This is a genomic window from Bacillus sp. FH, assembly GCF_052216825.1.
Classification (GTDB): Bacteria; Bacillota; Bacilli; order Bacillales; family Bacillaceae_G; genus Bacillus_A; species Bacillus_A paranthracis.
On sequence record NZ_JBQOUU010000005.1, the window covers coordinates 5,001 to 62,671 of the forward strand.

Below are 57,671 nucleotides of genomic sequence, written 5' to 3' on the forward strand. Positions count from 1 at the left end.
GGATTAATCATCATGAAAGAGCCAAGTAAAAACGCAGTTGCAATTGGAAAAGAAATCGATAAAAAAATTAAAGATATAAGTAAACAATATAAAGATCAGTTTTCTATTAAACTTTTAGCATCAACTCATGAACAAGTTGAAAATGCTGTTACTAGCATGGGAAAAGAAGTAATCCTTGGAGCAATTGCTGCAACTCTAATTATCTTAATCTTTTTACGCAATTTCCGAACGACACTCATCGCTGTTGTCAGTATTCCATTATCTATTTTATTAACACTCTTTTTACTACACCAATCTAACATCACACTTAACACTCTAACACTTGGTGGTTTAGCCGTTGCAGTTGGACGTCTCGTCGATGATAGCATCGTTGTCATTGAGAATATTTTCCGCCGGTTACAAAAGGAATCTTTCTCTAAAGATATTATTCTCGATGCAACGAAAGAGGTCGCCGTCGCAATTACTTCTTCCACCTTAACAACGGTTGCTGTTTTTCTACCTATCGGCCTCGTATCAGGAGTAATCGGAAAATTAATGTTACCTATGGTATTAGCGGTCGTATATTCTATACTATCGTCCTTAATCGTTGCACTAACAGTTGTTCCACTTATGGCTTTTTTACTACTCAAAAAAACAAAACACAAAAAGCCAAGTTCTTCACCACGATATACGGCTACATTAAAGTGGGCTCTTTCGCATAAATTCATTATTCTACTTACTTCTTTTTTATTATTCGCAGGATCGATTGCTGCATATGTATTACTACCGAAAGCGAATATAAAATCTGAAGACGACACAATGTTATCTATTAATATGACTTTCCCAGCTGATTACGCTCCTGAAACACAAAAACAAAAAGCCTTTGATTTCGAAAAGAAGCTACTTTCCAATTCAGATGTAACGGATGTTATTTTACGAATGGGATCTAGCGCAGAAGATGCACAATGGGGGCAAACGACGAAAAATAATCTTGCCAGTATATTTGTAGTCTTCAAGAAAGGCTCTGATATTGATCAATATATTAAAGAGTTAAAAAAAGAACATAACGCTTTTGAACCCGCTGAACTTGATTATATAAAAACGAGTTATTCAAGCTCTGGCGGCGGCAATAATTTGCAATTCAACGTAACAGCCACTAACGAAACGAATTTAAAAAAGGCTGCTACTATCGTCGAAACAAAACTAAAAGATATGGATGATCTTTCTAAAGTAAAAACGAATTTAGAAGACTCTAAGAAAGAATGGCAAATCCATGTTGATCAAACAAAGGCCGAACAACTAGGATTAACACCAGAATTAGCAGCTCAACAAGTAGCATTCCTTATGAAGAAATCACCTATTGGTGAAGTTTCAATCAATAACGAAAAAACTACTATTATGATAGAACATAAAAAAGAAAGCATTACGAAACAAGAAGACATTTTAAACACAAACATACTATCACCTATTAATGGACCAATTCCTTTAAAAGACATTGCAACTATTTCAGAAAAGCAACTTCAAACAGAAATCTTCCATAAAGATGGAAAAGAAACCATTCAAATTACCGCAGAAGCTTCAAATGAAGATTTAAGTAAGGTAAGCGCAGAAGTGAACAAAGCGATAGCCGACTTAGATTTACCTAGCGGAGCCAAAGTAAATATCGCAGGCGCCACTGAATCTATGCAAGAGAACTTCACAGATTTATTCAAGATTATGGGGATTGCAATCGGGATTGTATATTTAATTATGGTTATTACCTTTGGACAGGCGCGTGCTCCTTTTGCAATCTTGTTCTCCTTGCCATTAGCTGCTGTCGGCGGTATTTTAGGATTAATCATTTCAGGAACACCAGTTGATGTAAATTCCTTGATTGGCGCATTAATGTTAATCGGGATTGTCGTTACAAACGCTATCGTATTAATAGAAAGAGTACAACAAAACCGAGAACACGGTATGGAAACAAGAGAGGCCTTACTTGAAGCAGGTTCCACTAGATTACGCCCAATTATTATGACAGCTATTACAACAATCGTCGCTATGCTACCACTCCTATTTGGTCAATCACAAGCAGGAAGTATGGTATCGAAAAGCTTGGCAGTCGTTGTCATCGGCGGTTTAGCAGTCTCAACTGTCCTTACATTAGTAGTCGTTCCTGTAATGTATGAACTATTAGATAAAATCGGGAGAAAAAGACGCTCTCGTAGAAAAATAAATACTTCTACAGAAACACCTGATATTTAAACGAAAAAGCGTTATCTTCACGAATGAAGATAACGCTTTTTCTCTACCTACTCATATAATCCATCATTTTTTCTGCATACCGCTCTAGAGGTTCACTAGAATTCACAATAAGATATTCACTATTTAGAGGTCTTTTACTACCATTTAACCACTTTTTAAAAGCTACTTCCGACTCTACCTTTTCAATTTGACTGACCAGACGCTTACGTGTTTGTAGTCTCATATTAATCTCTTCCATATCATTCAGATAACACTCAATATATTTATATTTCACACCATGTTTATTAGACAGCTTAATTCCTTTTTCAACCATCCCTTTATATAGACATGGACTATCCAATATCACACTATGTCCTTGTTCTAAATATGAATCAATCAATGCCCATTCAGCATCATACGCAAGTCCACCAATAATCGTTGATTCAATACCTTTCACTTCTAGCGATCTTAACAATGCTGATTTCAAAACGTCATGATCTACAATTATAGCACCTGTTAACTCCCCTATATACTTAGAAACTGTAGATTTTCCCGATCCTGGAAAACCTGACATTTGCAGAAAAAACAAATTAAACCCACTCCCTCATTTTCATCTTTTTATCCCACTATTTGTGAGCAGTAAAACCCCACTGTTTAAAATTTCACTTTATCTATATAACGAATTACAAATTCAACAATCGCTATACCTTTTCCTTCTATATTAAAACGCAAAAAGAACTCCCTACTTATAAATAGAGAGTTCTTCTTTATAACTTATGCCGCTTTTACCTTCTTCGTCGTTTTACTTTTTCTTTTCGCTCCTGTAAAACGTTTGTGCAATATAGATGCTACTAAGCGTGAAATAACATTGAATAGCAATACCATAATAATTAATACAGCTGCAGACTTTGTCGCAATTAACTTCGCATCCGGAATAATTCCTTCAGAATTTAACTTCCAAATGTGAACCGCTAACGTTTCAGCTGGTCTAAATGGGTTTAAAGGATGAGCAGGACTTGAGAAGTCCGCTGCTGAATTTAAAATTGGAGATGTTAAACCCGCTGTATAAATTAATGCCGCCGCTTCACCAAATATACGACCTGCCGCTAAAATAACACCTGTAATAATTTGTGGTAGTGACGACGGAATAATAATACGAGTGATCGTTTGCCACTTTGTTGCACCTAATCCAAGACTCGCCTCTTTCACATTAGAAGGAACCTCTGAAATCGCATTTTCACAAACACGAGTTAAACCTGGCAAGTTTAAAATTGTTAAAGCAAGGGCACCACCCATTACTGTGTATCCCCATCCTGTCATTGTAACGAACACTAACAAACCGAATAAACCAACAACAATAGAAGGTAAAGATGCCATTGTCTCAATACATAAACGGACAAAGTTTAAAAAACGTCCTTGTTTTGCATACTCTGCTAAATATATTCCAGCGCCTAATCCGAGAGGAATAGATATAATAAGCGTTATAACAAGCATATAGAAAGAATTGAATAACTGCGGACCAATCCCACCACCAGCTCTTGTATTACTTGGTTCTCCAAACAAGAAATTAGGATCCCAAAAACCCCATCCCTTTTGTAAAATCTCAAACACTAAGAACACTAGTAAAGCTACAACTAAAGCCGCAACCGCATAAAAGATACCTGTCCAAACTTTATTTACCGTTCTTGCATTCATTATTATCGCTCACCTCTTTGCCCAATTGCTCGAATTACTAAAATAAACAGGAATGAAATAACAAGTAAAATCATTGCTAAAGTCCATAGCGCATTGTTCCAAGCAGTTCCGTTTAATGTATTTGTCATGTCCATTGTCAAAATACCAGTTAACGTTGCTGTCGGGCTATATATTCCTTCTGGTAATTTAACCGTATTCCCAATTACCATTTGAACCGCTAATGCTTCACCAAAAGCACGCGCTAAACCTAAAACAATACCTGTTAAAATCCCCTTTTTCGCAGCAGGAACAATCACTCGGCTAATCGCTTGCCATTTCGTTGATCCTAAACCATAAGAAGCTTCTAAATAATCAAATGGAACAGAGCGTATTGCATCAGAAGCGATACTAGCAATAGTAGGCAAAATCATTATACTTAATACAACAATACCTGCAATTAAACTAAAGCCCACTCCTCCAAACGAATCACGTAATAGCGGTACTAAAATTGTAACCCCTAATAATCCGTATACAACCGAAGGAATACCAACTAATAATTCTAAAACAGGCTTCAATACTTTATTTCCAAACTTCGGCGAAATTAAATTCATGAATATAGCAAGAGCTATAGCAATTGGCGCACTAATAATAACCGCACCTAACGAAACCACCGTTGAACCTACAATAAAAATTACAGCCCCGAAAGTTCCCTCATCAGCATTTGGACTCCATTTTGTCGATGTTAACATTTCAGTAAACGAGATACCACTTTGCGTAAATGATTGAATTCCTTTACCGCAAATAAATGCAATAATAGCTAATGTAACTAAAACAATAAAAATACCACAAAACGTAACAAGTGATCTTCCTATATATTCACTTTTCACGTAATTAATTTGTTTTTTCCCCTTCATCACAGGACAGACCCCACTTCATAAATTGAAATGAACAGGACTGGCCTTGCAGCCAGCCCCATAAATTTTATTACTTATTTAATTTAGACATTGGAATATAACCCATATCTTCTACTTGCTTTTCAAAATCTTTACCTTTTACATAGTCAATGTAAGCTTTTGTTGCTTCTTTTGCCTCACCTTTCGTTACCATGTACTCGTAAGACCAGAATGGATATTTACCAGACGCAATGTTTTCAACTTTTGGTTCAGCACCATCAATTTTCACTGTTTGTAGCGCACCTTTTTTCTCGCCAACCATGTAAGACATTGCTAAATAACTTACTGAACCTGGAGTAGAGTTAATCGCTTGTTCTACTGCACCGTTAGAATCTTGTGTAGTACCAGTTCCATCATTAATTTTCGCGTCTTTCATAATTGTTTTTTCAAATGTAGCACGTGTACCAGAAGAAGCTGGACGGTTAATTACGTTAATTTTTTCATCTTTCCCGCCTACCTCTTTCCAGTTTGTTACTTTTCCAGTGAAGATATCTTGTACTTGTTGTACTGTTAAATTATCAACTTTTACATCTTTATTTACGACAAGTGCGAATGCAATACCCGCTACCTTGTTATCTACTAATTCTTTCGCCTTATCAGCATCTTTTATTTTATCTGCAGATGGAACATCTGAGTTACCAATTTGGACCGCACCAGAAGCTACTTGGTTAATTCCAGTTCCACTACCGCCACCTTGCACTTGAATAGAAACGTTTGAATTTTTCTCCATAAATTTCTTTCCAGCTTTCCTCTGCAAGAGGTTGAAGTGCTGTAGATCCTGCAGCTGCTATCGTACCTGACAATTCTTGTTTTGCATTATCGCTTCCTTTAGCATCTTTACCTGACGTCTCTTCTGCTTTTCCACATCCCACTAATGAACCCGCTACCACTAAAGCTGCTAAAGAAAATTTAATACCCTTTTTCATGACCATGTCTTGTACCCCCATTTGGATTATCACTTTTCACATTTATCTACTTCTTTCGAACACAAATTCATTGTAGGACAATAATATTATGTGAGTGTTAAGCAATTTTTAATTTTAAGTAAATGACGATAATACCCCTTAAAAACTAGGAATCCCAACATTTATAGTTGAAGAACCCAACAAAATCCACACTAATTAGGCTGCAATGTAAATTTATTCTTAACAATGTAAATTCAATGTAAATATTTTTCACTCTTTTTTCCTTTTAGTTAAAGTTACATTTACAATTCCGTTGTATTTTGTTACTTTTACGCGCCTAATTTATGTACATTACACAGAATTTCAGTAATATTTTTTAGTACAACTAAATAAATTGGAACAATTCTAAAAATAAATGAATATTTTTAAAGTACCAATTGACAGCATCATCCAATGTAGTCTACTATATTACTAACAAAAAGTTTACCTAAGGAAACTTTTTAAACTTAAACTAACAATATAGAGATGAGGTAACTTTTATGGTATCGGCTAATAAAAAACCACTTTCCGAATTTAAGACTGGAGAGTTTGTACAAATTGAGAAGATACAATTAGAAGGAACTATGAAACGACGTTTATTAGATTTAGGATTTATCCCCGGCGCAACAATTAAAGTATTACAACGCAGCCCACTTGGAGATCCGGTCGCTTATCAAGTAAGCAACACAACTATCGCACTACGCAAGGAAGAAAGTTCCCTTATTTTCGGGGTATTAATAGGAGATGATTTCAGATGAGCAAATATCGCATTGCTTTAGCTGGCAACCCAAATACCGGGAAAAGTACATTATTTAATACTTTAACAGGTTTAAAACAACATACTGGAAACTGGACGGGAAAAACTGTTTTAAAAGCTGAAGGAGAATATGAACATAACGGTAGTAAATATACATTAATAGATTTACCTGGGACTTACTCACTATATTCAAATTCTGCGGATGAAGAAGTAGCAAGGGATTATATTATATTTGAAAAACCAGAAGTAACTGTAGTTGTTGTAGATGCAACAGCAATGGAAAGAAATTTAAATTTAGCACTTCAAGTGATGGAAATGACGAGTAACGTAGTCATTTGTATTAACTTAATTGATGAAGCTGAGAAAAAAGGCATCGTTATCGATGAAAAAAAATTAGCAAAATCACTTGGTGTACCTGTAGTTAAGATTTCCGCTCGTAACCGAGTAGGCATCGGTCATTTACTAAATGTCATTGCTAAAGTAGCAAATAAAAAGCTAATTCCAGCACCAATTAAAGTTACTTATAGTGAAAAAATTGAAAATATGATTCGAGAATTAGAACCACAAATTTATAAAGTATTCGGTGATACGTATCCAGCACGTTGGATTGCATTACGTATATTAGATGGAGATAAAAATTTCTTAACTGCACTTGAAAAACAGCATAACGAACCACTTGTAAGGGAGGTCGTAATCAATGGAATCTCACTCAGCCAGTAAAGCTCTTCCATTAGACTATATTATTCAACACGCTCAAACACTTTCAAAAGAAGATATACGAGATGATATTGTCGGAGATATTTATCGAACATCTGCAAGCATCTGTAAAGAATCTGTTCAATATACAAATACGGATAAATTATATCGTTCTGAAAAACTAGATAAAATTTTCACATCTCCAATATGGGGATTCCCAATTATGCTCGGTATTTTATCTATCATTTTTTATCTTACAATCGCTGGTGCTAACGTACCATCTGATATGATTGCTGAGTTTTTCGGATGGGCCGAAGGATATTTAACTTCTTGGTTCCAAGCAGCACACGCACCTGAATGGTTACATGGCATTTTAATACTTGGTTTATTCCGTGGTATCGGCGCTGTTATTAGCGTTATGTTACCACCTATGGCCATCTTTTTCCCTATGTTTGCACTATTAGAAAACTATGGATACTTACCACGCGTTGCGTTTAATATGGACCGCTTATTCAAACGCTCTGGTGCACACGGTAAACAATCTTTAACAATGGCAATGGGCTTTGGTTGTAACGCTGCAGCTATTATGTCAACACGTATTATTGAATCACCACGTGAACGTATGCTTGCAATCTTAACAAATAACTTCGTACCTTGTAACGGTCGCTGGCCTATGTTAATTTTAATGGCCTCATTATTTATGGCTGCTGGTTATACAGGTAGTATACAAACACTTGTTACTGCCGGCGTTGTAGTTGGAATGGTTGTAATTGGTATCGTTATGACATTAACTGTTTCTTGGGTACTATCAAAAACAGCTTTAAAAGGCGTTCCAACTCACTACACACTTGAGTTACCGCCGTACCGTAAGCCAAAGGTTTGGAATACAATTGTACGCGCAACACTCGATAAATCAGTTTATGTTTTAAAACGAGCTGTTGTTGTAGCTGCCCCTGCGGCTGCATTAACTTGGTTACTAGCTAATATTTTCATCGGTGACACAAGCTTACTTATGTATTTTGTAAATTTTCTAGATCCATTTGCTAAAATGTTAGGACTTGACGGCTTTATTCTAGCTGCGTTTATTCTTGGACTACCAGCGAATGAAATTGTTATCCCGATTTTATTAATGTCTTACTTATCAACCGGGGCTTTAACTGAAATAGATGATTTTAATCAAATTAAAAATTTATTCTTAGAAAATGGTTGGACTTGGTTAACAGCGTTAAACACAATGTTGTTCTCACTTCTTCATTTCCCATGTGGAACGACACTGGTTAACATATATAAAGAAACAAAAAGTGCAAAATGGACATTCTTATCATTTGCAATCCCTACCGTTATCGCCATCGTTGTGACATTCCTCTCTACACAATTGGTACATTGGTTAGGGCTTGTATAAAGCAAAGCATACATAGAAGGTATCCCCCTTCACATATGCTTTGCACGAAAGAAACCTGAAATCATTCAGGTTTCTTTTTTTGCACATCAGCATTCCAAGGCTGCGCTCCATACGTTGTGAGTTTCTTATGAATAAAGTATATAGCGCCTGGAAGAATCGCCATTAATATTGTGCAACTAATTCCTAATCCAGTAAACAACTTCCATCACCTTACTTTACTCTTTTTGGTAAAGCTGAACCCGTATGTTCAATTGTTGGATGAACATGAACAGTAACCTCAGCATCACTAAAGTAATTTTCACCTTGATCCCAATTCTTACTTATTTTTTTCCACTCTTTATAATTATGCCGCTTATACACTTCCCCTAATTCTAATACATCTACCTTATATTTTTTTTGAACAAGCTGAACGGATTTTCGGATGCGCGTCTCCATTTCCTTCGAAATATCCTTCTCTAAACGTTTTTCATTCAAGACCTTTTTATGATCACTAAAGTGTAACTCAGCTATTGTACCTTCCAAAAATAAGTGAATATTAAACTTTGGTTTTGTAACATTTGTTGTAGATACTTTAATTTTCCGACGCAACTTATGAATTTCATATGTAATAAGTTGATTCTTTTTGCGGATAGTAAAAAAACCTCCAATTTTTTTACCTACTATATAATTCATTCCTAATGTTTCTTCCCCATTCAAACTACCTACACACTTATTATCCTTCCCACGAAACAACGCTGCCCCGTTCATTTGTACACCTTGCTTTGTTAATTCAAGAATAGGTAATACGAAGCTTCGGCTCGCAATCATCTTTTCCTGAACCTCACCAATTCTTGCAGCCTCAATCATTTGGGCATTTTTCGGAGGATGTTCAGCTAACATATCAATATACTGTGCCGGTAAATTTTCAGGTTTTGCACTCTGTTTTAAAATAGATTCGGCATTCTTCTTCGAAACAAACAAACGAATATTTCTCCTCATTTCATGATCGCGAATATATACATCTAACGTATTTTGCAAAACATACGGATTCGCCAGTAATTCTTCCGAAAAAATAATCACTTGTATATGCGGAAAAAATAATGTTCGACTAATTTTTTTAGCAATAATTCGGATTTGCTCAAAGACACTATCTGCTTTCGCACTCACATTAATATAATTTTCACTATCTCCACCACCTTGTCCCCCTTGTTGCGCTAGCTTACTGGGAAGCACCATCTGATACGTCCCTTTCATAATCGGATTCGATTTCTTTTTTTTCACGATATCATAGGCTGCACCTACTACAAATCCTCTTTCTTCTATTTCTTCTAGCTCAGAACACCCACTGATAGATCCAACTAAAACCATAAGCATTATAATTTTAAGAAGGTGTTTCATTTCTACCATTCCTTCTTCTTATTTTATATACAATAAAAACTAACAAAGGTGCTAACACGACAAACCCCATATCTATCCAAGCTAAATAAGTTCCATAATTTGATAAAGCATTTAAACTACTAGGCATCATATTCACCATAAAAATAATCGGGGCACTTACAAAAATGAAAATATGTTTCTTCACTTTGGGAAACATAGCGCAAAATAATAATGATGCGACATCATAATACATGGCCGTAGTGTTATAAATAGTAATAATCCAAGTTGTAAAAAAAATTGCATCAAATCTTTCTAAAAACCCTCCACCAATTTCAATTTCTTTCCCTAATTCAATTGTTGGGTACGTCAATCCACGAGTTGTCATATACGTAAAAACACTAATACAAGTTACATAAATTAAAATGTACGACAACACATTTACCATTACCGCTTTCGCAACTGCCATTGGTGCTTTTTTTGCCGCCTTATCATTCAGCAACACAGCATAAAACAGAGCTACTTCAAATCCAATAAACGTAAAAATAGAATTTTTAACTCCAACAGCATATTGACTCACTTCCGTTTGAAAGGCTGGTAGTAAATTATTTATTTCCATTAAATTTATATTCAATAAAGAAAGAAGCACTATCGCAATTAAAACAATAGGTAAAAATAGAACATTTAACCTTAATAAAGCTGCTCTAGATCCTGCTATTCCATAAATAACAACTAATAAGAAGAAGAAAGACAGTAGTTGTATTGGTGTATCACTAAACAAATACGTTTGGGAAATAATTGAAATCATTCGCGATTCATATGCTGTCAACGCAGCAAACGTTAATACTAAAACGCTGCTAATCGTGTATGCAACAGGCTTTGTCAAATGCGCACTCGTATATTGAACAAAGTTTTGTTTCGGGAATAAAATAGCTACCCTCGTTACAAACCAACCTAAAACTGCACACACCAATCCACCCAAAAGCAAAATAATCCAACCGTCCGAAAATAAAGTTTGGTTAGCGATATCTCTTGGCATAGACAATGCTCCTATACCAATAATGGTCGAAGATACCGCAAACCCAATTTCCCGAGATCCAATCTCTTCATCGCCATACTCAAATGGTTTCAATTATTCTCGCTCCTTTGGACGTATTGTAGAATCCTTCGTTTGTAAATATTCCGGTCTCTCTTTCAACATTGATTTCGGCAAACGAATAAGCTCTTCTTTCCAATCTTTATAGAATGCGGGAGCAATTGGAGTTGTATACGGCACACCAACACTTGTTAAATTTGTAATATGAACAGCAAGCGCAATAAGAGCTAGAATGATTCCATACAACCCAAAAGCCGTTGCTGCTAATACAAAGACGAAAAGTAAAATTCGAAACGTAATTGTGATGCTATACACCGGAAGTGAAAATGTAGCAATAGCTGTAACCGCAATAATGATAACTAAAAATGGATTTACAATTCCTGCATTCACCGCTGCCTCTCCAATTACAAGACCACCTACAATCCCAATTGTTTGTCCCATCGGTTTCGGCAACCTAATTCCTGCTTCTCGTATTAACTCCATCGTTAATGCCATCATTAACGTTTCAATATAGGCAGGAAAAGGAACACCTTCTCTTGCTCCAGCAATCGAATAAGCCAATTTAGAAGGAATAAGTCCTTGGTGATACGAGACGAGCGCTACATACATCGCTGGCATTAAAATTGCAACTATACCAGAACCCATCCGCAAAATTCTTAATAAAGTCCCTATTACCCAACGCTCATAATGATCTTCCACAGATTGAAAAATATCAACAAACACTAGCGGAGCTATAAGGGCAAAGGGAGATCCATCCACCAAAATAGCTGCCTTTCCTTTCGTTAATGAGGCCACAATATTATCAGGCCTTTCCGTATTCAAAAACTGCGGAAACGGCGACAAATTATTATCTTGAATTAATTGCTCAATTGTACCCGTCTCAAAAACGACATCTGTCACTATGGATTGAAGACGCCGATCTAGCTCTTTTACAATGTAAGGATTAATAATGTCTTCTATATATACTAAAGTCACTTCTTTTTGGGATCTCTTTCCCATAATATAAGATTGAAATCTCAGCTTTGGGTCACGTAAACTACGGCGAATTAATACTTTATTCACGTTAATATCTTCATTTAATCCAATTCTCGGTCCACGTATTAAATCTTCTGTTACTGGCGGTTCTAAACTTCTTTTTTCCCAAGCCCTACTATTAATTACGATAGCGGTTTGAATATTATCAATTAATATAACTGTATCTCCCGCTAAAATCGCATTTATAATATCCGGCAACGTTGTCTTCTTACCAACTTCTGCAATAGAAATAAAGCGATCCAATAATGTTTGAACAACAGCTTCGTCTTTTTGTATTTCTTCATATTGAAGTGTACGAACTACATATTTATAAACATTATCCTTATCTGTTAACCCACATAAAAAGACAACAGCACAGCGTGTAAAACTACCGGCAAGGGCAACTTCCCTAATTGTTAAATCATTCGGCGAACCTAACTCATCTCTAATTTCTTTCATAACTTCAAATAAGTTACCTTTTAGCTCTAACAAGTCCCCCACCTAACTTCCTTTTCAACAAGTTTTTAGTTAGATTCCGCTAATAGAAGAAAATATATACAAAAAAAGAGCTATCTCTTGTCAAAGATAGCTCTAGCATATGAATTACTTTTCTACTATTATATTGTCTGCTTTTATAGACACATTTTTCGTGAATCCGCTAACGATAAACATCACAATCATATTTATTAATAACGCAACTATACCTACATTTAAATCTTTTATATATTGAGGGAAACCCGGAAACATCGTAGCTATAGTTGAACCAGATAAAGTAATATACGCAACCACTAACAACCCAATCCCCATCCCTGCAATTGCTCCTTGCTTCGTAATAACCTGACGTGGAAACAAACTACATACAAGTGCCGGGAAAAGTTGTGTCACTATACTATATCCCATTAAAAGAAGTGCCCCTATCGTTTCTCCACCTTTAAAAGTAAACAAAACAGCTACAAGCGTTACTACAGGAACAAATAATTTCGCTACTTTTGCCACTTGTCGATCCGAGGCAGATGGGACCATTGTTCGGTAAATATTTTTCGCTAATAATGTAGAAGCGGCCATGACAAGCATAGAACCTGGAACTAATGCCGTTAAAACTCCAGCACTACCAATAACCCCAATAAACCAAGGATCAAAAGTTTGAAGAGCCAGACGGAATAACGAAAGGTCTACATCCCCTCCCTTTAATCCAGGAACTTGCAAGATAGCTGCGAACCCTGCAAAGAACACGAAAAGTAAAACTAAAGAGTACAGTGGCATAATGGCCGCATTTTTACGAAATACTTTTTCATTTTTTGCAGAGAAAGCAGAGGCAAATGTATGGGGCCACATATAGAAACCGAGAGCTGTTAATACAATAGTAGAAACAAACCAAGAAATGCTCATTCCTTCATCAGGTAAAGATAAAAATCCTGGTTTTGCTGCTTCTACAGCTTCAAACATCGGCTGAAATCCTCCGTAATAATGGTACGGTAAATATATACCTAAAAACATAACGATAAACAGGATCATAATATCCTTCAAAGCGGCCGTCCAAGCAGAGCCGTGTATACCTGAAACCATTACATATATTGTTATAACAATTGCGCCAATCCACACTGCGATAACTGGTGATACCCTTCCGTAAGACGCTTCCGAAACGATAATTCCTAATCCTTTTAACTGTAAAACAAGGTATGGGATAATCGAAATAACCCCAATGATAGAAACGATAAGGCCAAGTGCCTGACTCTTATATTTCTTCACAAAAAAATCTGGCTGCGAAACTAGATTATGCTCTTTTGCATACTTCCAAACTGGTGGTAATAAAAAATAAGATAAAATATAAGCTAACGCACCATAACCTAAAATATAAAAAGTAGGTGCTCCTTTACTATACGCCCATCCACTTCCACCTAAAAATGTGAATGTCGTATAAATTTCACCTGCCATAAGAAGAAAAACAAAAATAGTACCAAAGCCTCTTCCTCCAACTGACCATTGCTCTAAATTCATATCTTTTCCATGTTGCGCCCGAATTCCCAAAAATAGTGCGAGAAACAAAAATAAAATAATGATAAGTAATGCGGTCATTTTACATCCCCCTTATTAGCAGGATCAAATACGTATACAATCCCCATACAAAGAGATGTAATAAGCACTGATAATAATATCCAAAATAATAAAAATGGCATCCCTAATATGTAAGGAGTAACTGAATTAGCAAATACGGGGCCAACAACTAAACAAAAAACTGGAATAAGCGCTAATACGTGTATTTTCTTCATCTCATTCTCCTTTACTTATGAAATTCATAATCGATGATACAAAGACTTGCACGCCAATTGGTAATGCATCTTCATCAATCGTAAAACGAGGATGATGGTGAGGATATATAATTCCTTTCTCTTTGTTTCCTGCTCCGATAAAAAAGAATGTCCCTGGTGCTTTTTGTAAAAACGCTGAAAAATCTTCTCCAGCCATGGTCGGCTGTAAACGAGTAACTCGTTCTCTTCCATAAAGCTGTAATGCTGTTTGCTCAATAATCTCTGTAACTTTATAATCATTTACGACGGGACGATATCCATATTCATAAGAAAACGTATATTTCGCTCCGTAAGCTTCCGTCACATGCTTTACAATCTGTTCAATTCTTTTCTCTGTTTCCTCTCGCAACTCATGTCTTAAACTCCGCACTGTCCCTTCAATCTCCGCTTGTTCTGGAATCACATTATGAGTTGTCCCAGCGTGAAATTGCGTAACAGATACTACAAGAGAATCTAACGGATTCGTGAGGCGAGAGACAATTTGCTGAAGTTGCGAAACCACTTGTGTACCAATTGCAATACTATCAACTGTTTCATGAGGGATTCCAGCATGTCCACCTTTTCCTTCTATTATAATTTTAAAAACATCTGGAGCAGCCATTGCGGGACCATAAATTACACCTACTTTTCCAACCTCTAACGATGCCCAAAGGTGAGCACCAATAATATAATCGACCCCTTCCATTACACCCGCTGCAACCATTTCCTCTGCACCACCAGGAAAGTTTTCTTCAGCATGTTGGAATAGAAAACGAATCTCCCCTTTAATTTTCTCTCTTGCTTCTACTAACTTATGTACAACTCCAAGTAATATCGCTATATGTCCATCATGGCCACATGCATGCATTACACCCGGATATGTAGAAATAAAGTCAAACTCATTTTCTTCATGAATAGGAAGAGCATCCATGTCAGCACGAACCGCAATAGTTTTACCAGGCTGCTTACCAATTAATCTTGCCATTACACTATATTTAGTAGGTCTTGATACTTCTAAACATGGAATTTCTCGAAATATATCGAACACAAACTGCGATGTTTTCTCTTCTTGAAAAGATAACTCTGGATACTTATGAAAATGTCTTCTCCACTCAATCAATTGATTTTTCGATACAACTAGTTTCTTCGCTACATCCATTTCTCTTCTCCCCTTCTTCACCAAGTTAAATGTTATTATAACGTGAATTGTTAACTTTTAAAAGAATCTTCTGAATTTTCTATTATAATTATTTAAAAATAAAAAGCCATCGAAATGATGACTTTTTCATTATTATAAAATAGTAATCGCTTGTTTCCCCATTTGCTCCCACGCTTTCTCAAACTCTGCTCGTGGAACAGCAAAACGCGGATTATTTTTTAGAGGATCATTTACATATACAAAGTTTTGATCGTATCCAACTACTACTACACTATGCTCAAAATATGTAATTTTCACTTCACCAGAGCTTGTATTCCATGTTTCAAAACTGCTTTCAGCTAGCGGCTTAAACGTCGTATTAATAATAACCCATACTGGAGAACCAGAACTAATTACCTTATATAGATCTTTCACATCTCTATCTGTTAAATTAATTACTTTTTCAGAAACATATTTTTCTGCTAAATTAAAGATTGGTTTATTGTATACACCATATCCTGGTTCAGCTTTCGTATAAATATTACCAACAAATCCCTCATAAGGATTTCCACGCAAACCATTTTGTTCAAATGGAACTCGTTGAATTTCACTAGCAAGCTGCATCTTATCTACTTGTACACCTTTATATTGTAGCAACATAGCTAAGCTTGTCACTTCACATCCACGAGGTAATTCTGGTAACTGTTTTATAAACGGAACATTTTCAATCATAGCCGCTTCTTTCATTTCAGATAGAAAATCTAAGCGTAGCACTTGTGCCTTTTGTATAATCTTATCTTTCCCTATAAAAAACGCTGCAGCAAATATAATTCCAAAAACAAAAAGATATTTTAACTTTTTCATTTTAAACAAAACTCCATTAATTATTATTTTACAGACATACCTCTTACCATTGTACCTTTCTTCTTGCTAGTTTGCTAGAAAGATTCTGTGAATTATTGTTCACAACTACATCGTTATAAAATTCTAATTATTTTTAATAAAAAGAAAAAACAATATACTTTTTAGCAACATTTTGCTAAAATCAAAATTATTAACATGGTGAAGATATCACCTTGTTAATAAACACATTCTTAGAGTATTTAGTCATAGTTCGTTTTTTTACATACTCCATTCATTTCATAGCAAATAAACTGAGTATGTGTCACATCCCCCACTAATGATTAAAAACTCAGAATGAAAACCAGTTAACACATATAAGAAAATAACGGGGTGAGGGGCATATGAATCAACAAGTAGAACAAACAGATTTAAAACGTACAATGAAAAGTAGACACCTATTTATGATTGCACTTGGTGGTGTTATCGGAACTGGCCTATTTATGGGATCTGGTCAAATCGTCCATAACGCCGGCCCTGGTGGTGCTATTCTTGCATTTTTAGTCGGTGGATTTGTTATGTATTTAACGATGTTATGTCTTGGTGAATTATCCGTAGCTATGCCAGAAGCAGGTTCATTCCAAAGCTATGCAAGCAAATTTATTTCACCTGGTTTTGGTTTTGTTGTCGGTTGGATGTATTGGTTAAATTGGGCTGTTACAGTTGGAGTAGAGTTAACAACTGTAAGTATTTTAATGAAACGATGGTTTCCATACGTTTCTTCGTGGATTTGGTGTGTTACATTTGCGGCAGCACTCTTTCTTGTAAACGCTTTATCAGCAAAAGCATATGCAGAAGCAGAATTTTGGTTCGCAAGTGTAAAAGTCGCAACTATTGTTGTTTTCATCGTACTCGGTGGTGCAGTTATGTTCGGTCTACTAGACTTTAACGGAAAACCAGCTCCAATGCTTCACAATTTCACTGAAAATGGCGGCCTATTTCCAAATGGTGCATTAGCTGTTCTTCTTACAATGATTACAGTAAATTACTCCTTCCAAGGAACAGAATTAATCGGAATTGCTTCAGGGGAAAGTGAAAATCCTGAAAAAACAATTCCTAAAGCAATCAAAAATACCATTTGGCGCACACTATTCTTCTTCGTCCTAGCAATATCAGTTGTTGTAGGTTTACTCCCGTGGCAAGAGGCTAATCTAGTCGAAAGTCCATTTGTACTTGTATTTGATGTAGCTGGTGTTCCATATGCAGCAGACATTATGAACTTTGTTATTATTACAGCTGTATTATCCGTAGCCAATTCTGGTCTATACGCAAATTCGCGTATGCTTTGGGCGATGGCAAAACAAGGAATGGCAAGTCCAGCATTTACGAAATTAACTAAAAAAGGTGTACCACTAAACGCATTGATTTTCAGTCTAATCTTTGCAAGTCTATCCCTATTAACAAGTGTATTTGCAGCAGATACTGTCTTTTTAGTTTTAACATCTATCGCAGCAATGGCTGCTGTTGTCGTTTGGATGTCAATTGCGGCTTCACAGTTTTTCTTCCGTAGAAACTTCGTGAAAAACGGTGGTGACATAAATGATTTAAAATATCGCACACCACTTTATCCGCTCGTTCCAATCGTAGCGTTCTCACTCAATTTTATTACATTTGTTAGTTTAGCTTTCATTCCAGATCAGAGAATCGCTCTTTATTGCGGCATTCCATTTATGGTCATTTGTTACATTTTATATCAAGTAAAATATAAAAAAATTGTCACATTTGAACAACAACAGACTATTTCACAAGAAATAAACTAAATATACGAAATATTCAGCTATCTTTCTTATGATAAGATAGCTTTTTTCTATTTCTTGGGTATCCTGGTATAACTTTATTTATCTTAAAATTTTCACAATCGCATTTTTCTCTGGAAAATAGTTTACAATGTAATCAAGTTACAAATGATATTCACCTTAAAAAGTGTGCATTTGTGTCTATTTTTTAACAATATCTCAAAAACTATTGCCTTCTATAAATTAATAGGTTTATATTGTTTTATTGGCATAGTTTCAATCCAAGGAGAAAGGAGATTTTCAATCGTGCAACTAAAGAAAGCGTTTTGGAAGTTGGCTTCGCTTCTTCCGTTATCATTACTTCTGTTCCTCGGTGGCTGTGATAAAAAACTCGCAGTATTAAATCCGCAAGGACCTGTTGCAAAAGCACAGTATGATTTAATTGTTTGGTCATTCTTGCTTATGTCATTAATTATCGCAATTGTATTCATCTTGTTTACAGTCATCTTGATTCGTTATCGTGAAAAACCAGAGAATATGGACTATGAGCCACCTGAACAACACGGTAACACATTATTAGAAATCATTTGGACGCTTGTTCCTGTTATTATCGTTATCGCATTATCGATTCCAACAGTAAAAGCAACTTATGCTTCGGAAGAGGTTCCGAAAGAGTCCAAACATATTAAACCAGTGGAGATTTATGTTACATCTGCAAACTGGAAATGGTTATTCAGTTACCCAGAGGAAAAAATTGAAACCGTTAACTATTTAAACATCCCAGCTGGTGTACCAATTCAATTCAAACTGACTTCTGTCGGCCCAATGAATGCTTTCTGGGTACCAGAACTTGGTGGTATGAAGTACACAATGGATGGCATGATTATGGACCTTTATTTACAAGCTGACAAACCAGGTTCTTACCTAGGTCGTAGCGCGAACTTCTCTGGTGAAGGATTTACTCACATGGAGTTCGAAGTTGAAGCAAAAACTAAAGAGAAATATGACAAGTGGGTTAAAGAAGTACAACAAACTGCTCCTAAACTAACAGAAGATAAGTACAACGAAATTGTTAAACCTGGTGTAGTTGGTCGTATGACATTCTCTAGCCATCACTTAAGTTATGTAGATCCAAAATCACTTGAATATTGTGATTACAACTACTACAAAAACAAAAAATAATAGCTATAATTCCAACAGATTGGAGTGAACACAGTGAAGCTTGATGAATTCTTTGTCACAGGTGACCCGATTATTTACGGTGCAGACGCTTCTATCGTTCTTGTGACATTAGCAATCATTTTCGTACTAACTAAGTATAAAAAATGGAAATGGCTTTGGGACGAATGGTTAACAACTGTTGACCATAAAAAGATTGGGGCCATGTATATTATCTCTGCGGTTATTATGTTATTCCGTGGTGGTATGGACGGTTTAATGATCCGTGCACAGTTAACATTCCCTGAAACAACTTATTTAAACGCTGAACACTATAACGGAATCTTCACAACACATGGTACAGTTATGATTCTTTTCATGGCGATGCCATTCGTTATGGGATTAATGAACCTTGTAGTACCATTACAAATTGGTGCTCGTGACGTTGCATATCCGTTCTTAAATGCTTTAAGTTTCTGGTTATTCTTTGTCGGAGCAATGTTATTCAACATCGCTTTCGTAATCGGTGGTTCTCCAGACGCTGGGTGGACTTCTTACTTCCCAATGGCAGGTACAGAGTTTACTTCTGGTGTAGGAAATAACTACTACGCAATTGCATTACAGATTTCAGGTCTCGGTACGTTAATGACAGGTATTAACTTCCTTGTTACTATCTTAAAAATGCGTACACCTGGTATGACTTTAATGAGAATGCCAATGTTTACTTGGTCAATCTTAATTACAACGATTATCATTATTTTCGCTTTCCCAGTATTAACAGTTGCTCTTGCATTAATGACATTTGACCGTCTATTCGATGCTCACTTCTTTACGATGGCGAGCGGCGGTATGCCAATGTTATGGGCCAACCTATTCTGGGTATGGGGTCACCCTGAAGTATATATCGTTATTTTACCGGCATTCGGTATTTTCTCTGAAATCATTAGTACATTCTCACGTAAACGTCTATTCGGTTACAGTGCGATGGTATACTCAATGGTTGCAATTTCTTTACTAAGTTTCGTCGTATGGCTTCACCACTTCTTCACGATGGGTGCAGGTCCAGCGGTTAACTCATTCTTCTCGATTTCGACAATGGCGATTTCGATTCCAACCGGGGTTAAGATCTTTAACTGGTTGTTTACACTGTATAAAGGACGTATTCGTTTTACAGTTCCAATGCTTTGGTCATTGGCATTTATTCCAAACTTCGTAGTCGGTGGGGTTACAGGGGTTATGCTTGGTATGGCAGCAGCTGATTATCAGTACCATAACAGCTACTTCCTAATCGCTCACTTCCACTACGTATTAATCGCAGGTACAGTATTCGCTATGCTTGCTGGATTCACATTCTGGTATCCAAAAATGACTGGTCATATGTTAAATGAACGCCTAGGTAAATGGACATTCTGGATCTTTATGAGCGGATTCAACATCTGTTTCTTCCCAATGTACTTCTTAGGTTTAGACGGTATGACTCGTCGTATGTACACTTACTCTGAAAGTCTTGGATGGGGATGGCTAAACCAAATCGCATCTGTTGGTGCGGTAATGATGGGTATCGGCTTCCTACTTCTTTGCTACAACGTAATTTGGAGTGCTCGTCACGGTGAACGTGACACAACTGGAGATCCATGGGACGGCCGTACACTTGAATGGGCAACTCAATCTCCTGTACAACATTACAACTTCGCGAAACTTCCTGAAATCAAAGAAGCTGATGCTTTCTGGTACATGAAAAAACGCGGAGAAACAGTTACACCAGCAGCAGAAGACATCAAACCAATTCACATGCCAAGTAACTCTGGTGTGCCTATTATTGCGTCTGGATTCTTCGGTCTTGCAGGTTTCGCATTAGTATTTAGCTGGTTCTGGCTTGCAGCAATCGGCGGCATTGGTATTTTAGCTTGCTTAATCTATCGTTCATTCGATTACGATGAAGGTTACTATATTAGTGTTGATGAAATTAAAAAATCAGAACATGTAGCATGAGAGGTGAAATGATATGGCGGCTTTAGATAAAAGCTTACCTTTGGAATATCAATCCGAACAAAGCAGATTGAATATCCTAGGATTCTGGATTTTTCTTGGGGCTGAAATTATGCTGTTCGCAACACTTTTCGCCTCTTATCTAGTACTTGCTGGTCGTACGGCAGATGGCCCAACACCAGCACAACTGTTTGAACTTAAAACGCTTTTAATTCAAACATTATTACTTTTAACAAGTAGTTTCACATGTGGTATCGTGATTCACGAAATGCGTAAGCACAACCAAAAAGCAATGCTTGGATGGTTCGTCCTTACATTACTTTTAGGTGCAGGCTTCCTATTCTTCGAGATCGAAGAGTTCATTATGTATATTGGTGAAGGCGCAACAATTCAAACAAGTGCTTTCCTATCTGGATTCTTCGTTCTTCTTGGAACGCACGGAGCCCACGTAACAGGCGGTATCATTTGGGCAATTTGTGTTATTATCCAAATTTTAAAACGAGGTTTAACACCAGTTACAGCTCGTAAAGTATTCATTATCAGCTTATACTGGCATTTCCTTGATTTAGTTTGGGTCTTTATTTACACACTAGTTTACTTGAACGGGATGGTGGCGTAAATGGGTCAAAATAACAACCAAGCAAACGGGCATGCGCATAGCGGATTCCCTTGGTCACACGTTTTCGGATTTATTTTATCGCTTGCACTAACGTTTCTAGCGTTATACGTGGCACTTTATACAAACCTGCCACTATCAACGATCTTAACTACCATTATCATAATGGCTGTTGCGCAAGCGTTGTTACAATTAATTATGTTCATGCATTTAAAAGAAGGAGAAGGAAGAGTTCAAGTTCTTACTATGATTTACAGTTTCTTCGTTGCAACTGCAACAGTTGGTTTAACTGTATGGATCTTCTTCTCAATGTAATGTACATGAAAAAGACTGCTGAGATTCCTCAGCAGTCTTTTTTTATTCCCTCCCCTATTACATCCACATTACGGAATTAACAACAGAATCATGAAAAATATACTTATTATGACAAATGTTAAGAAAACTCTTTCTTTATGAAATCGAATCCATATGCGTTGCTTTTCTACCTATTATATGGCTAAATAAGTACTATATTTATTTGAAGGGAGAGAACGCAATGGAACATCACACTTCTGTTCTATCACTTATGGTTGTCGTTGCAATCGCGTTTTTCGTTCCCCTTTTGTTACAACGCTTTAAATTAAAAGCACTTCCTGTCGTTGTTGCAGAAATCATCGCAGGAATCTTTGTAGGTAAAAGTGGGTTTAATATTATTGAGCCAGATATGTGGCTTCAAGTCTTATCGACACTAGGATTTATCTTTCTTATGTTTTTAAGCGGTTTAGAAATTGATTTTTCTATCTTTAAACAAAAAGGGAAAAAGAACACGACAAACGAACCAAACACATTCCAAGCAGCAAGTATTATCTTCTTATTTATTTTCATCTTATCTTATGCCCTATCCCTACTATTCGTATGGCTAGGATTTGTAGATAATGCAATGTTTATGACTTTAATCATTTCAACAATCTCTTTAGGTGTTGTCGTACCAACATTAAAAGAGAATAACTTAGGAAAAACAGCAATTGGGCAAATCATTTTATTAGTCGCTGTTATTGCGGATTTAGTTACAATGATTTTACTCGCTGTATTCGTCGGATTAAATTCCGAAAGCGGCCAAAGCATGTGGCTCCTTCTTCTTCTATTCGGCGCTGGTATTGTTATTTACTTCGTTGCAAAACGTTTTAAAAACATTCCATACTTAGATAGCTTAAAAGCTGGTAGTGTACAAATTGATACAAGAGCTGTTTTTGCACTCATCTTAATATTAGTTGGGTTATCTGAATCCGTTGGAGCCGAAAATATTTTAGGTGCCTTCTTAGCAGGTGTACTCGTATCATTATTATCACCAAATGAAGATATGGTTGAAAAACTGGATTCTATCGGATACGGTTTCTTCATTCCTATTTTCTTCGTAATGGTTGGTGTAAATTTAGAGGTTTGGTCTATTTTTAAAGAGCCTTCTAGTATGCTAATGATTCCAATTCTAATTGTAGGACTCTTTATCTCAAAACTGTTACCATCACTCGTTTTACGAAAATGGTATCCACGTAATATCGTACTGGGGAGTGCCATCTTATTAACATCGACACTTTCTTTAGTTATTGCAGCTGCACAAATTGGTGAAAAGCTAGGGATCATCAGTCCAAGTTTATCTGCTTCCCTTATTTTAAGCGCAGTTATTACTTGTATTTTTGCGCCTATATTATTTAAAAAGATGTTCCCAAAAGTAGAAACGCCAAAACCAAAAGTTTCTATTATTGGTGCGAGCAGAATTACCCTTCCGTTATCACTTGATTTAAAACGAGAAGATTATGACGTAACACTATATATGATGCGTCAAAATAAAATAAATGATGAGGAAGCGAAATCGCACGACTTCCCTATTGTGAAATTAGATGACATCACAATTGCATCATTAACCGAACAAACAGCATTTCATGCAGACCGCGTTGTTGTTGCAACAAGTGATGATGAACAAAACTTACTATTAGCAGAACATGCAAAAGAACTAGGTGTTGAACATGTTATTGCAAGTGTAGAAGATCCGCTTCTACAGGAAAAAGCAACACAAGAACATATCGCCGTATTCTCAACCATTAACTCTACACGTATTCTATTACGTGCATTAATTGATAAACCGAGTCTCGTTCGCTTAATTACAACAGCAAACGAAACAGTCCGTGAAGTTGAACTACGAAGCAATAAATATAACGGCGTTGCACTTCGTCGCCTTCCGTTTTTAGGTGATGTACTAGTCATTCAAATTTATCGTGGGAATAAAGCATTAATCCCTCATGGTGATACAAGACTACAACACGGTGACACATTACTTGTAACAGGCTCAAAGGAACATATCGATACACTAAAAAGCATATTAGAATAGAAAAATGCCCCTTACATAATTAAGGGGCATTTTTTTTCATTCCATATGGTAAAATGTTACTATCACATATTATGAGGATGGATTACATTATGTCTATTATAACTTTAGCTCTCTTATTATTAGCAGAAATACTCGTTGCCATTATTCTCATCGGTGTTAGTATTGAAATTTGTAGTTACGGATGGAAAAGATCAAATGGAATAAAATACTCTTGCCTCTTACTTTCACTCCTTCTCGGAACCGCTAGTATACTCGGACTTTTCGCCGCACCTGCCTATTTCTTTATACAATTAACAGAAAAAGCCTTATAAGAAAGGATGTTAATATGATTACCGTGAAAAATATTGATGGATCTGAAACTTACGTATTACGTCAAAAAATTTTGCGCCCGAATCAAACATTAGCAGATTGTAAATACCCTTCTGACTATGAAACAGATACCTTTCACTTAGGCGCATTTATAAACGATCAACTTATTAGTATCGCTTCTTTCTCAAAGGAAATGCATCCCGACTTACAGGCAGGTATGCATTATCGTCTACGAGGAATGGCCACATTGCCTGAGTTTCGAAACAACCACGCTGGAAGCTCCTTAATTCAGAAAGCAAAACAAATCTTACAAGAGCGTCAAGCAAATATGCTATGGTGTAATGGCCGAATTACTGTAGCTGACTATTACAAGCGCTTAGGCTTCCAAGAACATGGTGAAATCTTTGAAATTGAACCAATTGGCCTTCATAAAGTACTGTATAAAAGAATATAAGAAAAGCTTTCCGCAATACGGGAAAGCTTTTCTTATATTTCAATCTTCACTTTTTATCTTTTTCATATATATGTATATAAACAAACTAGGAACTAAAAAACAAGCAAACATAATAAGTCCTGTCATACTAATTTCCTTTATCGAAATATCTGGTGTTACAACGATACAAATAGCTAAAATCCCAATAACAATACTTACAGGAATTAATAATAGTTTCATGAAATAGCTACGTGATACTCCCCCTGTATGCTCATACACTTCCACTGAATTTTTCAGATTTAAAAAGTTAATAACTACAATCCCACCCATAAATACCATTAATAAATCCGAAACACTTTCATATCCTGCATCTTGCAAAACGTAGCGATAAAAAACAATACCTAGTATGAAAATATTTTGTAAGATGAAAACTAATCTAATATGTTTTAACCCCTCAATCATTAAACGTTCATCTTTCACAATTTTCATCGAATCACTCCTTTTCCTCCCAAAACAAATCATTCAAAGTTTTATCTACTGCATAACAAATTTTCAAACATAAATCTAAAGACGGATTGTATTTGCCCTTCTCAATTAAACTAATCGTTTGCCTTGTAACGCCTACTTTTTCTGCTAATTGTTGCTGTGTTAAATCTAACTGAACACGCGCGACTTTTATTTTACTTACAGCCATTCATGTTCCCCCTCCATCCATATTGTAACATATATATTCCATTAAGTAATTTATATTTTGCGTGACTGATTATAGTTTCACTTTACCCCGCATTAACGGGCAGTAAGACTCCCTCCTAATAATTAAGCTAATAACCAGATATCCAGAGAGAGTCAAACTGCCCATAAAAGCCCGATTGGTTCAACTAATAATCAGTGGGGGATGAACAGAACCCCCACTGATTATAGTTTCACTTTATTATACACAAAAAAGGAGCCCCTCATAAGAAGCCCCCTCTCCTATATTATAAGAATAAATGACATCCAAATAAAATTGTAAATAAGTAGAGTAACGGATGTACCTCCATCCCTTTCCCTTTCACAATTTTTAAGACTGGATACACTAAAAATCCAATTGCAATTCCATTCGCAATACTAGACGTTAACGGAATACCAACGAAAATTAAAAATGCTGGTAATGCATCTTCAAATTCATTCCAATTAATATCACGAATACTTTGTGCCATTAAACTACCGACAATAATTAATGAAGGAGCTGTAATAGCGGCTACACTTGATAAAGAAGCAATAACAGGGCTAAAGAATGCCGTTATAATCGTTAGGCCGACTACTACAATACCTGTTAATCCCGTTTTACCACCTGCAGCAATACCAGCTGAAGATTCAATCGTCGCTGCTGTTGGGCTTGTCCCAAAGATAGAGCCTGTAGTACCGCCAATTGCATCCGCAATAAATGCTTTACCAAAACGTTTCTCTGTATTATCTGTAATTAAACCTGCTTGTTTAATTAAACCGAGTAATGCTCCTGTTGTATCAAATAACAGTACAAGTAAAAATGAAAATACAACGCCATATAATCCGTATTCAATTACATCTGAAAAGGCGTTAATTGGATTTGAAACGATAATCCCCTCTGGTAAATGAGGCATCGCAACAATTTTATCCGTAAACTTCAGCTGCCCTGTAAAGAAGGCGATAATTCCTGTCACAATCATACTAATAAATAATGCACCGCTCACACGCAATGTCATTAATACCGCCGCTAAAATCAAACCAATTAAAGTTAAAATAACGGCTGGAGAATGGAAATCACCAATCGTAACTAAGTTAGATGGATGATCAACGATAATTCCAGATAGACGTAATCCAATAAAAGTAATAAATAACCCAATTCCACCTGCAATTGCATGTTTTAAACTATCAGGAATTGCGACAATAAGCTTTTGCCTAAATGAAGTGAAAGATAATAAAAGAAAAATGATACCTGTTACAAATACTGCTGAAAACGCAATGACATATGTAATCCCCTCTGCCTGTTGAACGACAGAATAAGCAAAATACGCATTCATTCCCATAGCTGGAGCAATAACAATTGGATAGTTAGCTAAAAACGCCATACATAGCGTCCCTACAACAGTCGCAATAATAGTTGCCGTAAAAGCTTGATCAAATGGTACACCTGCATCAGATAATATTTTCGGATTGATGACAAGAATATACGCAAATGTAAAAAAAGTTGTGATGCCAGCTAAAAGCTCTTGCTTCACAGAAGTGTTATATTTTTGTAATTGAAACATGGTTATGTACCCTTCCTACATCTGAATTATTATCACACATTCTTTTCTTACTAGTATGTGAGAAAATATAATACTTAATCTTAACAATCAATAAAAAGAAGAGTCAATATATTCGCTAATAGTTCGAATTTTAAGTTTAAGTCTGACAAGTACAGATGTAGTACAGTTAATAATGATTATTTTTGTAGCATAACAGATGGAAATGTTTTATAATTTGAAATAGTTAAATATTTAGTAAACGCATTCAAATATCGTTCACTCTACAAGGGGGATTCTTCTTATGCAGCACACAAACAAATCTGGAACTTTAAACCGAGGTTTAAAAGAACGACATATTACTTTAATGTCACTCGGTTCAGCTATTGGCGTTGGACTATTTTTAGGATCTGCTTCTGCTATTAAACTAGCTGGTCCTTCTATTTTACTAGGCTATATGATTGCTGGACTCGTTATTTTTTTCATTATGCGAGCACTCGGAGAAATGGCAATTGAACAACCTGTTGCTGGCTCTTTTAGTAAATATGCATATGATTATCTTGGACCACTAGCTGGCTATATTACCGGTTGGAACTACTGGTTCTTATGGGTTGTTACTTGCATGGCTGAAATTACGGCTGCTGGCATTTACATGCAGTACTGGTTCCCAGATATTCCGCGCTGGACTTGGGCTTTACTCGCTCTATTATTAATGAGTGCTTTCAACTTTTTATCTGTAAAAGTATTTGGAGAACTTGAATTTTGGTTTGCTCTCATTAAAATTGTCACAATTATCTGTATGATAGTAGTTGGGGCTGGTATTATTTTATTTGGCTTCGGAAACGGTGGTATCGCTACTGGCATTTCAAACCTTTGGTCACATGGTGGCTGGTTCCCAAATGGTTTTTCTGGGTTACTCCTCTCCATGCAAATGGTGCTATTCGCTTATTTAGGCGTTGAATTAATCGGCGTTACAGCGGGTGAAGCGCAAAACCCGAAAAAAACACTCGCAAAAGCAATCGATAACGTATTTTGGAGAATCTTACTGTTCTACGTTGGGGCTCTATTCGTTATGATGGCAATTTATCCATGGAACGAACTTGGTGAGAAAGGAAGTCCATTTGTATTAACATTCCAGCAAATCGGTATCGCAAAAGCAGCAGGGATTATTAACTTTGTCGTATTAACAGCAGCTCTTTCTTCTTGTAATGGTGGTTTATTTAGTACAGGCCGCATGCTGTATACATTAGCTCAACAGAAAAAAGCTCCGGAAAGATTCGGTCGTTTAAATAAAAATGGCATTCCAAGTCAAGGAATTGTAGCAACAGCAATCGTTTTACTCGTTGGTGTTATATTAAACTATCTTGTGCCCGCAAAAGTATTTACATGGCTCACTAGTATTTCAACTTTCGGGGCAATTTGGACTTGGGGTATTATATTAGTCGCTCAAATTAAGTTCCGTAAAAGTTTGCCGACGCAAAACAAACAAAAGTTATCGTATAAAATGCCTTTATACCCATTAAGTTCATATTTCTCACTTGCTTTCCTTGCACTCGTATTATGTATAATGGCGTATTCAGAAGATACAAGGATTGCATTAATTGTTGGACCAATTTGGCTTATCGGTTTAGCTGTCGTGTATTACATGAAAGGTTTTCATAAAATTGATGAAACACCTAATTCAAAAATTAGTTAAGCAAAACATCCCTTCCTTATTACTTGGAAGGGATATTTTTATGCCTATATAAATATTTCTCAACAAATTTCACGGTATTTTTACAAATTTTTAATATTTTTTATGTTTTCCGTCTTTATTTTTACAGAAAAATAAATTACATTATTAAAGCACATATATTTATTATTAGGGGGATTCTTCTATGAAGAATAAAAAATGGATTACATTTTCTTTAGCAACAGCAATTACACTAAGCATAGGGGCTTCGTTCATACCATCTACTTATGCCGAAAGCTCTGTAGACCCAGCTCCTGAAATTGCTGCAAAAGTTGTAAATCAAAACAATGGGAAAAAAGTATTATTCGATAATACACACGGTCAAACTGCCGGGACTGCTGACTGGGTTATCGATGGTGGCTTTTCTGATTTCGGAAACGGCATTGCCCAAAACGGCTATCATGTAAAAGAACTACGTAAATCAACACCGATTACATACGAAGATTTAAAAGACTACAATGTGTTTATCGTTCCAGAAGCAAATATTCCTTACAAAAAATCTGAACAAGATGCTATGTTACAATACGTGAAAAATGGCGGTAGTATCTTCTTCATTGCCGATCATTATAATGCAGATCGTAATAAAAATCGTTGGGACTCTTCTGAAGTATTTAACGGATATAGACGCGGTGCTTGGGATAATCCAGCAAAAGGAATGTCTAACGAAGAAGCCAATTCACAAGCTATGCAAGGAGTAGAAAGCTCTGATTGGCTATCTGACAACTTCGGTATTCGCTTCCGCTATAATGCAATCGGTGATGTTTCCGCTAAAAATATTGTATCACCTGAACAATCATTCGGAATTACAGAAGGGGTTTCATCTGTAGCAATGCATGCTGGTTCTACTTTAGCAATTACAAATCCAAAACTAGCAAAAGGACTTGTTTATCTTCCAGAAAACCCAGCAAAATGGAATAACGCTGTTGATAGCGGTGTGTATAACGGCGGTGGTGTTGCAGAAGGTCCTTATGCTGCTATCGCAAAAGTAGGGCTTGGAAAAGCTGCCTTTATTGGAGACTCTTCTCCTGTTGAAGATGCTACGCCAAAATACGTTCGTGAAGACTCTGGCCAAACAAAGAAAACTTACGATGGATATAAAGAAGAAAACGATGCGATTTTACTAGAAAATATCGTAAATTGGCTATCGAATAAAGAAACATTTACAAGTTTAGACCAAGTAAATGGTTTACAACTTGATTTACCTACCACTTTACAAACATTTGAACAACCAAGCTTATCAACTGAGCCACAACCTGAACCTTGGAGTGCGCCAAATGCAGGTTATCAATGGTTTAATACAAATACTTTTAAACCTGGTTCATATGGCTATAACGGTGCAGTAACAGCAAATGACTACGTAGTTACACACCCTAGCACTCTACCAAACAATGAAGTGTTCCAAATCAAAATTCAAGTAAATAACTTATTACCAAACACAACATACAATAATTATTCTTTAGGTATATTCACTACTGGCGGTACACAAGTAGCAAAAGTTCAAAATACAAACGGCACTTGGCCATCTACTTTCGGATATAGTAGTGCATTTTCTTTCACAACAAACAGCTTAGGTTCTACTGAAAAAATTGTGAACGTACAAATCGATCCAAATACGACTGGACAAGCAACACTTCGTCTACGCCAAAATACGACAGCGAAATATAGTGAGACTGTAACGATTAATAAGAAATAATGAAAAAGGCAATCCGGATATGGATTGCCTTCTTCTCATTTCTCTTCTTTTGAGAAAAACATTCTTGAAATAACGATGCCTATACTTCCTACGATTAAGAATAACACTGCCCTAATCATCATTGAAACTTCTGGTAAGTCTAGAAGAAATAGCTTTCCTATCGTTACGACTAACACGACTAAGCCGGCATATAATATTTCATTCATATTTTTATTCCTGCCAAGCCAAACTGCAAATAATGCATACACCATCCATAATAACGATACAGATACACTTATTATGCTTCCATCTGTGGACAAAACTTCACCGATTCTAGTAATTGTAATAAATACAATCACCATAAACCAATAGAGTGCTATAGAATACATATACTTGCCAAAGCTCGCTAATACTTCTTTCGCTTGTCTCATGCAATAATAGAACGTTCCTATTAAAATAAGATGAGCAACAAAGCCTGCCGAAATAAATTGATCAAACGGGCTAAAAATCGTCTGTATCATTCCAATTGCGTAAACCGTCGCACTAACATACAATTTTATCTGTTGTTTTCCTTTAATAGAAGTAAACATACCGAGGAAGCCTTGTAATAATAGTACAATCGCTGCATTCACTAAACTATACTCATATAAAATCGCTAAACTAAAGGCCCCCATTGCGAAACCAAATAAAAGATTTGTAAATGTAGAATGTCTATTCTTCCTATATTCAAACACGAACATAATAGCGTGCACGAGTGCACTTATCATTAATCCCCATGTTGTAAATTCATGTATTTTTGAAATGGCTAATATAAAGAAGACTGCATTCGCACTAAATATCGCCAAGCGTGGCTCTACTATAAAACTTCTCTCCGTAAACATATGCCAAAATAATAGTAAGTGAATTAAACCATAAACTACTGTTAACTGGACTTGCAAATCCTCTACTAACATTGACATAACAGCAAAGAAGACAAAAAGAACAATAGCAGCAACAACATAAGAAATCATATATAAATACTGATAACGATTTTTCAACGCATACCATAATAAGCTGAGCGTTAGTATCGTCTCATATCCAAAGAAAATATACGGATTAGGAGTTGTACTATTTAATAAGAACGGCACGAAGAAAGCTCCTACCGCTACAAAGATAGTAAGATATTCCGATTGATACCTCTTCGCTATATAAATACCTAAAATGACCCATGCGATATTACATAGAAACGCGACACTCGCTGGAATAAATCCATATAAATAATGTGCCGCAAATGTCGTTAAAACTATACCCGTAATACTTCCTCCTGCTAATACTAACCCTAACGCTTGCCGCTCGCGTTTAATTTGAATATCCCCTATATAATAAAAACCGATTGATAGGACAATACCAAACACAATTCGTATTGCTGGTGTTAATAATCCCGCATCTACCCCTGCTTTAAATAACCAAATTACTCCAAGCAACATAATACCGACAAATATGCGCGGTAACCAGGTTTGGCAAAACTTAATAATATTAAATGGTTCTCGTTTAAAAGCAGATATATCCACTTGTTTTACCTCACGTTCTTGCACAGGTTCTTTTATTGTAACTACTTCTTCTTTTTGTTTTTCTTCCGTCACCGTTTCAATATATTCTTTCTTTTCCTTACTAACATGTTGCTTAGCATTTTCTGCTTCTATTTCTCTTTGTTTGGCTTTCAATTCAAAAAGTGCTTCTTGAATCGTTTCAATTGCCGTTTCGAGTGCTTCTATTTTCTTATTCAAATCCTCCTTCATACGCTCCCCCCTTATCCGTTCAAAACCTATATATTACCAATTACCTTTATCATACTCTTAGTCTATTCATTTTCAATACTATTTTTCCAAAAAAGAAAGGTGTTTTCCGAAATTGGAAAACACCTTTCTTTTTATTTATAATGATACTAACAATTACACTAAGGCAGAAACCTACAAGTGCTGAAGTAATGCTTGCTAAAACAAATTATTACTTTTCATGTATACAAAAGCCTGTTTATCCGCTTATCTTTTATCAATTTTTGCTGCAATCCGATTTCCAATGAATTGGACAGATTGGACAAGAATAACAAGCATAAGTACTGTAACCACCATAACGTCGGTTTGGAAACGATAATATCCAAATCGAATTGCTAAATCACCAATACCGCCTCCTCCAACAACACCTGCCATTGCAGAATAAGAAATAAAACTTACTGTTAAAACGGTTAAGCTTAATACAAGACCCGAACGTGCTTCAACGAGTAATACTTTCCGTACAATTTGAAGCGGCGTTGCTCCCATTGCTTCCGCAGCTTCAATTACTCCTTTTGGCACTTCACGTAATGCCTGTTCTACAAGTCTTGCAAAATACGGAATTGCTGCTACTGACAAAGGAATTGTTGCAGCAATTGGACCAATTGTTGTTCCTAATATGGCTCGTGTAAGAGGTACAAGAGCCACTAATAATATAATAAATGGGAACGAGCGAATAATGTTTACAATCCCGTTTAAAACACGATGAACAATGTTCTGTTCCAGAATTTGTCCTTTACTTGTAAAATATAAAATAACACCTAAAGGAACACCTAAAATAATTGCTGCTCCAACAGAAAGTCCAACCATTAACAATGTTTGCAAAAGTGATGTCCCAATCTCTGGAAGCAATGGGATGATGTTATTGAACATGTGCAATGCTCCCTTCTTGCTCTATGCCTAATAAAAGTTTCGCAATTTCTGAGGTTGGTTTTAATTGTTGATCATACAAATCAAATGATTCAACAACTTCTCCATCTTCCATAATTGCGACTTTATTACAAATTTGTTTAATGACATTCATTTCATGCGTTACGATTACAATTGTAACGCCTAATTCTCTATTTATTTTTTGTAAGAATTGCAAAATAGAAAGTGTTGTTTTCGGATCAAGCGCCGATGTTGGTTCGTCACAAAGTAATACTTTAGGGTTATTTGCTAATGCACGAGCAATTGCTACCCGTTGTTTTTGTCCGCCACTTAATTGTGAAGGAAAATGATGTACTTTATCACTTAAACCAACAATCTCTAAACATTCTCTTACACGATTTTCTCTTTCTTCTTTCGAAACTGATTTTAGCTCTAATGGTAAAGCGACATTATCTAATACATTTTTATTATGAAGAAGATGAAAATGCTGAAATATCATACCAATCGATTGTCTTGCCGTTCGCAAATCTTTCTTAGATAACTTTGTTAAATCATTTCCGTTCACAATGATTGCACCTGAATCTGGATTTTCCAATAAATTCATTGTACGTAACAATGTAGACTTTCCGGCACCACTTAATCCGGCAATCCCGTATATATCATATTCTTCAATTTGCAAAGAGACTGATTTCACCCCGTGAAATAAGCCTTCTTTCGTTTGAAAGGTCTTATTTACATCACGTAATGTTATCATTTCACTCACTCCTTTTCACTTGATTTAAAAGCATCTTCTGCTAGTAACGAAAGCGTTACATCATCCATTGGAGGGTTGTGCAAACCAGCTCGAACATTCAAATAATAGCGGTGTAATGGATTGGTTTCAGATAAGCTTTTAGCCCCTACAATTCGCATCGATTTATCAACAACTGATATCGCTGTATTTGTCGCAATATATTTTGCTGCTGCTAGCTCCGCCTGTAATGATTGTTTATCTTCTACATCATCATATTTTTTTGCGATTTGATATACAAACGTACGAGCTTGTAAGAGTTCTAGCTCTAACTCTCCTACTAACCTTCTAACATTAGGAAGCAAACTAATCGGGTGAGTTAAACTATTCGGTTGATATGATTTTGCAAAATCAATTGCATAATTTCTTGCGGCCTGTGCGATTCCTAAATAGCATGCTGGTATATGAAGTAACCATCCAATTCCTTTTGGTTTCGTCTTTGAATCTTTTATATCGGTTAAATACTTATTAGCAATCTCTACATTTTTTAATACAAGATCATGACTAGCGGTTCCACGCATCGCAACGCTATCCCATGTCTCTTCAATAAAAACGCCTTTTTCATGTCTTGGGATTACAAATTCTCCAATTTCTTCGCGCCCTTCTATGCTGGCTGATATGATGAAATAATCAAGTACAGGAGCCATCGTTGTAAAAGTTTTTCTCCCGTTTATTAGCCACTTATCACCCTTTTGAACAGCTAATGTTTCTGGTTTTCCACCACGCGTAGGACTCCCTGTATTTCGCTCTGTTGCAGCTCGGTTAAAAAGAGCACCCTTTTTTACTTCTTCACAAAGCCAGGAAAACATGTCAGGTTTCCACGACCGATTTTCAGCAAGTTCCTTAATAATTCCAAGATGCCACCCAATTGATAAAGCTGTCGCACCATCTCCTTCGGCAATCTTTTCTTGAAATAAAACAAAATCATATAAAGAAATAGATTCTCCTCCAACATCTTTTGGGAGTGTTAGTTTTGTATAGCCAATATCCTGTAAATCTTTCATATTTTCAAAAGGAAAAGAACCAAGCTCACTTAGTTGATGCTCTCTTCCTGCAAACTGTGGAATTAACTCCTTTAGCTTTTCTAATACAAGCAGTTGTTTTTCTGTTTCTACATACGTGATTGCCATATTGAAGCCTCCTTTTACTTTAAATAATCAGGTAAAACAAAACCGTTAAACTGTTCTTCAGATTCAATCATTTTTTTAAATTCTGGTGAATGATATGCCTCAATTAAATCTTTAACAAACGCTTTCTCTTTATCTTCATCACGAACAGTAACGATGATTCGGTGTTGTGATGGTGTTTTTTCTAATTCAAGCGCCTCTTTTAATTTATGTCCTGATGAAATAACAAGATTTCCGTTAATAATACCGTAATCTAGATCCTTCATAGCTCGCGGGATTTGTGGCGATTCAAGTGGAACCAGTTTGAAATTTTTCTTTTTATACGTCACGTCTTTTTCAGAAACCGTTAAAATATTTACATTGTCCTTTAACTTCACCCAACCAATTCCTTCTAAAATTCGTAATGCACGCTCTAAGTTAACAGGATCATTGGGTACTCCTATTTTCATACCATCTTCCAAATCATCTAATGATTTATGTTTTTCAGAATATACACCTTGGGGTGCTGAAGGGACTTGTATTACCCCTTTAATTTTCGCATTATTTTCTTTTGCGTAAGATTCCATAAAGGCAGTGCTTTGAAATATGTTTGCATCAATATCTTTACTTGTTAACGCTGGATTTGTTTCGTTTGGCGAATTAAACTCAACAATTTTAACTTTATATCCCTTCTTCTCTAAGTACGGCTGTATTGCTTTTTTCACCTGATCACTATACGGACCAGGTGTAAACCCTAAACTAATTTCTTTTTGATCCCCCGTTGTTGTTTGTGTGCAACCTGTAATAACAAACAAACTGCATACAATACTTACAAGTGCTAAAAATAAACGTTTCATCTCTTTTCCCTCCTAAATAAAAAAACAACCTTACATATAAGAAGGTTGTCGTTTTCTCCCTCTTATCTACTCGGAATTAGCACCTTGTTATTTTGTCAGGTTGCTGAAGCTTCATTGGGCCGTTCCCTCCACTTCTCTCGATAAGATTATATTGAATTGTTCCCCCTATTGTGCCACTATTCCGATTTAATTACAAGGTTTTTTTACGTTTTTTTCCACAAAATATAAAAGAACGCATCCAATAAAGCATATTAACCCTACAGGAAAAAGCTTTCTTTATCATTCCAACCTAGTAAATTGTTATACGCACATACACTTTTACCTGTTATTTTGCTTTAATAGTAATAACATCGAGCTATTCACTTTCAATACTATTTTTCAAAAAAGAAAGGTGTTTTCCAAAATAGGAAAACACCTTTCTTTTATTTCTTCTTATTTAATACAACACCAATACAAGCACCTATAATAGCTGGAACAATCCACCCAACACCTTCCATATAAAACGGAATGTATTTCAATACTGATGTCCACTGATTCATCATCACATTTTTATTGAAAATATCAACTGCACTAAACACCGCTACAATTCCAACAGTTACTGTATATACGTATGCATACTTCTCAATATACTTATGGAATAGCCCTAAAATAATAAGCGTTAATGCAACTGGATAAATAAATCCAAGAATCGGTACTGATACTTTTAAAATTTGTGTTAATCCTAAATTAGCTAAAATCATACTAACCAAACTTAATATAAATGCCCAAACTTTATAAGCTACTTTCGGAAATGCACTTGCGAAAAATTGACTACAAGATGTAACAAGTCCGATTGACACACATAAACACGCGATCGTAAAAATAAGACCTAATAAAACGACCCCGCCTTGCCCAAATAATGTAGTCATCACTTGCGCTAACACTTGCGCGCCATTATCAAATGTCCCCAATGAACCACTCATTGAACCGACATATCCAAGTATGACATAAATAATAGATAATAATAGTCCTGCACCAATTCCAGCAATACTCATATATTTCGCTAAACCTTTATCATCTTCAATACCTTTTGCACGAAGAGCATTTGCAATCACAATCCCAAAAATTAAAGCTGCTAATGCATCCATCGTTAAATATCCATCTAAAAACCCTTGGAACATAGGCGCTTGTCCATAATTTCCAGCAGCCTCTTTCACACTACCTACTGATGTAAACATGCTTTTTATAAAGATAAGAGCAATCATACCTAATAATAACGGTGTTAAAACTTTTCCGAACAACCCCATTAATTTAGACGGTGATAAACTTAACCAGTACACAATACTAAAGAAAATAACTGTGTAACATAATAAGACTACGCTACCCGCTTCCGGAAATAGCTGACCCGGTCCCATTTCAAAAGCTAGACTTCCTGCACGCGGAATACCAAGGCCTGGTCCAATAAATACATACACGATACATGGAAAAATAATGGCGAATGAAGAATGAACTCTACCCGCTAGCGTTTGAAAACTTCCTGCTTTTGCAATCGCAATAACTCCCAATATCGGAAGACCTGTTGCTGATATAATAAACCCTACTAATGAAATCCACACATGTTCTCCTGCTTCATACCCAAGAAAAGGTGGAAATATAAGATTCCCCGCTCCAAAGAACATCGAGAATAACATAAGACTAATAAGTAAAATTTCTTTTTTCTGTAACAATTTCATTTCTTTCTCCTTCTTTAATTTCATCTTTTATGAAATCAATTTCACATATAAAAAAGTGCAATAAACCGCTTCTTTACAAAGAAAACATAGTCCATAGTCTAACATAAAAGAAACACTCATTCTATAGCTATATCCCTTTTCCAATTTCTTCTGAAAAATCAACCTTTATTGACTTATAATAGTTAATAAAGTAAAATATTAAATGTACAAAATTATTAACTTTGTTTTTGTTTGTGTCAGGAGGAAAATAACATGGAATCAGCGATACAACTAGAAAGAGAACAACAAAGAAAAAAGAAACATCCTCCAGGTTTATACTTACTCTTCTTTACAGAAATGTGGGAAAGATTTAGTTACTATGGATTACGAGGATTATTAACATTATATTTAACGACAGCTTTAGTAAGCGGTGGTCTTGGGTTTAGTCCTGGATGGGCACTCTCTATTTACGGATTTTACACTGGAGCCTGTTATTTCACACCGATGATTGGTGGATACTTAACGGACCGTTTTCTAGGTAGACGAAAAGCGATCACAATTGGTGGTATAACAATGGCAATCGGTAACCTTACACTATTTGCCTTACAAAACCAAGTCGGCCTATACCTCGGATTAGCGCTTATTATTATCGGTAATGGATTCTTCAAACCGAACATCTCTACACTGGTTGGGGAATTATACGAAGAGAACGATCCAAAACGTGATAGTGCATTTACCATTTTCTATATGGGTATTAATGTCGGATCATTTTTAGCTCCACTCGTTTGCGGATTTTTATCAGAAAATTTATTCAAAACAACGGTTGATGGCGTTGTACATTACGGATTCCGTTACGGATTCTTAGCCGCTTCAATCGGAATGATCATTGGACAAATTTTATTTACAACACTATCCAATCGCTTCCTTGGTGATATCGGTAAAAAACCAACTCGCGATTTACAAACAACAGATGGACAACCATCAGTAGGAGATACACCTTTAACAAAAAAAGAAAAACAACGTACTGCAGTTATCGTCATTTTAACATGCTTCGTTGTCTTCTTCTGGGCTGGCTTTGAACAAGCTGGTAGTTCATTAACATTATATACAAACAAATTTGTAGACCGCTCTGTGTTCGGATGGGAAGTTCCAACATCTTGGTTCCAATCGGTCAATCCATTATTTATTATTTTACTTGCTCCAGTTATTTCGGCATTATGGGCAAAACTTGCAACTCGCAAGCGCGGGGATTTAAAAATCCCAACTAAAATGGGACTTGGTATGATCTTGCTCGGTATCGGTTATATCATTCTCGTTATTGCTACATTAAAAACAGGTAGTGATGAACATAACATTACAGAAAAAGCAAACTTACTATTTATCGTCTTTACGTATCTTTTCCATACGTTAGGTGAGCTATTCTTATCACCTGTTGGACTATCAATGGTTAGTGCGCTTGCCCCAGTAAAACTTGCTTCTTTATTAATGGGAGTATGGTTAGCAAGCTCAGGAATCGCTAACATTTTAGGTGGACAACTTGCAAGCTTCACAACTTCACTTGGATATGCTGAAGTATTTACAGTAATTGGCGCTGTAGCAATTGTATTAGGCTGCGTTTTATTACTAATTTCTAAGAAGTTAGTGAAATGGATGGATTAAAAAAGATGAGGGGAAATCCCTCATCTTTTTTATGCATTCTTACCTTTTTCTATCGCTTGTTCGTACAGATTTTTATGTTCTTTATATTCACTTGGCACAAAATTCTTATAGAAGAATGCAAGCCAACTGTCTCCTTTTTTATATCCTTCTTCTCTAATTTCTGCTGCTTTTTTATTTGATTTAAATCCTTCAATAAACCATTTCTTTAACGATTCATTTTTTTCATATTTAGCAGGAACTTTCAAATCATAGTTTTCAAATGCATACTTATAGCCAGCCTTTTCTACTGCTTTTTTTGTAGATTTATAACCCTTTTCATAAGCTGTTTCATACGCCTTCACGTACACATCTTTCTCTCTATTTCCGGGGTTCTTTCCGGCTAATTCCTTACCTGCCTTTTCCCCTAGTTCAGCTTGCTCTTTTTCAATTTTTTCTGTTCTTTCTTTATTCCCTACTTGGAAACCTTCTGCAAAATTCGGCTTAAACTCTGGAGCAATTTGACTATCTTCCATCGTCTCTTGTGCTAAACCTTGCTCTTTTCCTTTTTCAAAATTCGTTTTCTTCTGCTCTTCTAAAGACCAAGATGCAGCATAAGCAATTTTGAATGCTTCTTTATATGTATCTGATTTTCCAGCTAAATGTGATTCTGCATCATTTTTCCCTGCTTTAAAATCAATCTCTCCATTTTTTTGTCCCTCAAGCTGTCCTTTTTCCATATCAGCTTGACGTTGTGCTTCCTCTCGCTTACGTGCTTCTTCCGCTTTTCTTTGTTCTTCAGCTACACGTTGTCTCTCTGCCTCTGCTTTTCTTTGTTCCTCCGCTACACGTTGTCTCTCTTCTTCAGCTTTACGCTGCGCCTCTGCAGCACGTTGTTTTTCAGCCTCAGCATTGCGCTGTGCTTCTGCTTGTCTTTCAGCTTCTACAGCACCATTATTATTTTGACTAGGAGCTGGACTTGTTGCACCACTACTAGAAGCTGGCTTATTGTGATAATGATATTCCCCGTACTGCAATCCCCATTTTTCACAATTTGTACGACACGTATGTCCCCCATTAGCATCTGTACGTCCTGGATGCGCATAGGCTGAAATTGGAGCTACCAATAACGCTACACTTGTTGTTAAAAGAAGTTTCTTCACCTGTTGTTTCACTCTTGTTCCTCCCAAAATCCTGAATTCTAACTTTATTATATATAAATAGAAAAATACTTAAATACCAACTAAAATATTCTATTATTTCTCAACATTAGTAAAAAAGAAGGTCAACTCTTTAGAGAGTTGACCTTCTTTTTTATTTCTTCGCCTTCGTTCCTACTAAATCACCAGCAACAACATAACGTTTAGAATTATCTTTTACAGATACACATGTAATAAGTGTTATCTCATCTTTCCCATGATCTTCAACAACCTCCCATTTATCAGGAGTTACTTCAGATACACCAGTAACCGCATATTCATATTCGTTTTCATTATCATACAAATAAATTTTATCGCCTTTTTTTAGAGACGCTATATCACTAAATAAAACACCTTTTTTAGACATGTTATGTCCTGCTAATGCATAATTCCCTTTTCCCATTACTTGATTTTCTTTTACTGTTGCTGCACCTGATAATAGGTTTTTCTCAGTAGAAGACTTTAAAACAGGAAGTTCTAATGAAACACTCGGAATCGAAATACGACCAATTACTTGTTTCTTATCTAAAGATGCGTTCGCTACTTCTGCCAAGTCTGGTTGATTAATTTTCGAAGCATCTACAAATTCTGTCTCATGTTTTTCATAATCCATTTTTTGAACAGCCTGTACATTTTCAGTCTGTTTCTTTTCAGCTTGATATCCATCATAAAATGGTTTGCCGATTAATACACCACCTACAACAAATAGGAGGATTGCTACTATACTATAAATTCTTTGCTTATTCATATACAATTCCTTTCCGTTACAAAATCTTACTCTATTTAAAATGATAAGATAATATTGCTATATGTACAAGTGTAAGCTGAAAAGAAACCTTCTTGCTGATGCAAGAAGGTTTCTTTTTAAGCGATTTTATTTCGATATAAAGATACGTGGAAAATTGTCATTTGAATAAAGAAAATACTAAATGCAATATATATTGGATATGCAGGAACATATAGATTAGCAATTGGAGAAAGCGTTAAAAAACCAACCGCACAAGGCAACACGTACCATAGTGACATAAATGTAGTACGACAAGCCTTTTCTGTAATCGCCTTTTCCCGCTCGTCTTCTTGAGGAAATAACAGTGGAAACATCCAATATGATAGCTCTTTATATTTTTTCTTTTGAATTTTATAAAGAACAGTCGATACAATACCAAATATTAAAAGCAATCCTATTGGCATTAAACTCACCGAAACTTCAAATGGTACCCTCTTCGTTTGAATAAAATTAGCAACTTCGATAGTAAAATAATACAACTCAATAAATGCCCAACCTGCTAATACCATTAAAAGTACATTCAACATATAGGAAAATACAAGTCTATTCATCCTCTTCCCCCTCCTTATTTAAAACAAACACATCTTCCATCTTGAGCTCGAACACATCGCAAATCGTAAGCGCTAATAACAATGACGGAACATAATCCCCTTTTTCAATTGCCGCGATTGTTTGTCTCGTCACTCCAACCTTTTCTGCTAATACACTTTGCGAAAAATTAAACCGAGCTCTTAATTCCTTCACTCTATTTAAAATGGTCAAATTTACCACCTCTCACCATCATTGTATGCTACCCTTAACAAAATGTAAACTCAACTTAACATTGTTTTTACAAAAAAATCCAACTCTACGTATTGTAAAGTTGGATTACGTGTTAGTTTAAAATTGTAACTTTAACGATTTTTCTTCCCCATTGACTAGAAGACCCTTTATCAGGCATTAACACATCAATTCTGTTACCTTTAATCGCTCCACCAGTATCTGCTGCAATTGCGACTCCATAACCTTCAACATTTACAGTTTTACCTAATGGAATAACATTTGGATCTACAGCAATTAATTTCATTCCTGGGTTTGCAGTTAGATTATAACCTTTACCACCTGGTCCCCATGCAGAGAATACTTGTTGACCTGGTGCATAACCATTTTCCCCTGGATCAGCTGTATAAGCTGTAGCTTCTACATAAATTTCTTTCCCACCAGCAGTTGGCTTAGGAGATGGTTTAGGTTGTGGAGGTTCTACCTTCGAATTATTATTAGCAACTGGTTCAGCTGGTTTACTAGCTTTTTCCTGCTTTTGCTTTTCAGCAATTTCCGCTTGCGCTTTTGCTAAAGCTTCTTGTTCAGCCTTTGCAGCTGCCTCCGCTTTTGCACGCTCTTCTGCTGCAATTCTTGCTGCTTCTTGCTCACGAGCAATCGTTTCTTGTACTGCCTTCATGTTTGATTCGATTTTAGCCTTTTCTTCTGCAGCTAAATTAAGTTGGCTTGCAACCTGATTATATTTAGCTTGAACTGTTTGTAAGTTAGCTTGACGCTTTTTCAAGTTATCTTGCAAATCAGCTTGTGCTTTTGCTAATTTTTGTTTGTCTACTACTAAAGATGCTTCTTTTTCGTCAATTGTTTTCTTGTCTGCTTCAATTTGACGAAGATCTTGTTCCTGTAGACGTAAAATTTCTTTATCAGCTTCTAAAATAGTAGAAACTGCGTTCATACGTTGTAAGAAATCTGCAAAGTTTTTTGACTCTACTACAACTTCTACTACTAAACTTGTATTTGAACTGTTTTGAACAGAAACCATACGTTTTCTCATAATATCTTTACGAGCAAGGACTTTATCCTCTAAAACGACAATTTCTTCCTTTTTTTGCTCAATCTGCTTATGTGTTTCATCAATTTTACGTTGAATAGCAGCTTGATCCTCTTTATTTTTTGCAATTGTATTATTTAAATTATGTAGTTCGTTTTCGATACCTTGAATTTCTTTACTAACAGCTTGCTTCTCTTGCTCTTTCTTTTGCATTTCTGCATCGTTTTGCTGCAATTGCTGTTGCATGTTGTTAAGTTTCTCGTCGTTTGACTCTGCTTTAACAGCGACTGTACTAGAAAGACTTATAATTCCTGCTAATACTAGACTACTGATTCGCTTAAAATAGTTCATAATCCGACTCCCTTCTTATACAGTTATACATGATTTATTTTACAGTTTGTTTACAATACCATTAAATACAGTTTATTTTTCATGACGAAAAAAAGGGAATTATGCATAAAATGTAATAGATTCTTAAATATTTAACAATTCCTATATTTAAAAATTATAAAAGATGCTAAAATCCAAATATAGAGAAAATATAACTTCTAAAGGCGGTTGAAATAAATATATGTTTACTAAAAAGAAATCACTCCAACATAAAATTGATCAATTAGAAAGTCGTATACAAGAACTAGAAGCAGAATTAAAACAAAAGGATATCGAACAACAAGAGACTATTTCTTCTATCCACGATCGTGTACAAAGCGTTGTTCAAGAGCATCAACTTGTAAATAACCAGCACAATACACTTCAAAATTTAGTTCAACAATTAAGCTCATGTTTCGAAAATGTTTCAACACGCACGACACATTCCAATGAATTAAATAATGAAATGTTACAAAAAGAACAAAGCTTAATTCAATCTATTGAAGAAATCATTGACTGCTCTAATGAAGGAAAAGAATCTGTTCACCGTTTACTTATTGTAATTAACAAATTAGGCGAACAATCTCAACGTACGTCTAATAGTATGAATCATTTAAGTGAACGCTCAAAAGAAATCGAGCAAATTGTAGAAGTCATTCAAAACATTGCAGCACAAACAAATTTACTTGCTTTAAATGCAAGCATTGAAGCTGCACGTGCTGGTGAACACGGTAAAGGATTCGCTGTCGTTGCCAATGAAGTAAGAAAATTAGCTGAAAGTACAGCTGAAAGTACAAAAAACATTGGCAACTTAACGAAAAAAATTCAAGAAGAAATTGAAAAAGCATACGATAATACAAAAGATAATTTGCATTTAGTCGATGAAGGTGTAGAAATGAGTGCCGATACAAACGCTAGAATTGAAAATATTTTAATTATGATTCAAACGTTACAAAACGGTGCTACTAATGTTATTAAAGCTATTGAAAATCAAAAGTCTTGTAATGATGATATATTACGAGAATTCGCTACTACACAACAAATGTTCCAAAAGTTAAATACTACTATTATGAATCACATTCATGATGCTGAGAAAGTCGATGTTCAATTAACGAAAAGTCTTGAAGAAACAGCAGTTTCTCATTAATAATAAAAATCCCTTATACTGCTATAAGGGATTTTTATTATATTTCGAATATTTATTTCTTCTCAATATTCATCCGTATCTTTGTTATAATGGACAAGTTGTTTCTTTCGACTATTAAACAAGGAGGTTATTATGGAACAATTTTACTACATTTTAAAATATTTAATTCTTGGTCTGTTCCAAGGACTAACAGAACCGATTCCGATTTCTTCAAGTGGTCACCTCGTTTTAGCACAGCATTTGCTAGGACTAAAAATCGAAGGGTTTAGCTTTGAACTACTTGTTAATTCAGCTTCATTATTAGCTGTATTACTTATTTATAGAAATGATTTAATTCGTCTAACGAAGAATGGTCTATCTTATATATTTACAAGAGCAGAAGATGCAAAATCAGATTTCTTCTTTATTATTTACCTTGTTATTGCGACCATTCCAGCAGGTGTTATTGGTGTTTTATTTAAAGATTACATCGATCAATACTTAAAAGGTGTGAAAATGGTTGGGATTTCCCTTCTTATTACCGCTGTCGGTCTTTGGATTATTAGAAACTTGCGTGGACGTAAAAATGATGGCGACCTTTCTATGAAAGATGCAATCATTGTTGGCCTAGCACAAGCTTGCGCACTAATTCCTGGGATAAGCCGATCAGGTGCAACAATCGTAGCAGCGATGTTACTTGGTATGAAGCAGGAAACGGCTCTTCGTTTCTCATTCTTACTATATATCCCTGTTAGCTTAGGTGGTTTATTATTAAGTATTACAGACATTGCAAAAGATCCAAATCTAGATACACTATTCGTACCATATATCGTTGCATTTATCGCAACATTTATCATGACGTATATTTCATTAAAATGGTTTATGAACATTATGGCAAAAGGAAATTTAAAATATTTCTCTTTCTATTGCATTATCGTAGGTGTACTTACTCTTATTTTCTTATAAGGTGAAACTTACAAATCAAAAAGCGAGTCATTCTATTACACTAGAACGACTCGTTTTTTTATGCATATACTTTCTTTTCTTGACAATACAAACGAATAACATGTTTATTTTGTTGAAATACATCATGCGTTAGGCGGATAATAATAAAATTTCGTTTTATTTGATCATCATGAACAAAAATCTGTTCTCCCTCTTGAAAACGCCACGCACTTTCAAAAGTTGTAATATGATTCCCACTTACAGAAAAAAGCTCATATCGCATATCTTGTTCCCTCTTTCAACTTATAATAATCATAATATCCTTATATTAAATTTAGTATAACTTAATTCTATTAAAATTTATAATTTTTTCTATTTCAAAATATTTTAATTTTGTTTTAAGGTTCTTTTAACGTTATAATGGTAAACGAATTTTCATTGAAAGGAGCTTCATTTTGACTGCATATTTATTCCCTGTAAAAACAGCATTTATTTTATTTCCTTTTTTAGCAATGTTTCTATTAATCCCTTTTTTAATATTTAATTATCGAAAGTATGGTTATTTAAATAAATGGCGTTCATTTATTTTATACTCATTATTGCTTTACTTATTAAATGCCTATTTTCTTGTGATTTTGCCGTTGCCACAAACATATGATACTTGTAGCCTACAACCGGCTAATACGCAGCACATGCAACTATCACCATTTTATTTCATACAAGAAATTAGTAATCGTACTTCGGCAATTTTAACGAAACCAGCTACTTATTTCTACCTATTAAAAGAATCTGCTTTTTTACAAGTAGCATTTAACGTTCTATTAACCGTTCCATTCGGTATTTACTTACGGTATTATTTCCGACGTAGTTTCTTACAAACAATTTGTATTTCTTTTTGTCTTTCACTCTTTTTCGAGCTAACACAAGTGACTGGACTATACGGTATATACAATTGTGCGTACCGCTTATTTGATATAGATGATCTGTTTTTAAATACATTAGGCGGCGTAATCGGCTTTATCATTGCACCAATTTTTACGTACTTCCTTCCGAAAGCAAGCGAATTAGATAGTCATATTGATTTGGAAACGAAACCAGTCGGATTCGTTCGTCGCTTTATCGCGATGCAAATTGATTGGATTTTCTTATCCATCGTTGTACCTGTCATTAAAAACAAAGGAAATTCTTTCTTTGTTTCTAATATTCAATCTTACACGAACATATACGAACTCATTTTCATAACGTGTTCGATCTTTATTTACTTTATTATCATTCCATACTTTACGAATGGAAAGACAATCGGTAAAGCATTGCTTCGTATCTACGTGAAAGGACAATCAGATCGTATTACGTTGAAGGAACTATTCATCCGTTATGGTATATTCTATTTCGTTTTAGGTGGAATCAATTATATTCTTTCTAGTAGCTCTATCTTAAATCTTAAAGAGCCTTTAGTATTAGTAGTTATATTATTATTCCAACTCGTAATTAACGGTCTATTTATTATTCATGTTTTATTACATGTATTTAGTCGTGATAAGTTACTATTTTACGAGCGAATTAGTCAAACAAGAAATGCGATCGTACTAAAAAAAGCTGACAAGTAATACTTTGTCAGCTTTTTTTCATAATCGTAAATAACTTTTCTGTGTAAGGATTTGAAAACATTTCTGCTTCATCTAATAATTTCCTCACCTTTAGAAACGAATGTAATTCTGGATATATATTTTGTAATTTTTCGTACGTTAACGTATGCATTTTTCCCCAATGCGGGCGTCCTTCATACTTTAGAAAAATTTTCTCCACCTCACCAAAATAAGCAGCATACTTCATACCTTTATACATATGAACAGCTATATACGCAGAATCTCTTCCATACGCTGGACTGAGCCATATATCATCCCTTTTCACATAACGGCATTCAATTGGGAAGTGCACTTTATACTTTTTCTTTTCAATAAGGTTTGAAATTTCTTCTACAACGGCCTGCATATACTTTGAAGGAACACTATACTCCATTTCATAAAATGGAACCGCACGCGATGTAGCAAATACTTCATAACTCGGACCAATTATTTTTGTATTCGGTACAGCTTTAGCTGATAATCGACTTACTCCTTTACTTATAGAAGGAAACCATTTACATCCTTTAGATAACAAAGAGAACATCTTATTTTCAAGTAACTCTACCTTTAGTTTATGCCATTTCAAATCACTTTTTTTACCCGTTGTTTCGTTTGTAATTTTCACTTGCACTTCATCTGAATAAGGAAAAACAAAAAATTCAAAATGGCGATTCTTCTTATATTCTTCTAGCTTGTTCATTACAGTAGATAATGACTGTTTTTCACTTTTATAAACGAGTGAATAGGCTGGAATAACCTTTAGTTTTATTTTTACAATGATACCTAACATTCCAAGCGACAACTGAAAAGCTCTCCAATATTGTACATTCTCCGTTTCCGAACAAACTATACTCTCACCTGTAGATAAAACTGCGGTAATCTCTATAACTTGTGTTGATAAACTTCCAAAGGTAATACCCGTTCCATGCGTCCCCGTACTAATTGCTCCTGCGATAGATTGCGAATCAATATCCCCTAAATTTTCTTGCGCATAACCTTTTTCCTCAAGTAACTTCCCTAGCTCATGTAACTTTGTTCCTGCCCATACTTCGGCAACCATTTCTTCCGTATCAATATTCACAATTCCCTTCAATTCATCTAAAGAAACTAAAATTTCTTCCGTTTTCACAAGAGGTGTAAACGAGTGTCCTGAACCGACAACGCGAATTTTCTTCCCTTCTTTTCGTGCAAGCTCTACAACTTCTACTACATCTTGTATACTTTCTGGATACATCGTATAATGCGGTGTTCCTTCTACATTCCCTGTCCAATTTCTCCATTTTTGTCCCTTTATAGAAAGCATTGGCCATCCCCCCGATATGTTGAATACTTCCCAATAATCTCTCCTTCTTTCACACGATATAAAAACGGAAACCGCTCGCATAACTCTCCAGCTTTACTATGGCGAAACAAGATACAATCTCCTATTTCTACTCGTTCCTCACCGTTATAGAAAATCGGTGTTTGCACTTCACCAGCACCTTCTAAAGCTAATAGTTTGGCACCATCTGGCCTCCAAATCTCAGGTTCTTTATCTTTCCCGATTGCTCCTGAGGCCATATATCCACCACCTAAACAAGTGTAAATTGTTGGTGCTGGTTTACGCACAACTGGTAAAGCAAATCCGACAGCTGGATGAAATTGCACCTCTTTATAATAATCAAACAGCTTCGGGGCATAAAAAGCCGAACCTATTGTAATCTCTGAAACTGAATGATCTTGCTCAGTTGTTTTTATGCTTCCTGTGCCTCCCCCATTTACGAATCTTAGTTCAATACCCAGATTTTGTATTTCTTTTACGATATGTCCTCTTCTTTCTTTAACTTCTAACACAGATTTCTTCTTTAAATATGAAATCACTTTACTTTTCGCTCGTTGATTCGGTATGTGATCTCCTACCCCAGCAATTTGGGCTTCATATCCCATTACACCATCTAGTATTAAAAATGATGATTCTTTCAACCTTTTTACTATTTTCAAAGCACCTTGCACATCTTTTACCGGTGATCTTTTGACCCCAAAATGGAACTTAAAAAAAAGACTACTCATATCAATATCTAAGCAAACACGAAAACATCCTTTAGACTTCTCAGCAATTTTTTCTAAATAAACAATATGATCTTCACAATCCACCATACAAGTTATAATGAGCCCTTGCTTTGTTAGCAAACTTATTTCATGTAACGCTCTTTCATCATAAGCAGGATATCCGAGCAATAAATCATTGAATCCTTGTTCAATTAAAAATAAAGCTTCCCTAGGTGAAAAACACATAATACCTTGAAATCGTTCATTTGCAGCTAAAATCTTTTGCATAACCGGAACAGAACGTAACGATTTACTCGCTATACGAATCTTCTTATTGCCACTTAATTCTATAATCAATTGAATATTTCTATCTAAAGCTACTTCATCCAAAAATGCACACGGTAATGGAACTTCTTTAAAAATTCCTCGATCCACATTTTTTCTCTCCTCTTCTCTATATGTCTTATACATATTGGAAAGAAAGTTGGAATCTCCTCTACAAAATAAAAAAGTTTCTTCCTATTTAAGAAGAAACTTTTTTAGGACTACTTCATAGAAATAGTTGCTGCTACTGGATAATGATCAGAATAATCATCATACGTATATTTTTTGAGCCATGATGTAACAGTCCACTGTGGAGATTTCGGTTGTAACACTTTATTCTCTACAAATGACGGGTTCGCATGGTCTTTACTTGCAATAATATAATCTAAATACTCGGCAGGGCTATCAGGGAAATTATATTTTGCAATACTGTTTGTCGTCGCATCCCAAGTTGCTGTATGTCCCGTATAAGATGGAATAGAAGCGTGCAATGTTTTGAACATTGATGCGTATTCTGAGTCACTATTGTTCTCAGCATTTATTTTATTCACATTCATATCACCACCAAATAGGACGTACTCGTCATTTGGTATATTTTTATTTTTAATAAAATCTTGAATTTCTTTTAACTGGTTTGTACGTACAGATGCAGGTGAAGTTTTTCCGCACATACTATCTTCTGCCTGCAAATGCGTCCCAATTACATGAACGAAACGATCATTTTTCTTAATCTTCGTGTATACAAATCCTTTATTCGATAAATTATCCGGCCCACATCCATTTGCAAATACATATTGAACCTTTTCAACGATCGGCCATTTGCTCACGATTGCAACGCCTCCATCTTCAGGCGTTGAAGATGAATAACTACCTAACGTTTTATCCCATTCATTTCCGTTACTACGACCTAATACAGCTGTTTGATTTGGGTATTCTTTCTTCAAATTTCCTAAAAGGCGATCTGAAGCACTATTATCAAACACTTCATTTAATATAACAACGTCTTGATTTTTAATATAATCTGCCGCCCCAATTAAATCAGCACGCTGACTTTGTCCCCAATTCGGATATAAGTTAGTTGATAGCATGTACACGTTATGCGTCATCACTTTCAAAATGTTGTTTTGATCTGTAGACGTATCTGCTTGAGCTGAAGATCCTCCGTATAAAACTCCTAAACCAATCCCAAAGCTAAGTACACCTTTTAGCAATTTACCTTTCACGTTCCATACCTCCATGTATATAGTAATAAAAAGGTCAAATACTCTATTGTGAGATTTGACCTTTTTTAAATACTTAACGATCTCCGTACGTATCAAACCAAAGCTGAATGTATCCAGCAGTAACACGTTGTGCATCCATTAATCGCTTACCTGTCATTGGTGTAACTTCAGCGCGCCATTTATCTGCATATTCTTGTGATACAGCTGCTTTTACGAACCAATCTTTCGTATTATCATTTACAATTCCAGAGTAATCTTGTTTCGCCACTACTGCCGCTCCATGGATCCAATCTTCTGGATTTGTACCTTTCCAATTCCAATATCCATTTCCATCCGTTACTTTATAATTATCTTTTATCGTATCTACAAAGTTTTCATATTTAGAATGGAATCCTTGTGGATACGAAAGATTTGTAAAGTTTGCCGCATGCATCGGTTGATTTACATCTCCTAAATAATGAAGAGATAATCCTAAATAGAAGAATGCTTGTTTCATATCTTTATTTTTGTATGATTCACCCGCTAATTTAAAATATTTAGCTCCGGTTTCTTTTGCCTGCTTTGCAAATGGAATATATGTTTTTCCATTGTCTGGATCATAGAAATGTGAAGCAAATGTGCTATTATCATAATAAGGATTTTCATAGTCAGCAGCATAAATACCGTTCTCTAACTCTGTACGCCATTCATTTAATTGTGCAACTCGATCTTGTTTTACAAGTGTTGTATTGCGAGACATAATATCAATCGCACGGTTTACAATCCATAAATGAGAATTTACGCCTTCTTTATGTTTATCTTCAGCAGACCAGCGGTGAACTATTTTTATTTTACTTCCCCCATCATTTTCATGAGCAAATGCAACGCTTTGTAAAGGAGCTACTACTGTAATAGCTGCTGCTAAAGCAAGTACTTTCTTTTTCATCTGAAATCCTCCATTTTATAATCGAATTATTGTAAACTTTTTGTTAGGATCCTATGATGTCGTCCGGTTAACCTATGACTAGAATATCCCACCTTTCACGAAATTTCTATCACTAAATTAAAATATGCAGATTTTCATATCATTATAACTTTATACACAGTGAATATAATGAATGAATACACTTTCATTCTAATAAACTATTATTAAGGCTTATCTAAACTAATGTAAAAAAAGAGTAAAGCATCCACATGCTTTACTCTTTTTTTCTATTCGATAATATACTCGGCAGTTGTACATTAACTGCCAACTTATGAATAAATCCAAATACTAATCCAATCCCAATAAATATGTATAAGATTGTAAATATCTTTCCAAAATCAGTTTGCGGGCTAAAATTAGCATCACCGACAGTCGTCAACGTGACCACACTAAAATATAAAGCGTCAAGAGGACGTAATCCTTCAACTGTACTATAAAAAATCGTACCGGATGTTAATGTTAAAAATGTTAATACGAATAATACTTGAAATTCTTTATCTTTCCACGCTCGTAAACAAGCTTTTAGCATCCGTTTCAATGTCAACATAAATGAAAGCATTAGACTTCCCCTTCCAAACAAAATACCTGTAGTTACAGGAAAGTCTATCACCTTTCTGTATAGAAAAAAAGTAGCCCTCTTCTATTTCTAGAAAAGAGCTACTTTTTACTATTCTATATTATTTAGGTGAAACAAGAATTTTCACTTGTGTTTTATCTTTTACAAGTGCTTCAAATCCTTCTTCAACAACTTGATCTACTGTGATTTTTTTCGTAATTAATTTCTCTGCCTGAATTTGGCCAGAGCTAATTAATTTAATAACAGCTGGGAAGATATGACGGTATCCTAAAATACCAACCACTTCTTTTTCTTTTAGTACAAGATTATTTGGAGTAATTGTTGCGTCTTTTTCCCATACACTAACAATTACAGTTTGTCCTTCAAAGCTTGTGCTTTCAATTGCTTGACGAAGTACTACTTCAACACCAGTTACTTCAAAGCTTACATTTACACCTAAACCATTTGTTAAGTTGCGAATTTCAGCTAATACATCTTGAGTCGCTGGATTCAATACGTAATCCGCACCTGCTAATTTTGCTAACTCTTGACGTTCTTTAGAAAGTTCAACTGCAATAACAGGAGTTGCTCCTGCTGCTTTAGCTGCTTGTATAACAAGAAGTCCAATTGGACCACAACCAAAGACTGCTACAGCTTCCCCTTCTTTTAATTTACTTTGACGTACTGCATGAACTGCTACAGCTGCTGGTTCTACAAGTGCACCTTGTTCATACGTCATTTCATCTGGAATATGGTGAACCATATCTTCTGGTACTACTGTATATTCAGAGAAACCGCCGCCTTCTCCGCCAAGACCGTGGAAAACAAGTTGTTCACAAACATTGTAATGTCCATGTTTACAAGCTTCACATTTACCACAAGAATAAATTGGTTCTACAACGACGCGGTCTCCCACTTTATGAGATGTAACGCCTTCACCGATTTCAACTACCTCACCGCTAAACTCATGACCTAAAATAACCGGTGCTTTTACATGTGTTAATGGATGCTCTTCTGTGGGAATAAAAATAGGTCCTGCTAAATATTCATGCAAGTCTGTCCCGCAGATACCACACCATTTCACTTTAATCTTAACTGCTCCTGGTTTTACAGTTGGTTCTGGTACTTCTTCTACTCTTACATCACGTTGATTATGCCAAAGTAATGCTTTCATTTTATACATCCCTCTCTATGTATATACTTAACCTGGTGAAGTTTACAAATCTATTATAATACTTCTATCCATATATTTCAAAAAAACAATCTCATTTCCACTAATTTTTAACAAATAACGTTCAATATTTTGTCACTTTGTACTTTTTTCCACATCTGTTAATTCAATTTCATTGCGGTTGAAATTAGCATTATGCCATAATAGCATAGGAGAGGTGAATATCGCTTGAAATATTTTATTTACTTTATTGTTATCGTAGCGTTTCTAGATACATTTTCACAATTACCTATTATGAGTACGTTCGCTCAAAGTCTTGGAGGATCCCCTCTTATTATTGGGCTAGTTGTCGGCATGTACTCATTCGCTAATATGATCGGTAATATTATTGCTGGCGCTGCTGTCGATAAATTTGGTGCAAAAAAAATACTTTATATAAGCATGGGACTTACGAGTTTCATAGTCTTGTTATACACTGTTGTTCAAAGTGGTGAACAACTATTAGTTGTGCGCTTTATGCATGGCTTTAGTGATGGATTTTTAATTCCTGCTGCCTTTACGTTTTTATCAAAACAAACAAATGCAGCAAGGCAAGGTAAGGCAATGGCTCTATCTGGGGCTGCTGTTGGAACAGCGGCAATTGTAGGACCTTCTTTTAGCGGAATTATGAAAGCAACTGCCGGTATAGAGTGGGTGTTCATTACCATTTCTATTTTAATGGTTCTTGGTACAATCGTATCTCTCTTCTTCTTACCAAATAACGTATCAAGAAAAGATACTTCAAGAACACAAATGATGAACAAAGAAGATATGTTTGAATTATTGAAATCAGAGCCGTTATTACAGGCATATATTGGTGCTTTCACACTCATGTTTTCACAAGGAATTGTCACTTATATGTTACCAGTAAAAGTTGAGGCATTAGCACTTAAAGCATCTACAACAGGCATGATGTTAAGTGGATTCGGCATTACCGCTATCCTCTTCTTCTTACTGCCAACAAATCGTATTTACGATCGATTTAATCGTTCAAAACTAATGCTAATCGGTATTATAGTAATGGCATTAGCATTATCTTTACTTGGATTATTCGCAACAAAAGGTATGCTCTTTATCGTTATGATGATTTATGGCGTTGGATTCGCTATCCTTTTCCCATCAATAAATGCATTACTTGTTGAAAATACGACAGATGATAAACGCGGAAAAGCGTTCGGATTGTTTTATGCTTTCTTCTCATTAGGAGTTGTTGCTGGATCCTTTACAGTTGGAGCAATCGGGGCATCCCCTAGCGTCAGCTTCGTTATTGGAACTGCATTCTTATTAACATTTGCCGGAATGATTTATGTAAGAAGCAAAGTAAAAGGCAGAGACAAAGTAAAAAAGACAATGATAGGATAATTCCATCATTGTCTTTTTTTAATGATAAACTTCTATTCAACTTTTAACTTTCAATAAGCCGTATTTAATAAACAATATGGCATTATATTTTTCATAGAGATAATACAATGGATAACAAAATAAGAAGAAAATAAGTACAGTTGGTACATCGTCTATAATAGAAAAATACTTTACTAATAATTCCTTAATACTCTCTCCAATTATAATAAACAGTGGGATTATACAAATTGCTGCTAATATTAAGCACGGTGTGATCCTCATTTCTTTTAGCCTCACTTTACAATGTGGACACCTGAATGAAAAAGGATGCGGGAGATCCATAATATGTTGCGCAGTAATATTCCCTTCACACTGTGGACATTCAATTACTTCTTTCATTTTACTCACTCCTTTCTATTCATAAAAAAGAGCACTATCCAAGTAGCGCTCTTTTATTGCCGAATATATTACTTTTGTGTATAGCCAAGTAACAATGTAAATAAATTAAACTGTAATGGCAATACTACAGTTCTTCTTTTACAAAAAAAGTGTATCAATACCAACGATACTTCGACAATTTCCTCGGAAATATTTCCTTTCCCTACATAATTTGATACACTACATATAAACAGACACTTGTATTACATCAGCTAAAATAATAACTTACTGTACAATTTAAAAAGCACACTCTCCATATGAAGAATGTGCTTTTCTGTTATTAACGTTTAATCCAAACAGCGCCTGCTGATTTATCATCTGCCTGTCCAACAACTTGGAATTTAAGTCCAAGATTCGGAACTTTTCTTCCTGCGTCTGCAATTTGGTTGTTACTATATACTTTTGAATCATCAAAAGTTGTAACGCCTTGTAATCCAGAATAGTTAAACTGTCCACGTGTGAATGAATTTACACTCCATGCTGGTGTTTGATCAAATGAAAATGCAGCGTCTGCAATTTGCATACCTGTATTACCGTAAGTTGGTTTTCCGTTTAAATTGCCAACAAGTGCCTCTGGATGCGAATCTACAACACCAAGGAACCCTTCACCTGGATGCACCCCAACCCAGTTATCTTTAAAGCTATCATCTGCATACCAAACGACAAGACCTGTATTATACACTGGACCTTTTCCGGCTTTTAATCCATTATCTGATCCCGCATAGTTTCTCCACTCTAAGTAGTAATAATGAGCTTTTTTCTCTGTTCCATCAGAAACAACGAATCCATTTAACTGCATTTTTGATGTTCCTTCTGCATCATCAGAAAACACTACTTGTCCATCAACTGTTACATTTACATTATCCATCGCGAAACCTTTATACGTTACTGCTGGATCTGTAATATAATCGAATTGCAGTTTTACCTTTTTCCCTTTAAATTGACTTAAATCGTATGACTTATCAATCCATTTCCCATCTGTTGTATCTTTATCTCCTTGGACTACTTTTTCTCCAAGTCTATCAATTAATGTTTTCGTTCCATCTTCTGTTACTGCATGCACTTCAACAAAATCGCACTCTGCTTCTAACTCATAATTTGCTTTATAATCAAACTTTGCATTTGTTCCTTTTGTTAAATCAAAGAACGGTGTTTCTAATGTTGTATGCATATCATCGCCTCTTGTACTATAATATGCATGCTTTCCAAACTCCGGTTTAATTGTTTCAACACTTTTGCCTGGTAAGTTAACACGTACAACACCTGGACGATTTGATTTCGTAACACTTTGATCAATATATGTAGGAACTCCTACACCACGCTTAATTTTATCGTAATCTACTTCTAAAATTTTTGCCCAGTTGCCACCCATATTCTTTTGTAAGAAATCTTTATTTTGTGGTGAAAAACTAGTTGGCTCTGTTCCTGCAATTTTCCCTGTCCAACTTCCCCCACTCATTAATGACCAAGCTTCGACAGGTGAACCGGTTCCAGTATATTTCGTATCATATTCATCTGGTAAGCCAAGGTCATGTCCAAATTCATGCGCAAATACACCTACTGCTCCATCTTCTGGTTCAATTGTGTAATCATGTGCTGCTACTTTTCCACCAAAGTAATCTACCTTTGATTTTGTTCCTTCAATTGCTACTGGATCTACTGCTAATTTTGAACGATGTGACCAAATGGCATCATCGCCTAATTTACCTCCACCAGCTTCTTGACCAACACCAGCATGGATTACCATTAAATGATCAATTACACCGTCAGGCTCATTTTGATTCCCGTCACCATTTGTATCATATCTATCAAACTGATCAAATTGAGATAAATCTAATCCTTTCTCAGCAGCTGCATGTAAAGCTTCTTTCACTAAATCACGTGCACCTTTCGGACCTTTATTATCGTGACCACTGCTACCATCAGCTCCATAATCAGATGCTTTTCCTGGAACTGTTAGCCACTCCGTTACATATCCATCTGTCGTATAACTACCGCCAGACTGCTCTTCGTAATATTGTTTAAATGTTTTTACTTTCGAACCATCAAATAACGTATATGGTTCATTACCAAATAACATCTTTTGATAATGCTCTCTACTAAAGTCATTCGAATACATATACCCTGGTGTTTGATCAATATTATTATGTTTATAATCACTAAATTCAACAAGTAACACTAATACCTTATCCGTTCGAACAGATCCCTTATACGGCGCTTGCTTTGCTTTAGATGTTGGAACTTGCCCATTCAATTGTTTTTTATTTGGTTCAGGCTTTTGCTCAGGGCTAACGTT

General features: G+C 35.5%; 52 protein-coding genes, 2 pseudogenes and 1 riboswitch (2 of these 55 cut by a window edge). Of the genes and pseudogenes, 19 read left to right on the top strand and 35 right to left on the bottom strand.

All coding sequences use genetic code 11. The features are described 5' to 3' along the window. On the top strand, nucleotides 1–2,223 hold the 3' portion of the coding sequence (locus ACTT1L_RS14165) for an efflux RND transporter permease subunit (protein ID WP_442821971.1). The gene continues 822 nt to the left of window position 1, outside the view; 2,223 of the gene's 3,045 nt are visible here — the last part of the coding sequence; its start codon lies off the left edge, out of view; it ends in the stop codon at nucleotides 2,221–2,223. Between the two features lie 43 nt (nucleotides 2,224–2,266). Here ACTT1L_RS14165 and ACTT1L_RS14170 read toward each other — a convergent pair whose 3' ends face one another. From ACTT1L_RS14170 to ACTT1L_RS14185, 4 genes and pseudogenes are all read right to left on the bottom strand, one after another. Then, complete coding sequence (locus tag ACTT1L_RS14170; protein ID WP_000465770.1) at nucleotides 2,267–2,791, bottom strand: AAA family ATPase; 525 nt, start codon at nucleotides 2,789–2,791, stop codon at nucleotides 2,267–2,269. A gap of 185 nt (nucleotides 2,792–2,976) precedes the next feature. Beyond that, the gene (pstA, locus tag ACTT1L_RS14175) at nucleotides 2,977–3,897 is read right to left on the bottom strand and encodes a phosphate ABC transporter permease PstA (RefSeq protein ID WP_000994142.1); all 921 of its coding nucleotides are present in this window, start codon (nucleotides 3,895–3,897) and stop codon (nucleotides 2,977–2,979) included. 2 nt (nucleotides 3,898–3,899) lie between these two features. After that, entirely contained in the window at nucleotides 3,900–4,790 is an 891-nt protein-coding gene (pstC, locus tag ACTT1L_RS14180; protein ID WP_000676680.1) for a phosphate ABC transporter permease subunit PstC, read from the bottom strand. Nucleotides 4,791–4,860: 70 nt separating this feature from the next. Then, a pseudogene (locus ACTT1L_RS14185) lies at nucleotides 4,861–5,761 on the bottom strand (phosphate ABC transporter substrate-binding protein PstS). A 512-nt stretch (nucleotides 5,762–6,273) separates the two neighbouring features. Here ACTT1L_RS14185 and ACTT1L_RS14190 point away from each other — a divergent pair. From ACTT1L_RS14190 to ACTT1L_RS14200, 3 genes are read left to right on the top strand one after another with little or no spacing between them, the layout of a single operon-like run. After that, nucleotides 6,274–6,531 (top strand): FeoA family protein, encoded by a 258-nt coding sequence (locus ACTT1L_RS14190; RefSeq protein WP_000252986.1) that lies wholly within the window; start codon nucleotides 6,274–6,276, stop codon nucleotides 6,529–6,531. Beyond that, the gene (locus tag ACTT1L_RS14195; RefSeq protein WP_442821972.1) at nucleotides 6,528–7,250 is read left to right on the top strand and encodes a FeoB small GTPase domain-containing protein; all 723 of its coding nucleotides are present in this window, start codon (nucleotides 6,528–6,530) and stop codon (nucleotides 7,248–7,250) included. Before ACTT1L_RS14190 ends, ACTT1L_RS14195 begins: the two co-directional genes overlap by 4 nt. Continuing rightward, a complete protein-coding gene (locus tag ACTT1L_RS14200) occupies nucleotides 7,228–8,628 on the top strand; it encodes a nucleoside recognition domain-containing protein (RefSeq protein WP_000443598.1) in 1,401 nt (466 codons plus the stop codon). Before ACTT1L_RS14195 ends, ACTT1L_RS14200 begins: the two co-directional genes overlap by 23 nt. Before the next feature lie 61 nt (nucleotides 8,629–8,689). Here ACTT1L_RS14200 and ACTT1L_RS14205 read toward each other — a convergent pair whose 3' ends face one another. The 8 genes from ACTT1L_RS14205 to ACTT1L_RS14240 form a co-directional block, all read right to left on the bottom strand. Beyond that, on the bottom strand, nucleotides 8,690–8,827 hold the full coding sequence (locus tag ACTT1L_RS14205) for a hypothetical protein (protein WP_071742034.1): 138 nt from the start codon (nucleotides 8,825–8,827) through the stop codon (nucleotides 8,690–8,692). 11 nt (nucleotides 8,828–8,838) lie between these two features. Then, nucleotides 8,839–10,005: a Ger(x)C family spore germination protein gene (locus ACTT1L_RS14210; RefSeq protein ID WP_000681624.1), complete on the bottom strand. Its 1,167-nt coding sequence runs from the start codon at nucleotides 10,003–10,005 to the stop codon at nucleotides 8,839–8,841. Then, nucleotides 9,989–11,113 (bottom strand): spore germination protein GerLB, encoded by a 1,125-nt coding sequence (gene gerLB / locus ACTT1L_RS14215; protein WP_000802025.1) that lies wholly within the window; start codon nucleotides 11,111–11,113, stop codon nucleotides 9,989–9,991. Before gerLB ends, ACTT1L_RS14210 begins: the two co-directional genes overlap by 17 nt. Continuing rightward, complete coding sequence (gene gerLA / locus ACTT1L_RS14220) at nucleotides 11,114–12,592, bottom strand: spore germination protein GerLA (RefSeq protein ID WP_001996708.1); 1,479 nt, start codon at nucleotides 12,590–12,592, stop codon at nucleotides 11,114–11,116. Nucleotides 12,593–12,694: 102 nt separating this feature from the next. After that, on the bottom strand, nucleotides 12,695–14,167 hold the full coding sequence (locus ACTT1L_RS14225) for a sodium:solute symporter family protein (RefSeq protein WP_048552835.1): 1,473 nt from the start codon (nucleotides 14,165–14,167) through the stop codon (nucleotides 12,695–12,697). Continuing rightward, complete coding sequence (locus ACTT1L_RS14230; protein WP_000719858.1) at nucleotides 14,164–14,361, bottom strand: DUF3311 domain-containing protein; 198 nt, start codon at nucleotides 14,359–14,361, stop codon at nucleotides 14,164–14,166. The genes ACTT1L_RS14225 and ACTT1L_RS14230 overlap by 4 nt, the downstream gene beginning before the upstream one ends. Nucleotide 14,362: 1 nt before the next feature. Next, the gene (locus tag ACTT1L_RS14235) at nucleotides 14,363–15,538 is read right to left on the bottom strand and encodes an amidohydrolase (RefSeq protein ID WP_442821973.1); all 1,176 of its coding nucleotides are present in this window, start codon (nucleotides 15,536–15,538) and stop codon (nucleotides 14,363–14,365) included. A 132-nt stretch (nucleotides 15,539–15,670) separates the two neighbouring features. Continuing rightward, complete coding sequence (locus tag ACTT1L_RS14240) at nucleotides 15,671–16,381, bottom strand: C39 family peptidase (protein WP_076874448.1); 711 nt, start codon at nucleotides 16,379–16,381, stop codon at nucleotides 15,671–15,673. A gap of 380 nt (nucleotides 16,382–16,761) precedes the next feature. Here ACTT1L_RS14240 and ACTT1L_RS14245 point away from each other — a divergent pair, with 380 nt between their 5' ends. From ACTT1L_RS14245 to ACTT1L_RS14280, 8 genes are all read left to right on the top strand, one after another. Further along, nucleotides 16,762–18,177 carry an amino acid permease gene (locus ACTT1L_RS14245; protein ID WP_071742037.1) on the top strand — a complete coding sequence of 472 codons (1,416 nt, stop codon included), beginning with the start codon at nucleotides 16,762–16,764 and terminating at the stop codon, nucleotides 18,175–18,177. Between the two features lie 282 nt (nucleotides 18,178–18,459). After that, complete coding sequence (locus tag ACTT1L_RS14250; RefSeq protein WP_001176167.1) at nucleotides 18,460–19,335, top strand: cytochrome aa3 quinol oxidase subunit II; 876 nt, start codon at nucleotides 18,460–18,462, stop codon at nucleotides 19,333–19,335. 33 nt (nucleotides 19,336–19,368) lie between these two features. Then, nucleotides 19,369–21,303: a cytochrome aa3 quinol oxidase subunit I gene (gene qoxB, locus ACTT1L_RS14255; RefSeq protein WP_000762372.1), complete on the top strand. Its 1,935-nt coding sequence runs from the start codon at nucleotides 19,369–19,371 to the stop codon at nucleotides 21,301–21,303. A gap of 13 nt (nucleotides 21,304–21,316) precedes the next feature. Beyond that, complete coding sequence (gene qoxC, locus ACTT1L_RS14260) at nucleotides 21,317–21,919, top strand: cytochrome aa3 quinol oxidase subunit III (RefSeq protein ID WP_000729317.1); 603 nt, start codon at nucleotides 21,317–21,319, stop codon at nucleotides 21,917–21,919. Continuing rightward, nucleotides 21,920–22,231, top strand: coding sequence for a cytochrome aa3 quinol oxidase subunit IV (qoxD, locus tag ACTT1L_RS14265; RefSeq protein ID WP_000531380.1), 312 nt, complete (start codon nucleotides 21,920–21,922; stop codon nucleotides 22,229–22,231). 220 nt (nucleotides 22,232–22,451) lie between these two features. Beyond that, a complete protein-coding gene (locus tag ACTT1L_RS14270; RefSeq protein WP_000399984.1) occupies nucleotides 22,452–24,281 on the top strand; it encodes a monovalent cation:proton antiporter family protein in 1,830 nt (609 codons plus the stop codon). Between the two features lie 53 nt (nucleotides 24,282–24,334). Further along, entirely contained in the window at nucleotides 24,335–24,592 is a 258-nt protein-coding gene (locus ACTT1L_RS14275) for a DUF4022 family protein (RefSeq protein WP_001996702.1), read from the top strand. A 14-nt stretch (nucleotides 24,593–24,606) separates the two neighbouring features. Beyond that, nucleotides 24,607–25,044: a GNAT family N-acetyltransferase gene (locus ACTT1L_RS14280; protein ID WP_071742038.1), complete on the top strand. Its 438-nt coding sequence runs from the start codon at nucleotides 24,607–24,609 to the stop codon at nucleotides 25,042–25,044. A gap of 39 nt (nucleotides 25,045–25,083) precedes the next feature. Here ACTT1L_RS14280 and ACTT1L_RS14285 read toward each other — a convergent pair whose 3' ends face one another. The 3 genes from ACTT1L_RS14285 to ACTT1L_RS14295 all read right to left on the bottom strand — a co-directional run bounded on the left by ACTT1L_RS14285 (nucleotide 25,084) and on the right by ACTT1L_RS14295 (nucleotide 27,293). Continuing rightward, nucleotides 25,084–25,512 (bottom strand): hypothetical protein, encoded by a 429-nt coding sequence (locus ACTT1L_RS14285; protein WP_074540891.1) that lies wholly within the window; start codon nucleotides 25,510–25,512, stop codon nucleotides 25,084–25,086. A gap of 4 nt (nucleotides 25,513–25,516) precedes the next feature. Beyond that, complete coding sequence (locus tag ACTT1L_RS14290) at nucleotides 25,517–25,717, bottom strand: helix-turn-helix transcriptional regulator (protein ID WP_000301182.1); 201 nt, start codon at nucleotides 25,715–25,717, stop codon at nucleotides 25,517–25,519. A 283-nt stretch (nucleotides 25,718–26,000) separates the two neighbouring features. Then, nucleotides 26,001–27,293 carry an NCS2 family permease gene (locus ACTT1L_RS14295; RefSeq protein ID WP_242277407.1) on the bottom strand — a complete coding sequence of 431 codons (1,293 nt, stop codon included), beginning with the start codon at nucleotides 27,291–27,293 and terminating at the stop codon, nucleotides 26,001–26,003. Between the two features lie 280 nt (nucleotides 27,294–27,573). Between ACTT1L_RS14295 and ACTT1L_RS14300 the strand changes: the two genes are divergently transcribed. Continuing rightward, on the top strand, nucleotides 27,574–28,965 hold the full coding sequence (locus tag ACTT1L_RS14300) for an amino acid permease (protein ID WP_001164906.1): 1,392 nt from the start codon (nucleotides 27,574–27,576) through the stop codon (nucleotides 28,963–28,965). 181 nt (nucleotides 28,966–29,146) lie between these two features. Beyond that, nucleotides 29,147–30,694, top strand: a complete 1,548-nt coding sequence (locus ACTT1L_RS14305) for a DNA-binding protein (RefSeq protein ID WP_071742041.1) — start codon at nucleotides 29,147–29,149, stop codon at nucleotides 30,692–30,694. Between the two features lie 35 nt (nucleotides 30,695–30,729). Here ACTT1L_RS14305 and ACTT1L_RS14310 read toward each other — a convergent pair whose 3' ends face one another. The 6 genes from ACTT1L_RS14310 to brnQ1 all read right to left on the bottom strand — a co-directional run bounded on the left by ACTT1L_RS14310 (nucleotide 30,730) and on the right by brnQ1 (nucleotide 37,819). Continuing rightward, a complete protein-coding gene (locus ACTT1L_RS14310; RefSeq protein WP_076875257.1) occupies nucleotides 30,730–32,451 on the bottom strand; it encodes a DUF2339 domain-containing protein in 1,722 nt (573 codons plus the stop codon). 243 nt (nucleotides 32,452–32,694) lie between these two features. Beyond that, nucleotides 32,695–33,357: a methionine ABC transporter permease gene (locus ACTT1L_RS14315; protein WP_000482880.1), complete on the bottom strand. Its 663-nt coding sequence runs from the start codon at nucleotides 33,355–33,357 to the stop codon at nucleotides 32,695–32,697. Then, nucleotides 33,347–34,108 carry a methionine ABC transporter ATP-binding protein gene (locus ACTT1L_RS14320; RefSeq protein ID WP_002170327.1) on the bottom strand — a complete coding sequence of 254 codons (762 nt, stop codon included), beginning with the start codon at nucleotides 34,106–34,108 and terminating at the stop codon, nucleotides 33,347–33,349. Before ACTT1L_RS14320 ends, ACTT1L_RS14315 begins: the two co-directional genes overlap by 11 nt. Nucleotides 34,109–34,113: 5 nt before the next feature. Further along, nucleotides 34,114–35,274, bottom strand: a complete 1,161-nt coding sequence (locus tag ACTT1L_RS14325) for an acyl-CoA dehydrogenase family protein (protein WP_001018851.1) — start codon at nucleotides 35,272–35,274, stop codon at nucleotides 34,114–34,116. A 14-nt stretch (nucleotides 35,275–35,288) separates the two neighbouring features. Continuing rightward, on the bottom strand, nucleotides 35,289–36,107 hold the full coding sequence (locus ACTT1L_RS14330) for a MetQ/NlpA family ABC transporter substrate-binding protein (protein WP_000825291.1): 819 nt from the start codon (nucleotides 36,105–36,107) through the stop codon (nucleotides 35,289–35,291). 59 nt (nucleotides 36,108–36,166) lie between these two features. Next, a riboswitch (SAM riboswitch) is annotated at nucleotides 36,167–36,254 on the bottom strand. A 275-nt stretch (nucleotides 36,255–36,529) separates the two neighbouring features. Then, nucleotides 36,530–37,819 (bottom strand): branched-chain amino acid transport system II carrier protein BrnQ1, encoded by a 1,290-nt coding sequence (gene brnQ1, locus ACTT1L_RS14335; protein ID WP_000771680.1) that lies wholly within the window; start codon nucleotides 37,817–37,819, stop codon nucleotides 36,530–36,532. Nucleotides 37,820–38,071: 252 nt separating this feature from the next. Between brnQ1 and ACTT1L_RS14340 the strand changes: the two genes are divergently transcribed. After that, nucleotides 38,072–39,457 carry a peptide MFS transporter gene (locus ACTT1L_RS14340; RefSeq protein WP_000443153.1) on the top strand — a complete coding sequence of 462 codons (1,386 nt, stop codon included), beginning with the start codon at nucleotides 38,072–38,074 and terminating at the stop codon, nucleotides 39,455–39,457. A 29-nt stretch (nucleotides 39,458–39,486) separates the two neighbouring features. Here ACTT1L_RS14340 and ACTT1L_RS14345 read toward each other — a convergent pair whose 3' ends face one another. From ACTT1L_RS14345 to ACTT1L_RS14365, 5 genes are all read right to left on the bottom strand, one after another. After that, nucleotides 39,487–40,608 (bottom strand): YHYH domain-containing protein, encoded by a 1,122-nt coding sequence (locus tag ACTT1L_RS14345; RefSeq protein ID WP_000813415.1) that lies wholly within the window; start codon nucleotides 40,606–40,608, stop codon nucleotides 39,487–39,489. A gap of 139 nt (nucleotides 40,609–40,747) precedes the next feature. After that, on the bottom strand, nucleotides 40,748–41,380 hold the full coding sequence (locus ACTT1L_RS14350; protein ID WP_001041721.1) for a class A sortase: 633 nt from the start codon (nucleotides 41,378–41,380) through the stop codon (nucleotides 40,748–40,750). Nucleotides 41,381–41,496: 116 nt separating this feature from the next. Beyond that, nucleotides 41,497–41,970, bottom strand: a complete 474-nt coding sequence (locus ACTT1L_RS14355; protein WP_001081111.1) for a hypothetical protein — start codon at nucleotides 41,968–41,970, stop codon at nucleotides 41,497–41,499. Beyond that, the gene (locus tag ACTT1L_RS14360) at nucleotides 41,963–42,181 is read right to left on the bottom strand and encodes a helix-turn-helix transcriptional regulator (RefSeq protein ID WP_000154009.1); all 219 of its coding nucleotides are present in this window, start codon (nucleotides 42,179–42,181) and stop codon (nucleotides 41,963–41,965) included. The genes ACTT1L_RS14355 and ACTT1L_RS14360 overlap by 8 nt, the downstream gene beginning before the upstream one ends. Nucleotides 42,182–42,293: 112 nt before the next feature. After that, the gene (locus ACTT1L_RS14365; protein ID WP_071742043.1) at nucleotides 42,294–43,577 is read right to left on the bottom strand and encodes a 3D domain-containing protein; all 1,284 of its coding nucleotides are present in this window, start codon (nucleotides 43,575–43,577) and stop codon (nucleotides 42,294–42,296) included. Between the two features lie 631 nt (nucleotides 43,578–44,208). Here ACTT1L_RS14365 and ACTT1L_RS14370 point away from each other — a divergent pair. Next, nucleotides 44,209–44,742, top strand: a pseudogene (locus tag ACTT1L_RS14370) (methyl-accepting chemotaxis protein); the annotation flags it as partial. A gap of 132 nt (nucleotides 44,743–44,874) precedes the next feature. Beyond that, entirely contained in the window at nucleotides 44,875–45,687 is an 813-nt protein-coding gene (locus ACTT1L_RS14375) for an undecaprenyl-diphosphate phosphatase (protein WP_000434782.1), read from the top strand. A gap of 58 nt (nucleotides 45,688–45,745) precedes the next feature. On the opposite strand, the gene ACTT1L_RS14380 is transcribed toward ACTT1L_RS14375, so the two are convergent. Next, entirely contained in the window at nucleotides 45,746–45,949 is a 204-nt protein-coding gene (locus ACTT1L_RS14380; protein WP_001268337.1) for a hypothetical protein, read from the bottom strand. Between the two features lie 172 nt (nucleotides 45,950–46,121). On the opposite strand from ACTT1L_RS14380, the gene ACTT1L_RS14385 reads away from it, so the two are divergent. After that, entirely contained in the window at nucleotides 46,122–47,273 is a 1,152-nt protein-coding gene (locus ACTT1L_RS14385; RefSeq protein WP_061131323.1) for a VanZ family protein, read from the top strand. 7 nt (nucleotides 47,274–47,280) lie between these two features. Here ACTT1L_RS14385 and ACTT1L_RS14390 read toward each other — a convergent pair whose 3' ends face one another. The 6 genes from ACTT1L_RS14390 to bdhA form a co-directional block, all read right to left on the bottom strand. Further along, nucleotides 47,281–48,594 (bottom strand): D-arabinono-1,4-lactone oxidase, encoded by a 1,314-nt coding sequence (locus ACTT1L_RS14390; protein ID WP_074540897.1) that lies wholly within the window; start codon nucleotides 48,592–48,594, stop codon nucleotides 47,281–47,283. Beyond that, nucleotides 48,582–49,754, bottom strand: a complete 1,173-nt coding sequence (locus ACTT1L_RS14395) for an amino acid deaminase/aldolase (RefSeq protein WP_000373739.1) — start codon at nucleotides 49,752–49,754, stop codon at nucleotides 48,582–48,584. Before ACTT1L_RS14395 ends, ACTT1L_RS14390 begins: the two co-directional genes overlap by 13 nt. A 110-nt stretch (nucleotides 49,755–49,864) precedes the next feature. Further along, the gene (gene sph, locus ACTT1L_RS14400) at nucleotides 49,865–50,881 is read right to left on the bottom strand and encodes a sphingomyelinase C (protein ID WP_327923612.1); all 1,017 of its coding nucleotides are present in this window, start codon (nucleotides 50,879–50,881) and stop codon (nucleotides 49,865–49,867) included. Nucleotides 50,882–50,939: 58 nt separating this feature from the next. Further along, entirely contained in the window at nucleotides 50,940–51,791 is an 852-nt protein-coding gene (cerA, locus tag ACTT1L_RS14405) for a phospholipase CerA (protein WP_000731013.1), read from the bottom strand. Nucleotides 51,792–52,044: 253 nt separating this feature from the next. Next, nucleotides 52,045–52,389 carry a potassium channel family protein gene (locus tag ACTT1L_RS14410; RefSeq protein ID WP_000948234.1) on the bottom strand — a complete coding sequence of 115 codons (345 nt, stop codon included), beginning with the start codon at nucleotides 52,387–52,389 and terminating at the stop codon, nucleotides 52,045–52,047. A gap of 118 nt (nucleotides 52,390–52,507) precedes the next feature. Next, nucleotides 52,508–53,560 (bottom strand): (R,R)-butanediol dehydrogenase, encoded by a 1,053-nt coding sequence (gene bdhA / locus ACTT1L_RS14415; protein WP_000645822.1) that lies wholly within the window; start codon nucleotides 53,558–53,560, stop codon nucleotides 52,508–52,510. 225 nt (nucleotides 53,561–53,785) lie between these two features. On the opposite strand from bdhA, the gene ACTT1L_RS14420 reads away from it, so the two are divergent. Next, entirely contained in the window at nucleotides 53,786–54,958 is a 1,173-nt protein-coding gene (locus ACTT1L_RS14420) for an MFS transporter (RefSeq protein WP_442821974.1), read from the top strand. 36 nt (nucleotides 54,959–54,994) lie between these two features. Here the strand turns inward: ACTT1L_RS14420 and ACTT1L_RS14425 are convergent, their stop codons facing one another. Then, complete coding sequence (locus ACTT1L_RS14425; RefSeq protein ID WP_061131319.1) at nucleotides 54,995–55,336, bottom strand: hypothetical protein; 342 nt, start codon at nucleotides 55,334–55,336, stop codon at nucleotides 54,995–54,997. 319 nt (nucleotides 55,337–55,655) lie between these two features. Continuing rightward, nucleotides 55,656–57,671, bottom strand: partial view of a M6 family metalloprotease immune inhibitor InhA2 gene (gene inhA2 / locus ACTT1L_RS14430; protein ID WP_442821975.1) — the 3' portion only. It continues 384 nt past the right edge of the window; 2,016 of the gene's 2,400 nt are visible here — the last part of the coding sequence; its start codon lies beyond the right edge, outside the window; its stop codon occupies nucleotides 55,656–55,658.

Bases quoted from the DNA above. Each gene is read 5' to 3' on its own strand.
- pstA (WP_000994142.1), bottom strand. From the start codon at position 3,897: ATGAATGCAAGAACGGTAAATAAAGTTTGGACAGGTATCTTTTATGCG.
- pstC (WP_000676680.1), bottom strand. From the start codon at position 4,790: ATGAAGGGGAAAAAACAAATTAATTACGTGAAAAGTGAATATATAGGA.
- ACTT1L_RS14190 (WP_000252986.1), top strand. From the start codon at position 6,274: ATGGTATCGGCTAATAAAAAACCACTTTCCGAATTTAAGACTGGAGAG.
- ACTT1L_RS14195 (WP_442821972.1), top strand. From the start codon at position 6,528: ATGAGCAAATATCGCATTGCTTTAGCTGGCAACCCAAATACCGGGAAA.
- ACTT1L_RS14200 (WP_000443598.1), top strand. From the start codon at position 7,228: ATGGAATCTCACTCAGCCAGTAAAGCTCTTCCATTAGACTATATTATT.
- ACTT1L_RS14210 (WP_000681624.1), bottom strand. From the start codon at position 10,005: ATGAAACACCTTCTTAAAATTATAATGCTTATGGTTTTAGTTGGATCT.
- ACTT1L_RS14225 (WP_048552835.1), bottom strand. From the start codon at position 14,167: ATGACCGCATTACTTATCATTATTTTATTTTTGTTTCTCGCACTATTT.
- ACTT1L_RS14230 (WP_000719858.1), bottom strand. From the start codon at position 14,361: ATGAAGAAAATACACGTATTAGCGCTTATTCCAGTTTTTTGTTTAGTT.
- ACTT1L_RS14235 (WP_442821973.1), bottom strand. From the start codon at position 15,538: ATGGATGTAGCGAAGAAACTAGTTGTATCGAAAAATCAATTGATTGAG.
- ACTT1L_RS14240 (WP_076874448.1), bottom strand. From the start codon at position 16,381: ATGAAAAAGTTAAAATATCTTTTTGTTTTTGGAATTATATTTGCTGCA.
- ACTT1L_RS14245 (WP_071742037.1), top strand. From the start codon at position 16,762: ATGAATCAACAAGTAGAACAAACAGATTTAAAACGTACAATGAAAAGT.
- qoxC (WP_000729317.1), top strand. From the start codon at position 21,317: ATGGCGGCTTTAGATAAAAGCTTACCTTTGGAATATCAATCCGAACAA.
- qoxD (WP_000531380.1), top strand. From the start codon at position 21,920: ATGGGTCAAAATAACAACCAAGCAAACGGGCATGCGCATAGCGGATTC.
- ACTT1L_RS14270 (WP_000399984.1), top strand. From the start codon at position 22,452: ATGGAACATCACACTTCTGTTCTATCACTTATGGTTGTCGTTGCAATC.
- ACTT1L_RS14275 (WP_001996702.1), top strand. From the start codon at position 24,335: ATGTTACTATCACATATTATGAGGATGGATTACATTATGTCTATTATA.
- ACTT1L_RS14280 (WP_071742038.1), top strand. From the start codon at position 24,607: ATGATTACCGTGAAAAATATTGATGGATCTGAAACTTACGTATTACGT.
- ACTT1L_RS14285 (WP_074540891.1), bottom strand. From the start codon at position 25,512: ATGAAAATTGTGAAAGATGAACGTTTAATGATTGAGGGGTTAAAACAT.
- ACTT1L_RS14290 (WP_000301182.1), bottom strand. From the start codon at position 25,717: ATGGCTGTAAGTAAAATAAAAGTCGCGCGTGTTCAGTTAGATTTAACA.
- ACTT1L_RS14295 (WP_242277407.1), bottom strand. From the start codon at position 27,293: ATGTTTCAATTACAAAAATATAACACTTCTGTGAAGCAAGAGCTTTTA.
- ACTT1L_RS14300 (WP_001164906.1), top strand. From the start codon at position 27,574: ATGCAGCACACAAACAAATCTGGAACTTTAAACCGAGGTTTAAAAGAA.
- ACTT1L_RS14305 (WP_071742041.1), top strand. From the start codon at position 29,147: ATGAAGAATAAAAAATGGATTACATTTTCTTTAGCAACAGCAATTACA.
- ACTT1L_RS14310 (WP_076875257.1), bottom strand. From the start codon at position 32,451: ATGAAGGAGGATTTGAATAAGAAAATAGAAGCACTCGAAACGGCAATT.
- ACTT1L_RS14315 (WP_000482880.1), bottom strand. From the start codon at position 33,357: ATGTTCAATAACATCATCCCATTGCTTCCAGAGATTGGGACATCACTT.
- ACTT1L_RS14320 (WP_002170327.1), bottom strand. From the start codon at position 34,108: ATGATAACATTACGTGATGTAAATAAGACCTTTCAAACGAAAGAAGGC.
- ACTT1L_RS14325 (WP_001018851.1), bottom strand. From the start codon at position 35,274: ATGGCAATCACGTATGTAGAAACAGAAAAACAACTGCTTGTATTAGAA.
- ACTT1L_RS14330 (WP_000825291.1), bottom strand. From the start codon at position 36,107: ATGAAACGTTTATTTTTAGCACTTGTAAGTATTGTATGCAGTTTGTTT.
- brnQ1 (WP_000771680.1), bottom strand. From the start codon at position 37,819: ATGAAATTGTTACAGAAAAAAGAAATTTTACTTATTAGTCTTATGTTA.
- ACTT1L_RS14340 (WP_000443153.1), top strand. From the start codon at position 38,072: ATGGAATCAGCGATACAACTAGAAAGAGAACAACAAAGAAAAAAGAAA.
- ACTT1L_RS14350 (WP_001041721.1), bottom strand. From the start codon at position 41,380: ATGAATAAGCAAAGAATTTATAGTATAGTAGCAATCCTCCTATTTGTT.
- ACTT1L_RS14355 (WP_001081111.1), bottom strand. From the start codon at position 41,970: ATGAATAGACTTGTATTTTCCTATATGTTGAATGTACTTTTAATGGTA.
- ACTT1L_RS14365 (WP_071742043.1), bottom strand. From the start codon at position 43,577: ATGAACTATTTTAAGCGAATCAGTAGTCTAGTATTAGCAGGAATTATA.
- ACTT1L_RS14375 (WP_000434782.1), top strand. From the start codon at position 44,875: ATGGAACAATTTTACTACATTTTAAAATATTTAATTCTTGGTCTGTTC.
- ACTT1L_RS14380 (WP_001268337.1), bottom strand. From the start codon at position 45,949: ATGCGATATGAGCTTTTTTCTGTAAGTGGGAATCATATTACAACTTTT.
- ACTT1L_RS14390 (WP_074540897.1), bottom strand. From the start codon at position 48,594: ATGCTTTCTATAAAGGGACAAAAATGGAGAAATTGGACAGGGAATGTA.
- sph (WP_327923612.1), bottom strand. From the start codon at position 50,881: ATGGAGGTATGGAACGTGAAAGGTAAATTGCTAAAAGGTGTACTTAGC.
- cerA (WP_000731013.1), bottom strand. From the start codon at position 51,791: ATGAAAAAGAAAGTACTTGCTTTAGCAGCAGCTATTACAGTAGTAGCT.
- ACTT1L_RS14410 (WP_000948234.1), bottom strand. From the start codon at position 52,389: ATGCTTTCATTTATGTTGACATTGAAACGGATGCTAAAAGCTTGTTTA.
- bdhA (WP_000645822.1), bottom strand. From the start codon at position 53,560: ATGAAAGCATTACTTTGGCATAATCAACGTGATGTAAGAGTAGAAGAA.
- ACTT1L_RS14425 (WP_061131319.1), bottom strand. From the start codon at position 55,336: ATGAAAGAAGTAATTGAATGTCCACAGTGTGAAGGGAATATTACTGCG.